The sequence below is a fragment of the Joostella sp. genome (assembly GCF_048266025.1).
Classification (GTDB): domain Bacteria; phylum Bacteroidota; class Bacteroidia; order Flavobacteriales; family Flavobacteriaceae; genus Galbibacter; species Galbibacter atrarenae.
Genome location: NZ_JBLXAF010000004.1, coordinates 115,344 through 173,014 on the forward strand (window position 1 = coordinate 115,344; position 57,671 = coordinate 173,014).

Genomic DNA, 57,671 nt, shown 5'->3' on the forward strand with positions numbered 1-57,671 from the left:
ACTAGTATGTTTCATATAATAAAACAACCTTTTGGGATAGCTCAAAAGGTTGTTTAAGGTTATTTAATGATTACTGTAATTAGTAAATATATTGTTTAGTTAACTCTACATTGCAGCAATGCTATTTTTCACTCGAGTTCTAATATCACTTAATTTTTCATCTATTAATAGTGTTCCATCTCTAAAAACTTCTCTTAACTCTCCTTTTTTCTCTTCTTCCCAGCTCACTTGATCGTTTAATTTATAGATTCCATCTTCAAGAGTTATTTTAAGGAGGCCTTTTGCAGATTTTTTAGTTCCATCATCTGTAATAGGATCTTTGTAGATTTCTCTTCCTTCTCCATCAACTTCTCCATACGTAGCTTTCATAGCGAACCCAAAAGTATCTCTGGTATTATATTGGTATGTAAAAGAGCCAATTCCAAGGACAACATTTGTAGACGCAAATCCTTTAGCTTTTAATTGTTTACAGATCTCATTAGCTCTTTCTAAAGTAATGCTGTCTCCATAAATAGCTCCAATATGGCTGTCTAACTCTTTATACCCTTTGTCATTAGTTTTTCCTCCAAAAATATCCCAAAGCAGTTCTATAACTCCTTTTTTCTCTTCTGAAGTTTTTCCTTCAGGATTCCCACAAATAATCTTAACAGGATCACCGCTATCAGGTCTAATAACTACTTTTCCATCTCTGGATAATACCTGTTCTTTTAAGTTGGGAAGGTATTCTGTAAGTACTTTCCATAAATCCCAAGTATCAGAAACTATAGAAACAATTCCTTTAGGATATGTTTCTGTGATTAGGCGTTCAAAAGTATCTTGTTCTCCAGTATTTGTGCCCATGCACATTACGGAGTGTTCTGTAGCGGCTACAGATCCTCCTACCAATTCTTTATCGGAATCGGCATTGTAATAAGTTTCTAGAAAATCTATAGTTGGAATCGTATCTGTACCAGTAAAACTCAATAAGTGACCAGCAGAACTCATTAATGCAGCTTCTAAACCAGCCATTCCTCTCATAGAAAAATCATGACCTTGCCAATCTACAAGCTCTGGAGTAGAAGATGTTTCCGCTGCATATTTATCAAGTATAATTCTATATTGCTTAGCAATTGTAGCAGAATTACAAGGTAACCAAACAGTTGTAGATAGAAGTGTTTCGAAATAATTAGTAAGCCAAAAGAATTCTGGGAGCGTGTTATACATTGTAAACATGGGAACTCTAATTGGTACAGAAACTCCTTCCGGAAGTGCTTTAAAAACCATTGGGATATACCCAAGATCATGCAATGCCTTAATATGATCAATTCCAACAGAATTTTCTCCTAAATAATTGTTTATTCTTCGGCTATACCTTTTGCAAACTTCATCTTTAGGCTGAGTGAAGAAATTATTTTTAAAATCTTCAATGATATATCTTTTTATGAAATATTGTAATCCAAAAAACACTACATCTTCAACGCCTTCAATTCTACTTTTTCTAGGAGTCCAGTTTGAATAAACCAGCGTTGTTTTTTCTGGATATTGTCTTCTGTGATCAATTTTATAACCGTCTGTATATAATAAAGTATTCATAGTTTTTATTTTAAAAGTTGAGAAATATTAATTTGGATAGCATTGTCTTTGTCACTTATAGTTCTAAAAGAGTCTGTAGTATAAATTGTATCAAAGCTTTCATTTAGAGCTTCAAAACCTTTACTGAATATTCCATGACTAACTGCTAAATGGAGTTTACCAGCGTTTTTTGCTTTCAGTTCTTTAGCTAGACCTAAAAAGGTGCCGCCGCCGTCACAAATATCATCAACAATTAAGCAATCCTTTCCCTTTAAATCTTCATGGTAAACCTTAAATCCAGAAAGGCTACCTGTCTTTACATCTCTAGATTTAGAGCATTCTATAACTTCAAAATCTTGCAAATAAGCAGCGACTTTATAAATCTTTTTTAGGGCTCCTCCATCTGGAGAAATAAGTAGAACGTCTTTTGACAAACTCTTCGTTATTGTTTCAATAAATTTATAATTGTTTAATGCTTCACAATTATTTAAAAGAGCAGGAGTAACCTCAGAATGAGGATCAAAAACAGTAACCTTATTAAGTTTTAAGTTATTTATTAGCTCAGCATAAACTTTTACAGTAAGTGGTTCTCCAGAAACCATTAATCGATCTTGGCGAGCAGCAGGGAAATAAGGTATAAATAAGTTTATATTTTTTACTCCCATGTTTCTTAATGCATTTACAGCAATTAAGATAAGTCCGACGTCATTAAAAGATGTTATTCTTTGAGTTATGTTAACCTCTTTATGTGGTGTTATTTCAGAAGTGATTTTTATATGTGGCTCACCTCCTGCAAAGGTGAAGCTGTTGTATTGTACTTCATTTTCTGTTCCGTAAGGGGTAAACCCTTTGTCTAAATTTAATATCATATTGCGTAATATTTACACAAATATAAGTTTTTATCTGAAGAGTAAAAATTATTTAGTGTATTTTTTACGCAAACTTAATTTCAAAGTGAAATCCTTTGCTTTCCAGTTCCTTATATTTATTTTGATTGAACTTGTATAACTTAGCAGGGCGACCGCTAGCTGGCTTGTGTATTTTATCCGTTTCTTCGAGAAAACCGAAACTCATAATTTTCTTTCTAAAATTTCTCCTATCAATTTTTTTATCGAGTATTGTCTGATAGAGGTTTTCTAGGTCTGAAAATGGAAACTCTTTGCTTAAGAGCTCAAAACCAATAGGCTGATAATTTATTTTATTCTTTAAACGCTCTTTTCCAACTTTTAAAATAGCGCAGTGATCGTAGGCAAGAGGAGGTATTTCATTAATTGAAAACCATTTTACATCTTTTGCATCACTGGCAGCTTTTATTTTATAATTATTAGGGTTTATAAGAGCCATATATGAAATAGAAATTACTCTCCCTCTAGGATCTCTCTCTAAGGCTCCAAAAGTATAGAGCTGCTCTAAGTAATTAGCATTTATACCAGTTTCTTCTTCGAGCTCTCTCACAACGGCCTTATCAAGAGTTTCGTTGTCTTTAACAAAACCACCAGGTAACCCCCATTTATCTTTTTCCGATCCATACTTTTGTTGGATAAGCAAAATCTTAAGGCTGTTATCTGTGTATCCAAAAACCACAGCGTCTACTGCAACTTTTATATTTTGAGTAATATCCATTTTTGTGTTGATTATACACAAATGTAAGAAACTATAATTTTATAGTTTATAGAATTTTTTGCTTGATGAACCTGTATTTTAATTAAAGTTACGCTGTCTTTTTGCTTCAAAAATTACAATTGCAGCAGCAACAGAAACGTTCATAGAGTCGATTTCACCTTGCATTGGGATGATAATATTTTGTGTAGATGCCTCAAGCCATTCATTACTCAATCCTGTTGCTTCTGTACCAACAACAATAGCAGAAGCTTGTTTGTAGTCTACTGTGCTATAATTTACAGATGCCGTTAAAGCCGCACAGTTTATAGCAATATTATTACTTTTTAAATATGTAATAATTTCTGAAGTGCTTCCTGTAGCTACATTATTTGTAAAAACGCAACCCACACTAGAACGGAGAATATTTGGATTGTAAAGATCTCCTTTTGGGTTTGCAATGATTACAGCGTCTAAGTTTGCTGCGTCTGCTGTTCTTAATATCGCTCCTATGTTTCCTGGTTTTTCAGGGGCTTCAGCTACAAGAATAAGCGGATTTTTATTTTTTAATTGGAGCTTGTCTAAAGTATGTGTCTTAATTTTAGCAATGGCAAGAATGCCTTCTGTAGTTTGGCGATATGCTAATTTCTGATAAACGTCTTTCGATATTTTTATTAGGGTAATATCCTCATTTTTAATAATTTCTAAGACTTTATCTTCAGAAATAATATCTTCATTGAAGAGAAGTGTTTCTAACACATACTTTCCCTTTAAAGCTAATTCTACCTCTCGGATACCTTCTACGATGAACAAACCTGATTTCCTACGGTCTTTAGATTTATCCTTTAGATGAAGTATTTGCTTTACAAGTGCATTCTGGGTGCTAGTAATTTCTTTCAATGGTAATTTTTTTTCAAAAATACTTTAAATCTATGGTTATTCAAGTTTTCTAATAAATCTTCATGATATTTTTATAATGTTGAAGTACTCATGGTCGATTTTTAAATCATTCATTATTAATATGATAATTAATTTAAGTCGATTTTTGGAAATTAATAATAGCTGGATTGTAGATTTTGAATATCATTATTTTACAGTTAATTAATGTTAAATATATACAGGTTAATAGTTTTACTATTAATTTTGAGCGCATTAATATTAAGTAAGATGTGTGATTATGAAATTACCTGGTAATTTGAGATTTACAATCAATGAGAAGCTATACTTAAAGGATCCCGAGTCTTCTGAGTTAGGAAGGAATATCCTAAAACATAGTATTATATTGATAGATGAAATTGGATTTGAAGCCTTTACATTTAAAAAATTAGGCGAATGTATTGGTTCCAATGAAAGCTCTATTTACCGGTATTTTGAAAATAAACATAGGTTGTTACTTTATATATCTTCTTGGTATTGGTCTTGGTTAGAATATAGAATGTTATTAGCAATTCAGAACATAGACGATTCATTAGAAAAATTACACAGAGTTGTTTTTGAAGTAACTTCTGAAGTTAAAGATGATGTTCGAACCGAATATATCGACGAAGCTATTTTAAATAGAATTATTATTTCTGAATATTCTAAAGCATTTTTAACCAAAGAAGTAGATAAGGAGAATAAAGATGGATTTTTCTTGGTTTATAAAAAAGTGATTTCGATTATAGCAGATATTATTACAGAGGTGAAACCTGAGTATAAGTATAGTAAGTCGCTGGCTTCTAGTGTAGTTGTAGGCGCTTTAAATCAACATTTTATAAAACAACACTTTAAAACAATTACTGATTTTTGTGAACCAGGTAAGGACGTACCATCTTTTTATATCGAAACACTAGATAAAATATTGTTATGACGCCATTTCAACGATTTAGAGGCTTATTAAAAGTAGATAAAAAGGATATTTATCAAATTATCCTCTATTCTATTTTAGCGGGAGTTATTAGTTTATCGCTTCCATTAGGGATTCAATCTATTGTAAACTTTTTACAGGCAGGAAAAATTAGTACTTCGTGGGTAGTACTTGTAATTATTGTTGTGTTGGGAGTTGCAATGGTTGGGGTTTTTAAAATTATGCAATATCGAATTACGGAGAACCTTCAGCAAAAAATATTTGTACGTTCATCGTTTGAGTTTGTATTCCGATTTCCTAAAATGAAGTTTAGCAAGCTGTATCCATATTTACCAGAAGAATTAGCGAATAGATTTTTTGATACCCTAAATGTGCAAAAAGGAGTTTCGAAACTCTTATTAGATATGAGTGGCGCTGCATTGCAGGTTTTCTTCGGAATTATCTTACTGTCATTATATCATTCCTTTTTTATATTCTTCGGAATGGTACTCATTGCATTACTATATTTTATCTTCAGATTTAACTTTAATCCTGGAGTAGATACAAGTTTGAAGGAATCTAATTTCAAATATAAGGTAGCACATTGGATTCAGGAAGTAGCAAGAAACCATATGAGTTTTAAAAACAAACGCGTTTTTAATTTTTCTTTGGATAAAAATGATGATTTAGTTGAAGGATATTTAAATTACAGAGAAAGTCACTTTTCAGTTTTAAGAAGGCAATTTATACAACTTACAGGTTTTAAAGTGCTAATGACAGCTGGACTTTTAATTATTGGAGGTATTCTAGTTCTTAATCAGCAGATGAATATCGGGCAGTTTGTAGCAGCAGAGATTATTATTTTAAATATTACCAATGCTGTAGAAAAGCTTTTTGCTGGAACTGAATTATTCTATGATGTTTTGGCATCTATTGAAAAGATAGGAAAAGTAATGGATATCGAATTGGAGTCGGAGGAGAAAGGACAGTATAAATTAGAACAAACTCCTATTTCTATTGAAACAAAAGAGTTATCCTATAAATTTCCAGATTCAGACCAATATGTTCTTAAAGATATATCAATGAAAATAGATCCTAACGATCGTATTTTAATTGAAGGTCCTAACGGTTCTGGTAAAAGTACGTTAATAAGAGTGTTGAGTAGAATTGTAGAGCCAACCGAAGGGATGGTGTATATAAATGGAACCAATTACAAAAAATATTCTTTGGAAGATTACAGGTATAATATGAGTTCTATAAGTGTAAGTGATAATGTTTTTGAAGGTACAATCTTGGAAAATATTACATGTAAAAATCCAGAAATTTCACTTTCAAGAATTTTAAAGGTGATAGAAGAATTAAAACTTGCCGATTATATTAGATCACTACCAAATGGATTGGATACGCAAGTGCATTCTGGTGGAAAGCAGTTATCTTCTTCGATTGTTGAAAAAATACTATTGGCACGTTGTGTGCTTTCAGACCCTAGAATTATTTTTTTAGAAGAGCCGCTCGAAAATGTAGATAAGGCATCTTCATTAGATATTATAGAATATATGACTGCGCCAGATAAAGACTGGACTTTAATAGTGATTTCTAAAAATCCGTATTGGAAATCAAAATGTAACAAGAGTTTTTACATGGTAAACGGTACCTTAAAAAGTTAAGCTATGTTGAATATTTCAAATAATAGAATTCACGATTACGTAGATCCTAGTAAGTTTAAATCTATGGGGATTTTTGCGGATAATAAGCACTATAAAGTTATAAGAAAAGTAGTTTGGGGAGTGTGTATTGCCATGGTATTGGTGTTATTTCTGCCGTGGACTCAGAATATTAAAGGAAGCGGATTTGTAACTACATTGAAACCAGGACAACGTCCGCAAGCTGTACATGCGATTATTGGAGGGCGAATAGAATCGTGGCATGTTCAAGAAGGAGATTTTGTAGAAAAGGGCGATACGATTTTACATATTTCTGAAACGAAATCAGAGTATTTTGATCCCGATTTAGTTGAGAATACTGGAATTCAGGTGAAAGCAAAAGAAAATGCTGTCGTTTCTTATACTGCAAAAGTAGAGGCTTTAGCACAACAGATTGAAGCTATAAAACGAGAAAGGCAGCTTAAGCTCAAACAAGCCGAAAATAAATTGAAGCAAAGTAAGCTAAAAGTAAAAAGTGATAGTATCGATCTTGAAGCTGTAAAAACACAGTTGAGTATTGCTGAAACACAGTATGAACGTGCTTTTAAGCTAAATGAAGAAGGGCTAAAACCAATGACCTATGTGGAGGAAAAAAAGGTGAAGCTTCAGCAAATGCAAGCCAAAATAGTTACTCAAGAAAATAAACTGCTTACTGCTGAAAATGAATACATAAATAGTGAAATGGAGCTTACACGTTTAATGGCTTCTTATTCAGAAAAATTGGCAAAAGCGTCTAGTGATCGTCAAACAGCTTTAAGTACACAATTTGATACGGAATCTCAAGTAAGTAAATTACGTTCTCAATATACAAGCTATAAGATCCGAAATGGGATGTATTATATTACAGCACCACAATCGGGATATGTAAACCGTGCCTTACAATCTGGACTTGGAGAAACTATTAAAGAGGGAGCATCTGTGGTGAGTATTATGCCGTCAGATTTTGAAATAGCGGTAGAGTCGTTTGTAGAACCTATGGACTATCCTTTAATTAATAATGGAGAGAAGGTACGCATTTGGTTTGATGGTTGGCCAACAATAGTATTTAGTGGTTGGCCAGGAGTTTCTTACGGTACTTTTGGAGGAGTAATTGTAGCTAAAGAAAACTTTATAAGTTCAAACGGGAAGTATCGTGTGTTAATAGCACCAGATCCAGAAGAAAAAGAATGGCCTAAATTATTAAGTATCGGTGCTGGTTCACAAACATTAGCACTCTTAGATACAGTACCAATTTGGTTTGAAATATGGCGTACATTAAATGGTTTTCCTCCTAATTTTTATAAAACGCAAAACAAAGTTGCTGATGAAGGCAATGAAAAAGAAACCAAAAAATAAGTTTTATATGAAAATTAATAAGTTACATACTTATCTATTTCCATTGCTCATATTGGGGATGTTTTTTGGTACGCAAATTTTAAATGCGCAAGAAGAAACGCTTGATGAGACTTTTACTTATGAAGAGTTTTTGGGAGTTGTAAAGAAGTATCATCCAATGGTGAAGCAAGCCGATTTAATTTTAACGGCTTCAGAAGCAAAACTTTTAAAAGCACGTGGTTATTTTGATCCGAAGTTAACGGCAGACTTCAATAAAAAACGATATAAAGACACGGAGTATTATTCATTATTCAACGGAAGTTTTAAAATTCCAACGTGGTATGGAATAGAACTTAAAGCTGCTTTTGATAAAAACCAAGGGGATTATATAAATCCAGAAAATTATGTGCCAGAAGATGGATTAGCAAGTTTTGGGATATCTGTTCCAGTAGGACAGGGGATATGGATAAACAAGCGAATGGCTGAGGTGAAGAAGGGAAAACTCTATCAAGAATTAGGAGATTATGAGCGTACATTGGCTGTTGTAGATGCACTAACAGAAGCTTCCGCAGCTTATTTTGATTGGAAGCAGCAATTTGATAAAGCAAAACTTTATGAAACGTTTTATGAGAATGCTAAAGAGCGCCAAGAATGGATTGTGAAATCTATTGTTTTAGGAGAACTTTCTCCAATTGATAGTGTAGAATCTGGAATTAATTTAAAGACTCGTAGGCTAGAGTGGGAGCAAGCAAATTTAAAACTAACAAAAAGTAGACTTACTTTATCTAATTATCTGTGGACAGAGGAAGAGCTACCGTTAGAGCTTTCTGAATTGATGCAGCCAGAAGAAGCATTGAAGGATAATATTTTGTCGGTATTAAATATTAACCCTATTTCTGAAGAGGTAGACCTTGAAAATCATCCGAAATTGAAGGCTTTGAACACAAAAATAGCAATGAAAGATGTAGATAGGCGTTTAATGGCAAATAAGCTTTTACCAAAGCTAAGTGTTAACTATAATTATATTGCTGCTCCAGATTATATAAATGAATATAATTGGGATGATTATAAAATTGGAGCTTCACTATCTTTTCCTATTCTTCTGAGAAAAGAAAGGGCTGATGTTAGAATTGCAAAAGCTGAATTGAGTATTGCTGAATATGGATTGAAATTTCAAGCTCAGGAGCTTCAAAATAAGGTGAAAGCTAAGTTTGCAGAGCTCAATTCTTATCAAGAGCAAATAATTATGAATAGTGATTTGGTTTCCGATTATCAGCAAATGCATGATGCTGAGGTACGTTTATTTGAACTAGGAGAAAGCTCTATTTTTTATATTAATACTAGAGAGAATAAGTTGGTTAAAGCCAAGGTGTCGCAAATAGAATTAGAAAATGATTATTTTTTAATCGCTGCTGAATTGTACCGAACATTGGCTAACCTTTAATCCTTTTTATAATACAATTATAACTGCGGAAAGAGCTTTTAGGTTTTTTCCGCAGTTATTGTTTTAAGGATTATTTATGTTGTTTTTTGTAATCTTCCGCTCCCCATTTGTCTAAGCTTTTTAAAATATCTTCCAGAGATTTTCCTCTTTCAGTTAAGCTATACTCTACTTTTGGAGGAACTACAGGATATATCTTTCTAGAAATAAGCCCGTCTTTTTCCAAATCTCTTACGGTTTGTGTAAACATTTTATTTGAGATCCCAGAGATTTTCTTTTGTAAGATTCCTGAGCGTAAATCGCCTTCTAATAAATGAAATAAAATTAGAGGTTTCCATTTTGTGCCAATTAAATTCATAGAATAATTTAACGGACAATTATTATTTTCAATCAAAACTAAAACTTATAATACTGATTATTAATATTTTACTCCTTTGGGTAACTATGCTACTTTTTAGTATGTTATTGCTAGTTTGGCAAATATAGGTTAATTTTGAAATCTAAAACGTAAAGTATGGCAACTAATAAAAATTATCCAAAATCATTTTCACATATAGGAATCACGGTTCCAGATATAAATGAAGCAGTAAAATTCTATTCAGAAGTAATGGGATGGTATATCATTATGGAACCTTCAAAAGTTAAAAAAGAAAAAGATACTGCTATCGGTCAGATGTGTATTGATGTTTTTGGTGATGATTGGACTGAATTTGAAATTGCACATTTAGCAACTTCGGATGGAATTGGAGTTGAATTATTCTCTTTTCCACATGGAGTTAAAGAAGCTCCAGCATTTAATCCTTTTAATACAGGTTTATTTCATTTTTGTGTTCAAGATCCGAACATCGAAGAGCTTATTGATAAGATTGTTTCTTACGGAGGTAAGAAAAGAATGCCGATTAGAGAATATTACCCAGACGACAAGCCATTTAAAATGTGCTATGTAGAAGATCCTTTTGGAATTGTTTTTGAAATATATACTCATAGTTATGAGTTGACATATTCTTCAGGAGCTTATTCAAAATAAAAATGATGATTAAAAGTAAACCCGAGTATAAATTTATACTCGGGTTTACTTTTATAAAATAAGTATTTGTAATTCTAATTTTTAGCAAACAATTTTTATTGTTGCTTGTATTTATCAGAATAACGATGCCATAATTCTGTTTGATGTGTTTCCAAACTAATCGCTCTTCCTTGAATAAAGGCATCACTTAAAACATTAGTACGCATATCTAATGCATCGCCTTCAGAAATAAATAATGTAGCATCTTTTCCAGTAGCAAGTGTTCCAACAATATCATCTACACCGCAGATTTTAGCAGCATTCTCGGTAATCATTTGAACTGCTTTTTCTTTAGGAACGCCATAGGCAGCAAACGAACCTGCATAAAAAGGTAGATTCCTTGTATTCATTCGCTCCATTCTTCCGCTAGGATCTATACTTGTAAGTACCCCCGCTTTATCTAAAAGGGAAGCTAACATAAATGTATGTTTTATGTTCTCGTCGTTGCTAGTTGGTAATCTATGAGGGCGTTGAATTACAACAGGGATATTTTTAGAAGCTAGTAAATTACTAACCTCGTCTGCCTGGTCTCCACCTACAACAACCATTTTCTGAATCTCAATTTTCTCAACGAAGTTTATCGCGTCTGTAATCTCTCTTGCGCCATCAACATGAACGTACAGTTTTTTAGAACCATCAAATAGACCTTCAGTAGCCTCGTAAGGTAAATTTCTAGGTTTTTCGTCTCCAGAGAAATATGCTTTAGCTTCAGATAAGAAAGTAACAACTTCATCAATCTCATCTTTGTATTTGTCATTTGGTTTTAACCCAGGCTCTTCACCTCTCCAAGGACGACCTCTTTTTAAACTATTTGGCCAGTTTAAATGGATAGCGTCATCTACTTTTATAGCGGCATCCTCCCAGTTCCAAGCATCAAATTGTACCACAGAAGAAGTTCCAGAAATACGACCTCCGCGTGGTGTAATTTGACCCATAAGCACCCCATTAGGACGCATAGATTCTACTATTTTTGACTCTGCATTATAGGCAATTAAACTTCTAATATGAGGAAGCAAAGAACCTACTTCGTCTTCATCATCTGTAGCTCTCACAGCATCTATCTCTACTAAACCAAGTGTAGCATTTAATGTGATAAATCCTGGATAGATATGCTTGCCAGAAGCATCAATTACTTTGTTGTATTCGCTATTATTAACTTCAGAAGTTTTCCCTACAAAAGTTATTTTACCATCTTTAAAACCAACAGCTCCATTTTCTATAATAGTACCGTTACCGATGTGTGTTGTTGCACCTGTAATTAAAATAGCTTCTTTTTGAGGAGAGGCAGGTGTCTGTTGCGCTACAGCTATTGTAGCGAACATGATTATTATAAGTTGTATTGTATTTTTCATTTTTTAATGTTTTTATTATGATGTCTTGAGCTTTCTTAGCAAGGCATCAGAATGTGGTATTGAAAAATCGGAATCTGTCTACAATTGATAGATTAGGGTGTCACAATGGAACTCCTCGTCTTCTTTAATTTTTGGAGCTTGTGTTTTTACACCTTTATTTTTCTCACTAATCATCATGTTTATAAGTTCATTTTTTGTTTGCTGAACTTCTTTTTCTGTTTCTTTCATTTTTTCATAGTCGTAGTAAACAGCACCTTCAATAATTGTTTTTTCAGCTATCGCATAAACAGACATCGGATGCTCGCTCCATAATACTAAATCGGCATCTTTACCTTCTTTGATACTTCCTATGCGATCGTCTAAATGTAAAAGTTTAGCTGGATTGATAGTAACAAATTTCCAAGCTTCCTCTTCAGACATACCTCCGTATTTAACTGTTTTTGCTGCTTCTTGGTTTAATCTTCTCGACATCTCTCCGTCATCAGAATTTATAGCAACTGTAATTCCTTGGTTATGCATAATTGCAGCATTGTAAGGAATAGCATCATTTACTTCATATTTATAAGCCCACCAGTCGGAGAAAGTAGATCCGCCAACTCCGTGTTCTTTCATCTTATCGGCTACTTTGTACCCCTCTAAAATATGTGTGAAAGTATTGATGTTAAAATCAAACTTATCGGCAACTTTCATCAACATATTTATTTCGCTCTGCACATAAGAGTGACAAGAAATAAAGCGCTCTTTATTTAAGATCTCTGCTAATGTTTCCATTTCTACATCATAGCGAGGAGCTTTAGCCTTAGATTTTTTTGAAGAAGACAGTCCGTTAAAAGCTTTCCATTGTTCATCGTATTCTTTAGCTCTTTGGAAATAGTCGGTAAAAACCTGCTCAACTCCCATTCGTGTTTGTGGAAAACGGATTGTATTGGAAGCTCCCCAGTTGGATTGCTTTACATTTTCTCCTAGAGCGAATTTTATAAATTTAGGTCTGTTATTCAATAATAAGCCATCAGCGTCTTCACCCCATTTTAATTTAATAATAGCAGAACGTCCGCCAATAGGGTTTGCAGAACCATGTAAAATCTGAATGGTAGTAACACCTCCAGATAAATTTCTGTAGATATCAGAATCGTCTGGGTTTACAACATCTTCGATGGTTACTTCAGCAGAACTATTATGCCCCGCTTCATTTATAGAAGCCGCCGCAATGTGAGAATGCTCATCGATAATTCCTGCGGTAAGGTGTTTCCCAGTAGCATCAATTACCGTAGCTCCACCGCTAGAAAGGTCTTTTCCTATTTTGGTAATTTTCCCGTTTTTAATTAAAACGTCGGTGTTTTCTAATACTCCAGCATCTTCACTTGTCCAAACAGTAGCATTTTTAAATAAAATAGTTTCTTGCTCAGGAAGTGTTTTTACACCGTAAGCTTTATTAGGATATGAAACTGGGAATAGTTTTGGCTGCTCATTATCATCCTTTTTATCATCTTCATCTTTTTCTTCGGAAGTATTTTTTGTAGCAGTCCAACTAGTTGTTTTTCCATTCGTAAGTGTAGCCGTCCCTTTTAAGTTGCCTTCCGCAGTTATTTTAGAAGAAAGTCTGATGTATTCATTTTTATTAGCTTCTCCTTCAGGATTGTAAAATAAATTTAACCATCCGTTGGAGTAATCAATATCAGAACCAATTTTAGAATCTCCTTTTTTTAGGGTTGATTTCACCTTTTTTGGTTCTCCATTTATTGTTAAATCATACGACTCTCCATTCAATGTTAAAGTATATTTCCCTCTAATATCGATAGTATTCATGTCGTTCACAACATGTTTATTTCCTTGTACCCAATTTTCATAAAGGGTTGTTTCCTTCTCAAAAACATCTCCAGAAGTAATTAGAAAGTTGGCATAATGTCCTTTCTCTAAACTTCCAATCTCATCAGATTTATTTAAAAGCGTAGCAGGAGTAGTGGTTAAAGCTTCTAAAGCCTTTGTTTTATCTAAACCATAAGAAACAGCCTTTATAAGGTTAGATTTAAATTCTGTTTTCTTTTTATTGTCTGAAGCAGTAAATGCAAAAGTAATATTGTTTTCGGCAAGCACTTTCGGGTTTGTTGGCGCTTGGTTCCAAAGTAACATTTCTTCTAATGCTATTTTATTTGCAATGTATGGGTCGGTAACATCATATGCGGTAGGGAAATCTAAAGGGATGATGTAAGAAGTATTTGTTTGCGCAATTTCTTCGATACGTTCAAACTCATTTCCACCACCTTTAATAATGTAGTTTAAGTTGAATTCATCCGCCAATTTATCAGCTCTTAAATCATTAAACTTATCACCAGCAACAAATATTTGTGGTAGCGACTTATTTTTATTCAGCGCCTCTAATGATAAATCTTTACCATCGGCATTTCCACCTTCGTACCATTGAGCATCATAGTACATCTGTCTTAATAGCGCAATTGCTCCCATAAGTGACGTTGGATAAGACTGTCTTGAAGATTTACTTTTCTCGAAAGAAAGAAATTGACTCGCTTCTTGTGTAAGGATACGTTCGCTATTGGTAGAGTTTTCATTAAGTGCGATAATGGCACTCGTACCGCGGACTATTCCATCTGAAATATGAGTATTTACAACTCCAAAACCAGCTTCTACAAGTTCTTTAGCTTCTTTGTTATCATAAGAAAACTTATCGATAGCTCTATTTTCTGGCATAATATGGTCGTTCCAATAATAGCCTTCACGAGAGGCATCATATTGAGGAGTATTACTAGATTGCGCCTTTTTAGGTTCCTCGATCCCAAAATCAGAATACATATCTATAAAAGAAGGATAGATGTATTTTCCTTCTAAATCTACAGTTACTGAATTTTCAGGGATAGAAACTGAACTTCCAACACCAACTACTTTTCCATTTTGAATAAGGAGTGTACCATTATCTATAATTTTTGTTGGGGAAACGTAGATTTTTGCATTTTTAAATGCGGTGTAGTTTGAGTTTTTAGTTTTAACACCATCGTTTTTTGGAAAGTATTCTTGTGCAGTTACAGAAATACAAAAACTAAACAGTGCTAGAAAGCATAGTTTTAATTTCATTTGAAAAGTTTAAGTTATGAATTAGTTAAGTCGTAAAAATATAAAATTATGTTGCAAAATCAACATTTAAAACGAGTTACTATAGCTTTTTATCTTTATAATAATTTACGAGCAGCGCTACTACATAACTGTAACTTTTAAGCCCTTTTTTTTGATTATTTGCCTTTAAGAAAGAGTTGAATGTATTTTTAAAAATAGGCTCTATATCTGTTTTATGTTCTCGCCAGAAATCGGCCACTTCGATATAGTTTTTTATAATTCCAGGATGGATTTCTTCATTGTAAGTTTCATACTTTTTAATGTCTCTTCTCTTTACTTCAGCTAAACAATATCTAAGCACATAAAGGTATCCCGAATATTTAAAGTATAGATCGTTATTAGCGGTGGTAGCAAGAAAAGCAACAAAATTAGCTTCGTTTTCTGCTGAATATCCTATTTGATGTGCTTCTTCATGGCAGCTTACAGTTGGATACTTAAAGTCTATTTGGAGTCCGTTTACTTGCGCTTCATTTGTAAACGGATTTAAATAACCGCTGTATCCCATGTATGTTAATGCCGTGCTATAAAGAGAGGTTTTTATGCTCTTTGGATGATAAGAAAAAGCAGGGATTTTTTCTGAAAGTGTATGATATCCTGATATTGTTTTTTGATATATTTCTGATTTTGAATACGGGATTTTTACCATCACAGAATCATTTTTTGTAAGCTGAAAATGAATTTCGTTGCTTTTTGTAATCAGTTGTTCTGTAAAACTGTAAAGTTCTTCAGTGGTATATTCATCAGAAATATTTAACTTTTGATGTATTGGGAGTCGGTAATAATTTAATCCCCAAAGTATGTGGAAAAAAAAGTATATCACAGATAGAGCCATCAAAACTTCACGAATAAAATATCGGGTTTCAGAAAACAGTAACTTTCCACGGAGTATAAAAAAACGAATGATAAGAATGGCAACCGCGGTATAAAAAATATCTCCCACAGAAAAAGGAATCCAGCCTAGTAAAAACCTAAGAACTTTAGAAATACCTTGATAGATAAAATTACTATAATATTTTTCAATAATCTCAGGGTAGTACGCCAACCATTTTATTAAAATAAATTGGGGAATTATAGATAGCGCGATGTGCGTTTTTACTCGGTTGGACATGGAACCAAAAATAGAAATAAATTACTTTATAAGAAGTAGTATTAACATAGTTATAATATTAGTTGGTCCTATAAATAATGCTTTGTTTACTTAGTTTTATAATAGCCTTATAACTTTTTAAAAAAGCAATGCTTATTTTTGTGAAAATCTAAGTATTAAATATGAATTCAGAGATTAGAGCCTTACAGCCAGAAGAAGTTTGGAATAAGTTCGCCGATTTAAATGCGGTACCAAGACCTTCAAAAAAAGAAGAACAAGTTATTGCTTTTATGATCGACTTCGGAAAGAAGCTCAATTTAGAGACTTTTAAAGATGAGGTTGGAAATGTTATAATAAGAAAGCCTGCAACTGCGGGAATGGAGAATAGAAAAGCAGTGGTGTTACAGTCGCATTTAGACATGGTGCATCAAAAAAATAATGATACTACTTTCGATTTCAATACTCAGGGAATTGAGATGTTTGTAGAGAATGGATGGGTAAAAGCCAAAGGAACTACATTGGGTGCAGATAACGGACTAGGAGTAGCGGCTATTATGGCAGTTTTAGAAAGCACGTCTATAGAACATCCGGCGATAGAAGCCTTGTTTACTATAGATGAAGAAACAGGGATGACTGGTGCTCAAGGATTAAAAGGTGGTGTTTTAAATGGAGAGATTCTTTTAAATCTTGATACGGAAGAAGATGATGAAATAGATATAGGATGCGCTGGAGGAGTAGATTTAAGTGCTAAAAGAACTTATAAAGAGGAGGAAACTCCAAAAGATGTAAAAGCATACAGAATTTCTGTAAAAGGATTGCAGGGTGGCCATAGTGGTATGGACATTCATAGAGGTTTTGGGAATGCTAATAAATTAATGAATCGCTTGCTTTTTGATGGTTTTGAGAATTTTGGACTTAGAATCGCAAATATTGATGGTGGTGGATTAAGAAATGCTATTCCAAGAGAAAGTGAAGCTGTTATTACTATAGATGAGATTCATCATGATGCTTTTGCATTAGAGTTTAATCAGTTGGCAACAGTAATTAAGAAGGAGTATAAAACAATGGAACCTTCTTTGACTATTACTGCGGAAGTGACAGAAACTCCAACACATGTTATGGATATCGGTGTTCAGGAAGGAATTACGAGAGCTCTGTATACTGCACACAATGGTGTTTATGCTATGAGTCCAGACATGGGAGATTTGGTGCAAACCTCTAATAATATTGCACGTGTTAAGATAGGAGATGGAAATATTGAAGTTTTATGTTTAACACGTTCTTCGGTAGAGTCTTCGAAAATAGATTTAGCAAACTCGCTAAGAGCAGCTTTTGAACTTTGTGGTTGTGAAGTGAAATTAAGTGGCGAATATCCTGGTTGGAAACCAAACCCAGACAGCGCAATTTTAAAAGTCCTTAATAGTAAATACCAAACTTTATTTAATGAAGTGCCAGATGTAGTTGCTTGTCATGCAGGTTTAGAATGTGGAATTTTAGGACAGAATTACCCAGAAATGGATATGATTAGTTTTGGGCCTACTATAAAAGGAGCACATTCTCCAGATGAGAGAGCTAATATTGCATCGGTAGAAAAGTTTTGGAAGTTTTTACAGGAGATATTAAAGGATGTTCCAGTAAAGGAATCATAGAAATATATACTTTTTAATTTTCTAAATAATTGATATGAAGAATGTATTTGTGGCAATCTTTTTTTTAAACTTTTTTGCAGTTTCAGCACAAGAGAGTGAATTAAAATGGTTGGATTTAATGCTTACGAATTATGAATATCCTTATGAAGTGCATTATAAGGAAATAAAATCTCAAGAGCAGGATTTAAAAATGGCTTATATGGATGTAAAGCCTGCTAATTATAATGGTAAAAATATAGTTTTATTTCATGGTAAGAACTTTAATGGCGCTTATTGGAAGACAACTATAGATGCTTTAACAAAAGAAGGGTTTCGGGTGATTGTTCCAGATCAAATAGGTTTTGGGAAATCTACAAAACCTTTACATTATCAATACAGCTTCCAGCAATTAGCAGAAAATACAAAAGCTATTTTGGATGAAATTAAAGTTAGTAAAACTACCATTTTAGGGCATTCTATGGGAGGTATGTTGGCCACTCGATTTGTGTTAATGTATCCTGAAGTTTCAGAAAAATTAGTTCTTGAGAATCCTATTGGACTTGAAGACTGGAAACTGAAAGTTCCTTACAAACCTATAACATGGTGGTATCAGAATGAGCTTAAAAAGAGCGCTGAAAGAATTAAGAAATACCAATTGGAGAGTTATTATGATAATAAATGGGAACCAGAATATTCAGAATGGGTGAATTTATTGGCAGGTTGGACACTAAATTCAGATTATAATGTAATTGCATGGAATGCAGCTCTTACTTATGATATGATTTTTACGCAGCCTGTTTTGTATGAATTTAAGAACATTACTTGTCCTACTTTGTTAATTATAGGAACAAGAGATAGAACAGCTTTAGGGAAGCCATTGGTAACAGCAGAGGTTAGAGAGACAATGGGACTTTATAAGGAGCTTGGGAAGTTAACGCAAAAGCGTATTCCTAATGCTGAACTTGTTGAAATTGAAAATACAGGGCATTTGCCACACATCGAAAAATTCGATAAGTTTATAAAACCACTAGTTTCTTTTCTTGAAGATTAGTAGTTTTTAGCTAATAAAAAAGAACCCCGGAGATCTACAGATCTTCGGGGTTCTTTTTTGATATATGTGAGAAATACTCCTCGTTAATATATTTATTCTTGGATACCAATCATTTCAAGGTCAAATACTAAGTTTGTATTTGGAGCAATTGGTCCGTAACCAGCTTCACCATATGCTAAATAAGAAGGGATAAACAAACGTACTTTATCTCCAACACTCATCATCATTAATCCTTCTTTAAACCCAGGAATAATAGTAGCATCTGGACTAATTGGCATCGGTTTAGGTGCGTACAAACCTCTATCTCTTTTTCCTGGATTTACATTTCCGAATTTCTCTGCTATTTCTATTGAGCTTGTATCAAATATATTTCCATCTTCAAAATATCCTGTGTAATTTATTAAGGCAGTTTGTCCAACAGCTGGTTTTTCTCCATCTCCTTTTTCAATCATAAGATATTGTAATCCAGAATCCGTAGATTCAGCTTCTTCTTTTTGAGCAACAAATTCAGCAGCAATAGCTTTTTTAGTTTCTTCAAGTGCTTTTAAAGCCTCTTCGGCTTCAGCAAAAGAACCTGCAAATACTTCAGCAGCATCAAAATTCTTAGCCTCTTTTCCATTACGAACTATTTGAATATGGTTTATAATAACATCTTCAATAGGTTTGTCTTTTGTCATAGGGTCTTGAGAAGTTTTTACATTAGCAATCGTATCAACAACAGCTATACCTTCTACAACTTCTCCAAAAACGGTATGTTTTCCATTTAAAAATGGAGTTTCTTTATGTGTGATAAAAAACTGACTTCCGTTAGTCCCAGGACCTGCATTTGCCATAGAAAGAATTCCCTTTTTGTCATGTTTTAGGCTATCTACAATCTCATCTTTAAATTTGTATCCAGGATTTCCACTTCCTGTAGCTGTAGGATCCCCACCTTGAATCATAAAGTCTTTAATTACACGGTGAAAAATAACTCCATCATAATAAGGTTTCCCTTTTAAAGAATCTATAACATAAGTGTTAGTTCCTTCTGCTAAGCTTACAAAATTGGCTACGGTAACTGGCGTTTGCTTGTAAAAAAGTTTAACAACCATGTCTCCTTTATTGGTTTGGATATCTGCATACATACCATCTCCTAAATCTGAATATTTAGAGCTAGAACATGAAGTTAGCACAATGGCTAAAATGAATAGATAACTTAGTTTTTTCATTGAATTGATTTTTAAATTGATTGTTTTTCTCACCGTGTGAGGTTATTTATAATGCGATATCGTTATCGAGTTTTATTTATTATAATTATTCAGCTTGTTTTATATTTTCAGACTCTTCAGAAACACTGTCGCTAGCCTTTTGTACTATGTCAAGCAATGTGATAGTGCTTATAACTGCTTGGTTGGTGCCTACTTTATCTTCATCTCCATGGTAGCCATATGCTAATGATGATGGGAATAGAAAGGTTGCTTTTTCACCTTCTTTTAGGAGTTTTACAGCGGTACGTAATCCTGGGAAATAGTCTTCTTTGTCTATTCTAAAATCTACAATTCCAATTTCTTCACTCGTATAAATAGTTTCATTATTAAGAGTTCGGATATCGTAATTTATTTTTACTACATCACCTTCTTTTGGAGTGTAACTTTGTGTAGAGTCATGAACATTAAAATAATACGAATAGCCGTTAGAAGAGGAGTGATATGTGTTAGCAGTATCCCTAGCAATAATACTATCTATAAGCTTTTCTTCATAGTCTAGCAATCCTTTATTGCGCTCTATAGATGCTCGCATAAAAGATCCCGACTTCACACTTACTGGGCGTCTTGCCTCTGGCTGTTTACAAGCAGTAAATAACACTATTATAGCAAGTATTGGTAAGTAGGTTTTTATCATTGTAATTGGGCTTTGTAATCTTTTAATATATTTTCAAACTGCTTTGTTGTTTCTGGAAGTGAAACTTCACTTCTTCCTCCAGCAGCATTTGTATGTCCGCCACCATTATAGTAACTTCTAGAAAATTCATTTACAGAGAAATCTCCTTTAGAGCGAAGAGAAATCTTTATAATATCTTCTTGGACACTTTCAATAAAAATAACAGCAAACTTAACTCCTTGTAATGATAGTCCGTAGTTAACAAAACCTTCGGTATCTCCCTTTTTATAATTGTATTGCTGTAATTCTTCTCTAGAAAGCGTAATGTAAACGGTGTTGTATTCTGGTAATGCTACCAGGTTTTTTAAAGCACAACCTAATAGGTGTAATTTATCAATTGAGTTTGTATCAAAAATAGCATTATGAATATAGGCGTTTTCGGCTCCTTTATCAATCAGATTTGCTATTATTCTATGGGTGTTACTAGTAGTGGAAGGGAAGCGGAAAGAGCCTGTGTCTGTCATAATACCTGCATATAAGCAGCTAGCAATTTCAGCAGTAACTTTATCAGTATCATCTAAAAAATCAATAAAATTATAGATCATCTCACAGGTACTACTCATAGAAGTATCAGAATACATAAAACGTGCATAATCGTCTGGCGCTTGATGGTGATCAATCATGATATAATCCCCAGTAAAGTCTTCAAGAGCTGTTGCAACTTCATCAATCCTACTTAGCGAATTAAAGTCTAATGTAAATACCAATTCGGCCTCTTTTATCTTACGAGAAGCAAGGTCTTTTTGGAATTCATATTTTACAATAGTCTCCTCTCCAGGCATCCATTTTAAGAATTCAGGATAGTCGTTTGGAGCAACAACAGTGAGTTGATGGTTGTATTGTGCTAAATAATGATAAAGCCCTAAGCAAGATCCAATAGCATCGCCATCAGGGTTTTTATGTGGTATAATAACTATCTTTTTTGGACTAGATAGTATCGATTTTAGTTGTTCTATATCTGTTACTTTCATGGTCGGCTAATATACGATATAATAATATAATACTTAAAAAAAGGAATAGTACATTTGTAGCCTAAACTATAGCTAATGCGTGTATTTGTTATTGTGTTTTTACTTGTAATTCTTTGTAATGGATGTAAAACAGTAAAAACTACAACCTATCCTTTAACAGGAGATGATTTTGTGATTGCCTTTGGTTCTTGTAATAAGCAAGATGAAGACAATTTACTTTGGGATGATGTATTAAAAAATAAGCCTTCTGTATGGATTTGGGGTGGTGACAATATATATTCTGATACCGATAACTTCCGTGAAATGCGTAAAGATTATGAAGAGCAACGTTACCAAGATGGATATCGGGAATTAAAAAAATCGGTTGATGTTATTGGTACTTGGGATGATCATGATTACGGATTGAATGATGGCGGGGCAGAGTGGAAAATGAAAGCCCAAGCTCAAGAGTTATTTCTTAACTTCATGGATGTGCCAAAAAATGATCCTCGTAGAAATCAAGAAGGGGTTTATCACGCTAAAACCTATCATACAAATGCTGGTGACGTCAAGGTCATAGTGTTGGATACTCGTTATTTTAGATCGCCACTTACCAAAAATTTAGGAGATGATGGTAAACGTTTTATGCCGAATCCAAAAGGAGAAGGGACCATATTGGGAGCGGAACAATGGCAATGGCTTACTAAAGAGCTTACAAATTCTACAGCTACTTTTAATATTATTGTTAGTAGTATCCAAGTGTTATCTAATAAGCATGGTTTTGAAGCTTGGGGGAATTTTCCTGCGGAAGTTGATAAACTTTTTAAATTGATAAAGGTAAGTAAAGCAAAACGTGTTTTATTGCTTTCTGGTGATAGACATATTTCTGAATTTTCAGAGATTAATATTAGTGATTTAGGATATCCTTTGATAGATTTTACTTCCAGTGGATTAACACATACTTACGAAGCTTATTCTGGTGAAGAAAATCCATACAGAGTAGGAGAGGTTGTGAATCAGAAAAGTTTTGGTTTACTAAAATTAAACATGAAAAATCACCATGTAAAGATGCAAATGATAGGGGACGGGAATCGTGTTTTAAATGAGTTGGAGCAGGCTTATTAAGTGTTTTTAATGTTTTTAAAGCGCTTGTTTTCAGTATAAAAACCTATTTTTTTATCTCGATCAAGAAAAGTCAAATAAAACCATTACTTTTGCGGCAAAATTAAGAAAGCCCATATTGGGCGTTTGGTAATATGCAGTTTATAAGTAACTGCGAAATTATATTAAAAGAAAATGGCAACAAACAGAACATTTACAATGATTAAGCCTGATGCTGTAAAAAACGGTCATATCGGAGCTATTCTTGAAAAAATTACTGGAGCAGGATTTAAAATCGTTGCGATGAAGTATACGCAATTAAGTAATCGTGATGCTGGAGAATTTTATGCAGTTCATAACGAGCGTCCGTTTTTCGGAGAGTTAGTAGAGTTTATGACTAGCGGTCCTATCGTTGCTGCAATCCTTGAAAAAGACAATGCAGTAGAAGATTTTAGAACTTTAATTGGAGCTACAAATCCAGACGAAGCTGCAGAAGGTACTATCCGTAAATTATTTGCTACTTCTATTGGAGAAAATGCAGTTCATGGTTCTGATAGCGATGAAAATGCAGCTATCGAAGGTGCTTTTCATTTCTCAGGAAGAGAGATCTTTTAAGTAGAAGTCAGCGTCCATATAGATTTTGTAATAAAGTCTAAGACAATTAATGACATAAGTAAAAAGCTCCATTTTCAACTTGAAAATGGAGCTTTTTTATGTTTATCTTAGAACGATACTTTTTACAATATCCTTGCCCAATTCTTCATTGAGCATTTTTATGATTTTTTCTTTTCCGTAGCTAAGTTCTTCCCGTAATACAGAAGAAGATAGTGAAACATGAAGCGTGTCTTGCTTTAATTGTACCTGAGTTGTATAATTATTTACACCATTACCCATTAAATTCTGCCAAGCATTTCGAACGTCCACCTTATCCATACCTTTTTCTAATTTGTTTTCTGTAACAAAATCTTTAAGTACATCGTTAATAGTGCGGTATTCGTTTCTTCTTTTTGCCATTGTAATTAGTGTGTATGCTGTTTTTATTCCTGAATAGAGGAAATTCTGACTCCTCAAAAGGATTGATTATAAAGTTGTAAGATTACGTAGCTTAATAAACGTTTATTTTAATGAAAACTTTTCAAAACGTTTATAGAAATAAGTTTTATCCTGTTCATTAGAAACTCCAAATCTATCTTTGGTAAGGATTTCTATTTTTTCTCGCCTTTCCGACTCTTCATTTTTATAAACTATATAAAAATCATCTCCTTCTTTTTTTATGCTGAAATTTTCATATTCTTTCATGCTAGTAAAACGACCGTCCAATCTAGGCATTACCTTTTCGCGAGTTCCTACAGAGTCTTTTATTTGAATATAATCTATCACTGTATTCACCTTATATTCTTTATCATCTCCAGAAGGAAAAGTCACCTTTTCAATCTCCCAATATCCATTTAAAAGAGATATATCTTCAATTTTCTGCTGATTGCAGCTTACCAGAATAAGACTTAATGCGATGAGAATTTTAGCTTTCAAAAGATGTAGATTTTTATAAAACAAAGGTAGCTAAAAGTTGTGGAGTAAGAGAAATTTGAAAGATAGATTTTTAAAAGTATAGCAGTAAATAGGATTTCAGAAAGTGTGTAAATGTAAATCTTCATTCGGGTTAATTAAATTGTTTTACAGCCTGTCCAGTGAAAACAACAGTTGAGTAGTTTTAATTTTCGTTGCTAGGATTGTATTAAGAATTTTGAATAGTTTATTAAAAAATATAAACCATGGAGCAGACGATTAAGATTTTTATTTACGTGCATGCCTTTTTCGGGGGATTAGGATTAATAACAGGACTAGGAAGTGTAATTGTTAAAAAGGGAGGTAAACTACATCGTAGAATGGGGAAGTTGTTTTCTGTTGGAGTGATTACAAGTTCATTAATTTCTATTCCGATTTCATGGATGCCAAATCATGAAAATCCTTTTCTCTTTCTTATCGGGTTGTTTACTATTTATTTGGTGGTTTCTGGCAATCAGATATTGACTTTTAAGTCGAAGGATAAAAAGCAAGTAAAGCCGATTGATAAATTGATATCAGGAAGTATGCTGTTCCTATCTATACTTATGGTTTTATATGGCGTTTTTGGTTTTGTAATGGGGAGTTCTGCAAATATACTTTATGCCTTTTTTGGAGCTTTTGGGTTATCGCTATCAATAAAAGATTTTCTATTTTATAAAAACCATAATAAGATAAAAAATGGCTGGTTGTCTAATCATGTAGGAAAAATGATTGGCGCTTTTATAGCGTCGGTTACGGCATTTATTGTGGCAGGACTAGGCGTAGGAAGCCTTATTGCTTGGATATTGCCATCTGTACTAGGAACCTTTTATATTATTTACTGTAGGAAAAAGTTAAAAGTAAAGACTACAAAAGTGAGTCCAATTTAATCCAAAGTAATCATCTTATACGATTGATGCGTTTCTTTAACTACATGCTCCGTTCTCTCAGCATGGGTGTCGCTAATAAATATTTGTCCAAATTCATCTTGGTCAACAAGGGATATAATCTGACTAACACGGTTTTCATCAAGCTTATCAAAAATATCATCTAGGAGTAAAATAGGTGTGTGTCCTGCTTGAGCTTTTATAAAATCAAATTGAGCTAATTTTAAAGCGATCAAGAATGATTTTTGTTGCCCTTGACTCCCAAATTTTTTTATGGGGTAATTCCCAATCTCAAAACTTAAATCGTCTTTATGAGTTCCAACAGATGTGTATTGTAGCGCTTTATCTTTGTTTAAATTTTCAGCGAAAAGTGTTTCTAAGTCTTTGTCTAGTAGTTGACTTTGATAGCTGAGGTTAATTTCTTCTTTCCCTCCAGAAATAGAAGCATATCTTTCTTTAAAAATCGGAATAAAAGTTTCTAAGAAGTCTTTTCTTGCATCGTATATTTTGTGGCCATATTCGTGCAATTGCTGATTGTAAATAGCTAATGTGTCAGAATTAAAAGTATTATTTAATGCGAAATACTTTAAAAGTGAGTTTCGTTGCGCCAATACTTTATTATAATTAATAAGATTTTGTAAATATGGTTTGTTGCTTTGTGAGATAACACTGTCGATAAATTTACGTCTCGTCTCACTTCCTTCAATAATTAAGTCTCTATCAGCTGGAGAAATAATGACTAAAGGGATAAATCCGACATGTTCTGAGAGTTTATCATAAATTTTTCCGTTACGTTTTATAATCTTTTTCTGACCTTTTTTTAGGCTACAAATGATTTTTTCCTGCTTTTCGTCCCTTGTAAATTCACCGTCAATTACAAAAAAACTTTCTCCGTGTTTAATATTTTGTGAAGCTACAGGATTAAAATAACTTTTCCCAGTGGAAAGTAGGTATATCGCATCGAGAGCGTTTGTTTTACCAATACCATTTGGGCCAACAAAACAGTTGATTTTGGCATCGAATTCGAACTGCTGCGAAGCGAAGTTTTTAAAGTTTATAAGAGATAATTTTTGTAATTGCATTTGTAGGATACTACTTTGTTTAAATTCTTAGCTTTCTAACAAGTTGCAAATTATTGAAAATAATCAAATAAATTCCCTTTCCTATTTCAATAAAAATTTTATTTTTGCGAGGCTTAATTAAATATAGACATGGCAACGTACAAGAAAAGAGGCTATAAAAAACCATCACATTCTGAAGAAAATTTAGATAATGTAAATTATGATGGTCAGAGTACAACGGAAGAAGTTTTTAATACTTTAGATGAAAGTGCGGGTAGAACAGAAGAATGGGTAGCTAGAAACCAGAAATATATATTGGGAGGAATAGGAGCTGTTGTACTTGTAGTACTTGCTTTTTTAGGATACCAACAATTTATTTTACAACCTAAAGAGGCAGAAGCTTCTAACGAAATGTTTTTTGCTCAACAATATTTTGATGAGGCAGTAAATAGTACTGCTAAAGATTCTTTATATGGATTGGCTTTAAATGGAGCAGATGGTAAATATGGTTTACTAGATATTATAGATAACTACGGAGGTACAAAAGCGGCTAACCTTGCACATTACACTGCTGGAATGGCATACTTGAATACACAGAAGTATGATGAAGCTATAAAATACCTTCAAGATTTTAAATCTGATGATGTTATTTTAAGTTCTTTGGCTAAAGGAGGAATCGGAGATGCATTTGTTCAAATTGGTCAAGAGTCTGACGCATTAGAATATTATGAGAAAGCAATTTCTAATTCTGATAATGCTTTTACAACTCCTAAGTTTTTATTCAAAGCTGGAGTTTTATCTATGGAAGCTGGAGACACTGCTAAAGCATTAAAATACTTCAATAGAATTAAAAACGAATATTCAGACTCAGAAGAAGGAAGAATTATAGATATCTATATTGGAAAAGCAGAAGCGCTTTAGAAGTAGTTAATTGAAAAATGATCATTAATTTTATTATTCAATGGTTACCAATTAACTTTACATAAAAAATATGGCTACAGAAAATAAAAATTTATCAGTTTACGATAAAGCAACAATCCCAAATGCGAAAGACTTTCGATTTGGGATTGTTGTTTCAGAATGGAATTCAGAAATAACAGAGGGTCTTTATAAAGGCGCTATGGAAGCTTTGTTGGATTGCGGAGCTCAAGAGGAGAATATCATGCGTTGGGATGTTCCAGGGAGCTACGAGCTTACTTATGGAACTAAGAAAATGATTAAGAAGCACCAGCCAGATGCAATTATTGCAATAGGAAGTGTGATCCAAGGAGAGACGAAGCATTTTGACTTTGTTTGTAGCGCTACTGCACAAGGAATAAAGGACTTAAATGTTCAATACGATACTCCCGTAATATTTTGTGTACTTACCGATAATACGATGCAACAAGCCATTGATAGAAGCGGAGGGAAACACGGAAACAAAGGAACAGAAGCTGCAATTGCTGCAATCAAAATGGCTGTGCTAGGAAACTAATCTAGCATTTACATACTTAAAAACATTATTATAATAATACGAACTTGAAGTTATTATGTGTTAATAACTTGGGTGTTTTGGGTGCTTTTTGTTGAACTAAGTTACGATAAATTACTGCTTGTTTATTAAGGTGTTTTTCTGCTGATAAATTTTTATCTTTATGGGGAATTTGGGGGCGTGAACAATCTTTATGCTAGGATAATCTTAATAACTTTTAAGAGTAATTACACGTAATTCTATTCCTTTTTAAGTAATTTTGATATTTACCTCAATATACAGATATTGTAGACTTAATGGCATGCTTTTTAGTTTGGCATTATTATTTCATTTATAATTTTAAAAAAACAGAAACCGTGGGACTTCCATCACTTTTTAAGTCGAGAGCCAATAAAGCGTATAACTATACGCCTAGGTATTATGATGAAAGAAAAGAACGTTTAGAAAATCTTATGAAAAGTAAGGAACCACGTTCTAATGAAGATTATTTTAAGGGATATCGTAAGAAGTCTTATCGTGATGATTGGAAAACGGTAAGATCTACTTCTTCAAGTATGAATGGGAGGATTCGTTTTATAGTAATTTTGATTTTTTTACTGATGTTCGCAATGGTAGCAGTAAGATATATTAATTTAGATACAATTATTTAATGGCAGATATTATTCAGCTTTTACCCGACCATGTTGCAAATCAAATTGCGGCTGGAGAAGTGGTACAAAGACCAGCATCTGTTGTAAAAGAACTTATTGAAAATGCTGTAGATGCAGGGAGCACTTCCATAAAACTAATCGTTAAGAACGCAGGTAAAACACTTATTCAAGTTGTAGATGACGGAAAAGGAATGAGTGCTACAGATGCGCGTTTATCTTTTGAACGTCATGCTACTTCCAAAATAAAAGCTGCCGAAGATTTATTTCAATTACATACAAAAGGATTTCGTGGAGAAGCATTAGCTTCTATCGCTGCGATTTCTCATGTTGAAATGAATACAAGGCAAGAAGATGATGAGGTTGGTACACAGCTAAAGATTGAAGGAAGTAAAATAGTAGACCAAGGGGTTACAGTAACTCCCGTGGGAACTTCTTTATTGGTTAAAAACTTGTTTTTTAATATTCCTGCAAGAAGAAATTTCTTAAAATCGGATACGGTAGAGTTAAGGCATATTATTGATGAATTTCAGCGTGTGGCGTTAGCACACCCGAATATTCAGTTTGATTTTTATAATAATGGGAGTGAACTTTTTAATCTTCCAGCGTCTAATTTACGCCAGCGAATAGTTCATATTTTTGGAGGAAAAACGAATGAAAAATTAGTTCCTGTTGAGGAGGATACGGAAGTAGTAAATTTAAGTGGTTTTATCTGTAAACCTGAATTTGCGAAGAAAACACGTGGAGAGCAGTTCTTTTTTGTGAACAACCGTTTTGTGAAAAACTCTTATTTACATCATGCCGTTTGTGCTGCTTTTGAAGGTTTGATAAAAGAACAGACACATCCGAGCTATTTTTTGTTTTTAGAAGTAGATCCATCAGGAATCGATATTAATATACATCCTACTAAAACGGAAGTTAAGTTTGACGATGAGCACGCACTATACGCTATTTTACGAGCTTCTGTAAAGCATAGTTTAGGGCAGTTTAATGTGGCGCCTGTATTAGATTTTGAAAGAGATGCTAACTTAGATACACCTTATAATTATAAAAGTAAGAATGCCGATTTTCCAACGGTAGAAGTAGATGCTAATTTTAATCCGTTCGAAAAGGAATCTAAAGGCAGTATTAATGTTGGTTATCAGAAGAGAGAAAAGCCACAGGCTAGTTGGGAGAATTTATATGTCGGCTTAGAGAAAAAATCAGATTTTAGTTCTATTGAGTTTGAATCTGAAGAAGTTACAGGGTCTTTGTTTAATAATACTAAAGAGCAAGAAGTATCTGCCACTAGTTACCAATTGCATAAAAAGTATATTGTAACGACTATTAAATCGGGAATGGTAATTATAAACCAACACCGAGCGCACCAAAGAGTATTATATGAGCAATATTTAAAGAATATAACAATAGATAAAGGTGTGAGTCAGCAATTATTATTTCCTTTAAAATTAAGTTTTACAAAGACGGAAATAGCACTTTTAAAAGAATTAAAAGACAGTTTAGAGAATACAGGTTTTTTATTTTCTAATTTTAAAGATGAGGAAGTCGAAGTCAGCGGGATTCCTTTAAATATATCAGAAAGCGAAGTAGGGATTATTGTAGATCAGTTATTGTCCGATTTCCAATCGGAAGTACCAGAGTCTTCTTTATCTCAAGCAGATATTTTAGCAAAAGCAATGTGTAAAACACTTGCAGTAAAAAGTGGAGAAGTGTTGAATGTGGCATCTCAAGAAGTGTTAGTTAATAATCTTTTTGCGACCAAAGAGCCAACAGTTTCCCCTTTTAATAAGCCAACATATATTACTATGACGGTGGAAGAAATAGATAAACGATTTTTATAAAACTAAATTCCAAGCAATGGGAAGAGTTACCGATGCTGTTAAGCATTTATTAATCATTAATGTGTTGTTTTTTATAGCAACGCAACTTTTAGGTCAACAAATGTATGATTTGTTTTCACTATGGTTTCCTAAGAATGAACACTTCCAACTTTGGCAAGTTGTAACGCATATGTTTATGCACGGAGGCTTTATGCATATTCTTTTTAATATGTATGCATTATGGGCTTTTGGTACTCCTTTGGAGCAAATTTGGGGGAAGAATAAGTTTTTCTTTTTCTATTTTTCTGCAGGTTTAGGAGCGGCATTAATCCATACGCTTGTAAATTATTATTATTTTAATTCTGGTATGGATACTTTGATGGCAAGCGGGTTTAGTGAAGCTGATATTATGAGTGTTATTAGGGAAGGAAAATATGATACAGCGTGGTCCAGTGTACTTTCTGAGGGGACATTGCAGAATTTCTTAGGTGCATATATGACACCAGCTGTGGGAGCTTCTGGGGCTATTTATGGAGTTTTGGTTGCCTTCGGAATGATGTTTCCTAATGCTGAATTAATGCTTATATTTTTACCAATTCCTATCAAAGCTAAATACTTTATTCCGATAATTATTGGATTGGATTTATTCTCTGGAGTGACTGGATATTCTATTTTCGGACAAGGAATAGCTCATTTTGCGCATATTGGAGGAGCTTTATTTGGCTTTATAATGATGTGGTATTGGAAGAAAAACCAGTTTAACGGCAATCGTTGGAATTAAAAAAACACACAAAAGAAGTATTAAGACTGAAGAGGGTAGAGAGGATGTAAATTAGAGCTTTAAAAGGGGTTAACGTTTAAAAAAAAATATTTTAAAGCATACAAAATATAATACTTGACTTATTTAAGTGTTATAAAACAGAAATAAAATAACTAATGAGTATAACAAACGATATAAAATACAAGTTTTCTACACTTAATATTGCCGAGAAAATCATTGCCGTAAATGTGGTTATATTTATATTGAATGCTTTATTGGTTTTCTTTCTGCAATTAAGTTCCGATTCAATATCTCGTTGGTTTGAGTTACCTAAGAGTTTTTTTGGATTCTTAATGCAACCTTGGTCTATTGTTACCTATGCTTTTTTGCATGCAGGACTGATGCATTTGCTGCTCAATATGTTGATGCTGTATTTTTCTGCTAGAATATTTTTAAACCTTTTTAGTAAAACATATTTTCTTAATGTTTACTTTCTAGGAGCAATTTCTGGTGGTGCACTTTTCTTATTAAGTTATAATGTTTTTCCAGTTTTTTCGAGGGTAGATTCTCCTCTTATTGGAGCTTCGGCTGCTGTAATGGCTATATTAATTTTTATATGTACATATCTTCCAAATCAAGAGGTGAGAGTCATATTTTTTAATTTAAAATTATGGTATATTGGTGCTGCTTTTGTATTATTGGACTTGGTGCAGATACCAATTAGTAATTCGGGTGGTCATATTGCGCACTTAGGAGGTTCATTGTTAGGTTTTGTTTATGCTAAAAAGCTTCAAGAAGGGACCGATATTGGTGCTTGGTTTGCTAAACTACTTTCTTCGATTAAGAATATGTTCAATAAAGAGAAGAAATCACCTTTAAAGACGGTGCATAAACAAAAACAGACATCAGCATCTAAAAGTAAAGCTTCTAAGAATGAACATCAGAAACAAATAGATGCTATCTTAGATAAAATAAGTAAAAGTGGGTATGATAGCTTGTCAAAAGAAGAAAAAGACTTTCTATTTAAAGCAGGCAAAGAATAAGATACTTAAAAAGATAATATAATACGAACTATGAAGAAGCTTAACTGGGTTGATAAAGGGATTTTCTTTGTGAATACAGTATTTGCTTTTCTTTTACAGTTAAGTCTTTTAGTTCCATATATCCCCATTAAATCCTTCCCAAAGACAGCAATTTTTAGTCTTGCAACGCCTATTTTAATTATCTTAAATATTCTATTTTTAATTTATTGGGTTTTAAAATTAAAACGACAATGGTTACTTTCTTTTATCATTCTGTTATTAGGTTATCAACAGGTTTCTTCATTTTATAAATTTGGTGGCACATCTAATGTGGTGAGTGATTCTTACTTGAAAATAATGACTTATAATGTCCGTATTTTTGATCTTTATAAATGGATGGGGCGTGATGGTGTTTCAGATGAAATACTGGCTATGATAACAAAGGAGGAGCCTGATATTTTATGCCTGCAAGAGTTTCATGACTCCAAAGAACTTAAATTTAAAATGTATCCTCATAGTTTTATTAACTATAAAACAAAAGGGACGGGGCAAGCCATTTTTTCTAAATACCCAATAACAAGTAAAGGCTCATTAAACTTTCCGAATTCTCAGAATAACGCTATTTATGCTGATATAGTTAAGGGGAGTGATACAATTCGTGTTTATAATTTACACATGCAGTCTTTTCATATCAATCCTCAAGACGAAGAGATATCTCAAGAGAATTCTAGCAAAATAGCGAAGCGCATGGGAGCTGTATTTTCAAAGCAGCAAGTGCAAACAGAGATTTTTGTTTCACATAAAATAGAATGCCCTTACAAAACGATAACGTGTGGGGATTTAAATAATAATCAATATTCTGCAATATATAAACAGATAAAAGGGGATGATATAGATACTTTTGATGAGAAAGGAAGTGGTACAGGGAAAACCTATTACTTTAAGTATTTCCCATTTAGAATCGATTTTATTTTTGTTGATGAAGAGATTCCCGTAATATCTCATAAAAATAGATATGAGAAGCTTTCTGATCATTACCCAATAATATCTCAATTACAGATTTAATTGCGCTAAAAAGCAATCTGTAACGTCTGCTAGGATATGTATAATAAGTGCTAATCCTATAATCCTCGTCTTTTTGAAGAATAGAAATAGAATGTACAAGGCAATCATGTAATAACTATGGAAAAAATGAAATCCTACACTGCATCTATTGATATCGAAAATAGGGTTTGCCCATAAATGATCAATGTCAATTATAATTCCTAGCAATAGAATGATGCTTGCTTTTTTAAAATCCTTTCTGAAAAATAAATAGGCAACAACTATTGGAACAATAAAGTGAATCCCATAATGAATTATAAAACGAAGCATAGTAATAAATGAGATTTTAAGCGTTAGAGCGTTTGCCTATTAAAATTCTAAGCCGTCTAAATAATTCAATGCATTTGTACCTTCATTAAAAAGTAAATCCATCCCATTTAAGTTTTCTATAAACCCATGTCTATCATCAAATACTTGAGTATAAGGAGTGAAATTGCACTTCTTTTTTCCTTTGGCTCTAGCTAAACCGCGGTGGTCTATAAAATGGTTCGCTTCTTTTTCAAATTCAGTAGTAAAAGAAAAATCCAATTCCAATTGAAAACATTCAGCAAGAAGTTCTATACTTTCCATGTTCATATCGAACAAAAACTTATGCTTCTTTTCGAAAAATGGAACGAATTCATCTTCATAATACTCAAAAAAGGGAGATGTTCTGTAAGCAGTTTCTATAGATCTCCAATGTTGCTTTTTCCAATCAAAATTATCTTCTAAAGTTACATCTTTATATTTTTGATGCTGGTTCCCTTTGGTGTGCTTTATAGGGATAGAAAGCATTTGTAGTCCATTTGGACTGTAGATGTAACTTCTGTTTCTATACGTTTGTTTTTGGTAATTATCCTCTTTTTCAAAAACAATATCACCTCCTGTTTTATTTATAACTGCCCAATGAGCAACAGAAGGAAAGTATGTTGGATGAATTACAGTTTGCATTGATTAGTTTGTAAAGTATGAATCGTTTCTAAAGTTAAAAGTGATAAAGTATGTTGTTTTTTGATAACAATAATACTACTAACTATTTTCCTTTTTTCGTTTTCTGAATTTACTAATTCCATACCAAAGTGCTACAACAACTAAGAAGTATACTAGGTAAGAACGTGGTTGTCCGCTTCCGCCAACAGTTGTAAATACTCGATCCCAACGAACTTTATTCCAAAATGCTCCTGAGGCATTAGAGTCGTAGCTAAACCATATAAATACAGGTTTCCCAACAATATGGTTTGCTGGAACATAACCCCAGTAACGGCTATCTTCAGAGGCATGACGGTTGTCTCCCATCATCCAGTAGTAATCTTGTTTAAAAGTATAAGAATCTGCAACTTCTCCGTTAATTAGAATTTGATTACCGTTAACGGCGATAGTATTGCCTTCATATTCTTTAATAATGCGCTTGTAAAGAGGTAAAACTTTAAGGTTTAAAGGAACAGTTTTTCCTTCTTGCGGAATATATATTGGTCCGAATTGATCTTGATTCCATTTGTAATCATCAGCATTAGGAAATACAGAAGACATTTTTGTTGATCCTGCTGATTCGATATTTCTCTTAACGCTAATAACATTAGGGTTGTCTCTTAGTTTATCCGCAGCAGCAGCAGTCATTGCAGAGAAGAAATAAACCCCTTGCTCCACTTGTCCAAACCTACCCGTAACTCCATAACGCTCATACATATATCTAGGCGTAAGTTGCCCTTTTGCTTTTACGTAATATGAAAATTGTGGTCTTGCTCTGTCTGGTAAAACAGTTTGCTTTCCGTTGATGTAAACAAATCCGTCTTTTATGGAAAGTGAATCTCCAGGAAGTCCTACACAACGTTTTACATAGTTTGATTTCTTATCTATTGGTTTTCTGATCTTACGATGCGTAATTTTGAAAAACTGCTCCACTGTATCTGTAGGCCAGCTAAAAACAACAATATCATTACGTTTTATGTCTTGTAACCCAGGAAGTCTAAAGTAAGGTAACTGTGGTTTATCTAGATATGATTTTTTGTTTATTACAGGAATAGTATCATGTACCATCGGGAATGCAACCGTAGTCATTGGAGTTCTTGCTCCGTAATGAAATTTACTAACAAATAGGAAATCTCCAACCAATAATGTCTTCTCTAAAGACGAAGTTGGGATTACATAAGGTTGCATAAAATAAGTATGTACAATCGTGGCAGCAACTACTGCAAAGAGTATAGAACTAACCCATTCTCCAGTAGCAGTTCTTGGCTTTAAACTACGATCTTTAATGTATTCTACATCTACAGCGTAGTTAATATAATAGATATAAAAACCTAAAGTTAACACTGCTAACCATGTATCTGTAGTACTTTTTCTTCCAAAACTTCTTAATGTTTCTACCCAAATAACAGGGAACATAATAAGGTTTATAATGGGAATGAAAAGTAAAATAACCCACCACCAAGGACGGTTAATTATTTTCATTAAAATAACTGCATTATATACAGGAACTAGTGCTTCCCACGATTTTCTTCCAGCTTTAACATAGAGCTTCCAAGTACCTAAAAAGTGAACCACTTGAAGGATTAGAAAGAAAATAAACCATTGTGTAATTGTCATAGTAATAAGCTTTGTTTCCTATTAGAATTATCTTTAAAACGAATCAACAGGATTTTAGTTACGGTAAAAATATATTTTTTTTGGTATGAATAGTAATCAAGAGTTCTATAATACCTTTGAAATGCGGTTTTTAACCCAAGTTTAACACATCTTTCATACTGAAAACTCCTGTTTTACCGATAATCCATTCAGCAGCGATTACAGCACCTAAAGCAAAACCTTCTCTATTATGAGCGGTATGGGTTATGTCTATAGTGTCTACATCACTTTTGTATATAATAGTATGCGTTCCAGGAACTTCTGGTTGTCTTAATGCTTTAATTGGAATTTCGTCTGAAGTGGCATTATCTAATTTCCAAGCTTTATTGTGAGAATTGTTTATAATTCCCTCTGCTAGAGTAATAGCAGTACCACTTGGAGCATCTAATTTTTGTGTATGGTGAGTCTCTTCAATACTAACATCATATTGCGAGAGGTTTTTCATCATTTTAGCAAGGTATTCATTTAGTTGAAAGAAAACATTAACCCCTAAACTGAAATTGGAGGCATAGATAAAAGCACCTTTGTTTTCCTCACAAAGATTAACAGCTTTATCATAATTTTCTAACCAACCTGTTGTACCAGAAATAACAGGAACGTTATTTTCTAAACACATAGAAATATTTTTAAAAGCAACAGATGGAATACTGAAATCGATAGCAACATCTGCTTCTTTAATATTAAAATCAGTTGTTTTTTCGTCTACTCTAGCTATGATTTCATGATCTCTGGAAATTGCTATTTCTTCAATCATCTTTCCCATTTTTCCGTATCCAAGCAATGCTATTTTCATTCGTATGTATTTATAGGTGGTATATTAAAAACTCAAACTAAGCCGCATTCCGTAGTTTGGAGTGTAGTCTATTTGATTCTGTTCGTAGTAAGGGTTTAAAGAAAGCTTATCGCTCACATTAAACTGTTTTAAATGTGCAGTAACATTAGCATCTATTATGTTTAACGCATACAAACCTATGGTTATAAGTAGCGAAAGATCTCTGTTCTGCTGATAATATTCTTGAGCATCTCTTAGTGCATCATCACTAACATCTGGATTTCCCGGGTCAATACCGCTATTATTAATGTCATAAAATTCATCATCATAATAACCAGCAATACGTCTTTTATAGGCGTCTCGATATTGATTGTAGTAATTGGTGTTCTGAATATAGAAATATGCTCCTGTACCTATGGCTCCGTAAACAATAGGAACTTTCCAATAGGTTTTATTATAAATCTGACCTAATCCAGGTAATATTGCAGAGAAAAAGGCTGCTTTTGCTGGAGATAATGGATCTATGTCAATATTTAAGCTAGCCAAACTATCTATAGTTTGTTGCTTTCTTAGTCTACGTTTTTGTTTTCTTGAAAGTGTATCCGAAGCAATGGCAGTAGTATCTACAACTTGATATTGCTTAAGAGAATCTTGGGCTTCTTTTTCTAGTTTCTTTAATTCTCTTTTCGTCATTTCATGCGTAGCATCGTTCTCAGTTTTTTTACTCACGGAGTCGGCTACTTTTTCTTGTGCTGATGAAATGAAATGAAAAAGCAATACAAATAAAACGGCAATACTTCTTTTAAACACTATTTAAAAAGTTTTGTGAGGCGTAAAAAGTCTTCTTTTGAATGAAAAGGGATAATAAACTTTCCTTTACCATTCTTAGCTACTTTAACGTCTACTTTAGAAGAAAAGTATTCAGTAAGCTCTTCTATATTTTTCGAAACATATTCTGGAACTTCTGAAGTAGTAGTTTTCTCTGTTTTTTGTTCTTTACCAGTTTGATACTCTCTAACCAATTTTTCTGTATCTCTAACAGATAAATTATTAGTAATAACTTTCTCGTAAATTTCTAATTGATCTTTTTTATTTTCAATATTTATTAAAGCTCTACCGTGCCCCATACTTACAAACCCATCTCTCATTCCAGTTTGAATGATAGGATCTAGTTTTAAAAGGCGTAAATAGTTAGTAATTGTAGATCTTTTTTTACCTACACGGTCACTAAGCTGCTCTTGTGTAATATTTATTTCGTCTATTAAACGTTGGTAAGATAAAGAGATCTCGATAGGATCTAAATCTTGTCTTTGGATATTCTCTACCAAAGCCATTTCTAATGACTCTTGGTCGTTTGCAATACGAATATATGCAGGAATAGTTTTTAGACCTGCTAATTTGGAAGCTCTTAAACGTCTTTCTCCAGAAACCAATTGGTACTGGTTAAACTCCATTTTTCTAACAGTAATAGGTTGTATAACACCTAATTCTTTTATAGAAATACAAAGCTCTTTTAATGTTTCTTCATTAAAATTAGTACGCGGTTGAAATGGATTTACTTCAATGGCATCGATGTCCAACTCCACAATACTACCAACTACCTTATCAGCATTTTTATCTGATGCAGATTTAATATCATTGTCAGGATCATTCAACAAAGCAGATAATCCTCTCCCTAAAGCTTGTTTTTTTGTTGCCTTTGCCATTTAAACTGTTTGCTTATTCTTTTTAATTACTTCATGTGCTAAGCTCAGGTAGTTTGTTGCCCCTTTACTTGTAGCATCATAATTAATAATAGTTTCACCATAACTTGGTGCTTCACTTAAACGCACATTACGTTGGATAATGGTTTCAAAAACCATTTCACTAAAGTGTTTTTGCACTTCTTCTACCACTTGGTTAGAAAGTCTTAATCTAGAATCGTACATGGTTAATAATAACCCTTCGATATCTAAGTTAGGATTGTGTATTTTCTGAACACTCTTTATAGTATTCAATAATTTCCCTAGTCCTTCTAATGCAAAATATTCACATTGAATAGGAATGATAACCGAGTCTGATGCTGTTAAAGCATTTAGCGTTAATAGGCCAAGAGAGGGAGCACAATCAATTAAAATATAATCATAAGAATCCCTAAGTCTATCCATGGCTTTTGCCATCATATATTCTCTTGCATCTTTATCTACCAATTCTATTTCGATAGCAACAAGATCAATATGAGCTGGTATTAAATCAACGTTTGGGGAATTCGTTTTTATAATAGTGTCTTCTGGTTTAACAGAATGCTCTAATAATTGATATGTACCTCCTTCAACCGTTTCAACATCTATTCCAAGACCGGAAGTAGCATTCGCCTGTGGGTCTGCGTCAATTAAAAGTACTTTTTTCTCTAGTACTCCCAATGAGGCAGCTAGGTTTACAGATGTTGTAGTTTTTCCAACACCACCTTTTTGATTAGCTACAGCAATTACTTTGCCCATGTTTAAAATTCGATTTTAGTAAGGTAAATTTAGTTAGGTAAAAATACAATTATTTGTGAGTTTAGAAAATGAATTTTGTTAACAGTTATCCAATACTGTATCTGATGATAGTATCTATAGAGGCTATCCATTTACAATTCAGTTGATAATTATTTAAAAGCCATTTTTAAAACAGCTAATTTACAGCATTCTTTATTTCTTTTTACTGCGAATCATAGCCTCAAGCATATCCCACATTTCTTCAGGAACGGCTTCTAATAAATTAAATTGTCCAGCACCTTTTAGCCACTCTCCACCATCTAGTGTTATTACTTCTCCGTTTAGATAAGCTCCAAAATCGGAAACCATATAGGCAGCTAGGTTTGCTAATTCTTGATGGTCACCAACTCTCTTTAAAGGAACTTTCTTAGCAAGATCGAATTTTTCTTTTAAATCTCCAGGCAGTAATCTATCCCATGCTCCTTTTGTAGGGAAAGGACCAGGAGCAATTGCATTAAATCGCATTCCATATTTTGCCCATTCAACAGCTAAACTTCTCGTTAAAGCTAGTACACCAGCTTTTGCAGTAGCAGAAGGAACTACATATGCAGATCCTGTCCACGCATAAGTAGTTACTATATTAAGTACATTGGTGTTTTCTTGTTTGGTATCTATCCAATGTTTACCAAAAGCAAGAGTACAGTTTTTTGTTCCTTTTAAAACAATATCAATAATAGTATCAAAAGCATTCGCAGAAAGTCTTTCTGTAGGAGAAATAAAGTTTCCAGCAGCATTGTTTAAAAGGACATCTACTTTTCCAAACGCTTCAATTACTTTTTCACGCATCGCTTCTACTTGGTCGTAATGACGTATATCACAAGCTACAGGTAAACAGGTCCCTCCAGTTTCTTCTGAAAGTTCTTTAGCAGTATTTTCTAATTTGTCTAAGCTTCTAGAAGTGATAGCTACTTTAGCACCTAATTCTAAAAAATATTTAGTCATTGCTTTTCCAAGACCACTTCCTCCACCTGTAACTACTATGGTTTTCCCTTCAAGAGCTCCATCACGAAGCATTTTATCTGTATATTTCATCTTTCTGTCTTTATTAATGTTAAAAAAAGAACGTTTATCTGTATATTTAGTACTTCCTTCAAAAATACAGCTTTCAATTTTATTTCGCTTGAATATTTAATGTTAGTTTTTTCATTCTAAATGTAAAAATCTGACAAATGTCATTTTCTCCCTCTTATCTACAGCTTAAATTTGTAATAAATAAGACAAAAACATCCTAATTTAAATTACTGATTATGAAATATCTATTCAAACCTATTGTGTTTTTATCAGCAGTAGCCTTACTTTTTAGTTGCCAGTCTAAAAAAGAGAAGGTTACAGATGCAGAAAGCATTGTTGTAGAACAAGAAATGATTGCAGATTTAACTTCACCACCTAATGTACCAAAGCCCACAGCAAAGAGAAAGGCAAAGAAACTCATTGTAGACATGGAAATTTTGGAACAAGAAGGAGAGTTAAGTAATGGAGTGAGTTATGTGTATTGGACATTTGGGGGAACCGTTCCAGGAAGTTTTATAAGAACGAAAGTGGGAGATGAAGTACATTTTACATTAAAAAATCATCCAGATAATAAATTACCTCATAATATAGATTTACATGCTGTTAATGGGCCTGGTGGGGGAGCGGAATCTTCTTTTGTAGCTCCAGGGCATGAAAAAACATTTTCATTTAAGACTTTAAACCCTGGGTTGTATGTGTACCATTGTGCTACTGCTCCTGTGGGAATGCATATTGCAAATGGAATGTACGGGTTAATATTGGTAGAGCCAGAAGAAGGATTACCGCCTGTTGATAAAGAGTACTATATCATGCAAGGAGACTTTTATACAAAGGGTAGAAATGGCGATAGAGGTATGCAGCCCTTCGATATGCAAAAAGCATTAGATGAAGCAGCAGAATATGTTGTATTTAATGGGAAAGTGGGAGCCTTAACTGGAGACAACGCAATTACTGCTAATGTAGGAGAAACGGTAAGACTTTTTGTTGGAAATGGAGGGCCAAATTTAGTTTCTTCTTTTCATGTTATCGGAGAGATTTTTGACCGAGTTCATGTTGAAGGTGGTAGTGTGATAAATGAAAATGTTCAAACCACGATGATCCCTGCTGGAGGAGCAGCTATTGTTGAGTTTAAAGTGGAAGTTCCTGGTACATTTATACTTGTAGATCACTCCATCTTTAGAGCCTTTAATAAAGGAGCTTTAGGAATGCTTACAGTTAATGGAGATGAAAATATGAAAGTGTATTCCGGAGAAATGAGAGAAGGGATTTACCGTCCAGAGGGATCTGGAATCCAAGAAGTTCCTAGAGAAGATCAAACGGCTTTAAATGTTCCTGCCATGAGTTTTGAAGATCAAATGGAGTTTGGTAAGCAAACATATATGCATACTTGTTTTGCTTGTCACCAACCTGAAGGTCAGGGTATAGACGGTGTTTTTCCTCCTTTGGCAATGTCAGATTATTTAAATGCTGATGTAAATAGAGCTATCGATATTGTTTTACATGGTAAACAAGGGGAAATTACCGTAAATGGAGAAAAATATAATAGTGTGATGACAAGTCAAACACTTACCGATGAAGAAGTGGCAAATGTATTAACGTTTGTATACAATAGTTGGGGGAACTCTAAGGAAGTTGTTACCCCTGAAATGGTAGGAAAGGTTAGAAAGAAATAATTATATAACAGAATTTTTAAATGACTAGCGTAACTCGTTTATTATTAATTTTTATAGTAGCCTTTTGCGCTATACAAATTCTACCTGCTCAAGAAATGGTTACCGTTAAAAGGGGAACATATATTCCCCTTTATGGTAACGATTCTGTTCCTAAAGTAGTAGAAGAGTTTCAGATTGATGTGAGTCCTGTTACTTATAGTGATTATCAGAAATTTTTATTAGAAAATCCAGCATGGCAAAAAAAGAATATAAAAGGGTTGTTTGCAGATGATGCTTATTTAACGAGATGGGGAGAAGAGGCAACTTACGCTAAGGATATGAATTCTGATAGTCCAGTTACATACGTTTCTTGGTTCGCTGCTAAGAAATATTGCGAATGTCAGAACAAACGTTTGCCAACTACGGACGAATGGGAATATGTTGCGATGGCAAATGAAGATGAAATAGATGCGAGAAAACTTGAAAGTTATAATGCTGAGATTTTATCGTGGTATGAAACTTCCAATACAGAACTTAATGTAGTAAAAAGAAATCCTCAAAATTATTGGGGAGTTTATGATTTACATGGCTTGGTATGGGAATGGACGCAAGACTTTAATTCTGTTTTAATTTCTGGAGAGTCTAGGAGAGATGTAAATAGCGATGCTAATTTATTTTGTGGAGGAGCCGCTGTTGGAGCTACAGATTTAATGAATTATGCGGCATTTATGAGATATGCTTTTAGAGGAAGTATAAAGGCACGATATAGTATGAAAAACTTAGGCTTTAGATGTGCTAAAGACGCAACTACTTTGCCGTAAATTATAGACTTTAAGTTTATTGCTACGGAGTTGCTTCACTAATAGACGAAATTAAATATAAAGTGATGAATAAATATAAATTGTTTGCTGTAATTGGATTGCTTCTCTTGGGAGCTTGTAATTCAGAAGAAAAAAGTAAGACTGAAACTAAAGATGTAGCAGTAACTACTCAAAATAGTGAAGAAGGCTATTCGGATATGTCTATTTATAACCTCCCGTCTCAATGGACAAATCAAGATGGAGAAGAGGTGGAATTAAAAGACTTTCAGGGAAAGGTGTTGGTAACCGTTATGATTTATACTTCTTGTAAAATTGCATGCCCTAGATTGGTGGCAGATATGAGAAATATTAAGAAGCAGTTGCCTGAGGAGATTTTAGATGATGTGGAGATGGTTTTAGTAAGTATCGACCCTGAAACGGATACTCCTGAAAGACTGAAGCAATTTGCCAAAGAGAATGTTATGGACGGGCCTCCATGGACGTTTCTTCGTTCTACGGAAGCAAATACAAGAGAGTTTGCAGCTGTTTTAGCGGTGAATTACACAGAAATATCTCCGATGGATTTTTCGCACTCTAATATAATTAGTGTTTTTAATGATAAAGGGGAGCTGATTTTTCAGCAAGAAGGGTTAAATGTAAATTCTGATGCTACAGTGAAGAAAATAAAAGATGCTGTGGCAGAGATGAGTTAGTCTTATAAAAAATACACACTTTAATTGGCCTATGTTACTGCTTAGTAATGTAGGCCGATTTTTTTATACTGCTTTTTTGAATTGATATGATTAAAAATATAATACCAATTACAAGAAAAAGGCTAGCTAAAAATAGTGTCAAATAGTAATTTGGGATACTAATTCCTGTTTTAAGCATATAAAGCGATCCTTGCATGAAAAGTAAAGCTTCAGTAATAAAAATTCCTGTTAGAAATAAATAAACACCTAATTTAAAGTAGTGTTCTTTTTTTATGTTAAGTAGGTGATGAAAGTTAGCATATAGTAGGCTACTAATTACACCTAACATTATTAAATGTATAAAGCCAATCACTAAGTTTTTATATGCATGCGCTTGCGTAGCTATTACTGGAACTAAAGTAAGTATTTGTATCAGTGTTTTAATCAGAAAGGTAATAATGGCAAAACGATACAAGTTTATTACTACGGGAAGTTGTTTTTTTAGGCTTTCTGATAGTGGTTTTTTTAAGATGATAAACATATAATAAACCATTATTAGCTGTAGAATTACTCCGATTGAATTTACCCAGTACAACCATGAATAATCCAAGTACCAACTTGCGGGAAATGCATATGTTAGTAGTGTAGCAATTACGGTAAATCCATATAACCTCTTTGTTGAAACACTATTTTTGATGTCTAATTCTCTGAATATTAATGATAAGACTGCAATTAAAAACCAGCCGTTAAATTGAAAGTGTAAAAAGAATTGAATTGCTAATTGATAGAGTTCCGATGATTTTCCATATTGAACAACTGTAGGGCCTAAACACCATACTCCAATGGTAGAAAACAGCATAAAATAAATTGCTAAGCGCATAAATTTGTTGGCAGGAGAGGTTGCTTTAATCTCTTTAAAAGCATAATAAGCTAAAGTGTAGCTGCAAAATATATGAAGGGTTGAAAAGCTTATAGAAACCATAGCATACCCCTGAAAAGGGAAGCTAACCAACATTCCGATAATAGAAAGTTGAGTAATCCAGAATAGACGTTTATATTTTTTATGTGTATTATCTTTTATGTACCACTTTACTATAAATAATTGAATGGACAAATATACCCAACCTAGCATTGCAGTATGTGAATGTGCATGCGTTAGGAATCTAAAATTCATCGAATCTATAGGGAGTACGTATAGGAGTCGTAATAAAAGTCCCATTGTTGCTGCAATTAGAAAATTGCTAAAACAAATAGTGATAAATCTCTTTTCCATGTACTGATATAACGCTTGTCCTACAAAGTAATAAAATTAACTCCATAGGCGATTAGAATATCTTAGATTTTAAGTATTTTATTGCTGAATAAAAGGTATTAAAAAACCTCAAGGTTAGACTTTATTTAAAAAATACTAACCCCGAGGAATCTAACTAAAATAATAAGTGATGATTAGTATTAACTTAATACAGCCTCTAATTCCACAGCTTTAGGAAATAAAATATTATTCTCTAAGTGAATATGAGTATGTAAATCTTTTTCAAATTCATCTAGCATAGCATAAGTAATTCTATAAGTATTACACGCATCTGCTGGAGGAGTGTATTGATTAGATAAAGCTGCTATTTTTACAAATCGATCGCCTTCATTTTCGTGTTCTTGCATCATCATTGCAATTGGGTTTTTTACCGTTCCAAAACCTGGAGTAGCAACCTCCTCATTCGCAAGTTGCGCTTTTTCTAATCTTTTAATGTGAGGAAAAAGCACAAGCTCCTCTTTTTTTAGATGCTGAGAAAGCTCTCCTGCTGTATGTTTAAAATGTTCGTTTATTTCGAATAACTCTGGATGGCTACCTCCATGAACTTTACATAATTTATCTAGAAACTGAAGTAAAACTGGGATCTTCTCTTCCACATAGCGATGGTGCGTTGTTTCGATATGATCTATTAATCTACTTAGCGCCCATGTTTTATAGTCGGCATCAGTAGTACCTCCTGTATTTAAGGCACGTCTTAATTTTTCATCCAACTCGTTAACATCAATGTCTTGTTTCTCACAAACATCTTTTATAATTCTATTTCCTCGGCAACAGAAATCTATTCCGTAGTTAGAAAATACTGCTGCAGTTCTAAAGTTTTCAGCAACTACATCTCCAATTTTTTTCTCAATTATATTTTCCATTTTTTCTAATTATTTTGATTTATAAATTTTATTTTTCAGTGTAAGGTCAAATACAAAATAGCATGAAGTTACAATTCCAACAGCAAAGATTACATCTCCAATTGTTCTTAGCCATTTTAGTTTTATCATTGCAGGGTCTTGCATTAATTCTGCAGATCTAGCATACCACATACCATGTTGTATACTTTCTAGCGCTTGCCAAATTCCCATAGGAAGAAGACTTAATAGTGCCATAGCCAACAGACCAATGTTTAAACTCCAAAATGTAATTCGAAGCAATTTTTCATTCCATTTAACATCTCGATATAGGCTTCTTAAAACAAAAAGCATCAATCCTATTCCTAGCATTCCATAAACTCCAAATAGAGCGGTGTGAGCGTGTAGGGCAGTAGTATTTAATCCTTGGATATAGTATAATGCTATCGGTGGATTTATTATAAATCCGAATACACCTGCTCCTAAAAAGTTCCAAAAAGCAACAGCAATCATATAATAAATAGGCCATTTGTAATCTACAATCCATTTTGTTGATTTCGATACTTTGTAATTATGGTAAGCCTCGTAACCTATTAAAGTAAGTGGTACCACCTCTAATGCGCTAAACGTTGCTCCTAGAGCCATAACTGCTTTTGGAGTTCCTGTAAAATATAAGTGGTGAAAAGTACCAATAATACCTCCAGACATGAATATAATGGTAGCTAGAAGTACATTTAATGTAGCAGTTCTAGTTTTTAATAAACCTAATCTAACAAATAAGAAAGCGATTACAACGGTAGCAAAAACTTCAAAAAATCCTTCTACCCAAAGGTGAACAACCCACCATCTCCAATATTCTGAAATAGCTAAGTTTGTTTGTCTTCCCCACATTAATCCTGCTCCATAAAATAAAGCGATTGCAGTACAGGAAACTAGAAATAATAAGATGAGGTTTTTCTCAGCTGTTTTTTGTCTGATTACAGGAATAAGTGGTCTTACCATAAGTGCAAGCCATACAAATAACCCTACAAAGAGAAATATCTGCCAAAATCTTCCTAAGTCGACATACTCATAACCTTGGTGTCCGAACCAGAAATTATCTACTAGATTTAATTTTTGCATAACACCCATCCATTGTCCAATCATAGAACCTACAACAATTATAAGGAGAGCAATAAATAAGAAGTTAACTCCAAATTTTTGAAATTTTGGATCTTTTCCTGATACAGCAGGTGCAATATATAGACCTGTTGCTAACCAAGCGGTTGCAATCCATAAAATAGCTAACTGTGTGTGCCATGTTCTAGTAACAGAATACGGTAGTATTTGGTCTAGAGGGATGCCATAAAGTCCATTTCCTTCAACTCCATAATGCGCAGTAACAATACCAAGTAACATTTGTAATACCATAAGTAGCGATACAACCCAAAAGTATTTTTTTGTGAGACGCATAGAAGGTGTGATTCCTTGTTTTAAAAGGGGATCGCTAGCTGGTGTTAAAAGTTCATCTTCACCACCAGACCTTACATGGTAAAATACCATAAGTCCGATACATAGAATAAGTAATATAATGCTCACTCCAGACCATGCCATTAAATCTGTTGTCGCTTTGTTGCCTACTAATTCTTCAGCAGGCCAATTATGAGTATAAGAGATATCCGAGTTAGGACGCTCTGTAACCGTTGCCCATGTAGCCCAAAAGAAAAAAGCATTTAATTTCTTTATTTTTTCTGGGTCTTTTATGGAGTTCTTAGGAATCGCATAATTTTCTCTCAATTCATCAAAATCAGGATTGTCAGTAAATAGCGCTCCATAAAATTGTGAAAGACTATTTACAGCTAAAGCTCTTTCTTTTGAAATAGTTATTTCTTGAGTATCTTCATTAAAAGTGTTTTTTCTGATGCTTTTTTGAAGCTTTATCTTTAATCCAGCTTGTTGTTCTTCTGATAAGGATTCATAATCCGATTGATATCTTTCTTGAGCATAAGAGTTTAAAATATGTAGCGCTTCTTTATGTAACCAATCTGCAGTCCAGTCTGGCGCAACATATGCACCATGTCCCCAAATAGAACCTACTTCTTGACCTCCGATACTCTGCCAAATATTCTGACCGTCTTTGATCTCTTGCTCCGTAAAAACTACAGTATTATCTGTTGTTTTTATAGCCTTAGGAATAGGAGGTGACTGTTGGTAGATTTCAAAGCCATAATACCCTAAAACGCCAAATGATAATACCATCACCAAGGCAAATAAGACCCATAATTTTTGTTCTTTGTTTTTCATTGCATTCTTTTAATTAAGTTAATCGGATAAATTTGTCCTATTTAGTGTTAAATTTTTTTGATTATGTTTTTAAAACAGAAATTCCGTCGTCAAGTTTTAGTGCTAGTTCTTTTAAATTAGTGTTCTCTAACATTGATTTTAAGTTGTCTCTTACTATTTTAAATTTATCATGAAAAGGGCAAGGGTTATTGCTGTCACATTGCTTTAAGCCTAAACCACAACCACTGTAAATTGTGTCACCATCAATAGCAGAAACGATAGCAGATAGGGTAATGTCTTGTGGGTTGTATATTTCGAAACCTCCATGGGCTCCTTTTATAGAAGTGACCACTTTATTTCTAGCTAGAGCCTGTAATATTTTAGCAGTAAAAGCTACAGGAGAATCTATCTCTTCTGCAATCTCTTTAAGGCTAACTCGCTTATTATTCATAGAGCTTTGAGCTATAAATATAGATGCCTTAATACCGTATTCACATGCTTTTGAAAACATAACTTCAATTAATTTATAGTGCAAATGTAGGTAAATATTTTTAAATAAGACAAATTTATCCTCTTTATGACAAAAGTCATATAAAAGGAGGGATGTATATGATAATTTTGTGATTAAATATTAAAAATTACATCATGAATAAAATAATAAAAACTGGCTTTTTAATCGCGTGCGGATTTTTAATAAGCTGCGGAGGAGGAGAAAAAAAAGAGAAAAAATCTGTTTATGATAATCAGGTTGCAGAAAAACCTAAAGTAGAGAAAACAACAGAGAAAAAAGAGGAAATGGTACCGCCATCTAAGCGAGTTGATTTATCTACAAAGGGAGTTGGACCAATAAAGAGTATAGAAATAGCGGAAGCTATAGATCAAAAACTTGTAACAGAGGGAGAAGCTATATTCAAACAAAATTGTACTGCTTGCCATAAAACAGATAAAAAGTTTATCGGGCCAGCGCTTGCGGGAGTAACCAAAAGAAGAACTCCAGAATGGGTAATGAATATGATTTTGAATCCGCAAGAAATGCTAATGAAAGATCCTTTAGCAAAAGAATTACTTGTAGAGCATAATGGATCTCCAATGGCAAATCAAAGTTTGACAGAAGATCAGGCTAGAGCTCTTTACGAATACTTTAGAACCTTAATGTAGGATATAAAGATGGTTGTATAAGCACTTTATTATTAGGGAAAGTAAAACGGTGCTAGGATACTTTTAAAATAATCAAACTAAAAAAAATGAGATATATTAATCTATTATTTGCGTTAATTGGAGTTGCTAGTTTTGTTAGCTGTAACTCAAATAGTTCGGAAAGAAAAGGGAATGCCTCTGGAGCAATTGCTTCAAACGTAGCCGAACGTGTATATGTGGCGCCAGGGGAACACGATGAATTTTATGCCTTTGTGTCTGGTGGATTTAGCGGACAACTTTCTGTATATGGCTTGCCTTCAGGAAGGTTATTAAAGGTGATACCTGTTTTTTCTCAAGATCCAGAAAAAGCTTGGGGATATAATGAAGAAACAAAACCGATGTTAAATACATCATATGGTTTTATTCCTTGGGATGATGCTCACCACCCCGATATTTCTCAAACAAATGGAGAATTAGATGGAAGATGGGTATTTATAAATGGTAATAATACGCCGAGAATAGCTAGAGTGGATTTAACCACTTTTGAAACTGCTGAAATCCTAGAACTTCCTAACAGTGCAGGAAACCATAGTTCGTCATTTGTAACGGAGAATACAGAATATGTAGTTGCAGGAACACGTTTTTCTGTACCAGTTCCTCAACAAGATATTTCAATTAAAGAATACAAAGGAAAGTTTAAAGGAGCTATTTCTTTTATAGATGTTGATGATGAGTCTGGGGAGATGGATCTTTCATTTCAAATTTTACTTCCAGGATTTAATTATGATTTAGCGCATCCAGGAAGAGGGAAATCTCATGGTTGGTTTTTCTTTTCTACCTATAATAGTGAAGAAGCAAATTCGCTGTTAGAAGTAAATGCTTCACAAAACGATAAAGACTTTATAGCAGCTATTAATTGGAAAAAAGCAGAAGAATATATCAAAGCTGGTAAGTTTAAAACAATGCCTGCAAATTATGCCCATAATTTATATGATGATGAGACTCATACAGGAACTTCAACAATGAAAAAAGAAGTTAGAGTTCTTGATCCAGCAGAGTGCCCAGGATTGGTATACTTTTTACCAACGCCAAAATCTCCACACGGATGTGATGTAGATCCTACGGGAGAATATATTGTTGGAAACGGAAAATTATCAGCAGATTTAACGGTTCATTCATTCAGTAAAATGTTAACTGCAATTGAAAATGAAAGTTTTGATGGGGAAGCATATGGAATACCTATTATCAAATTTGAAGATGTTCTTGGAGGTGTAGTTAAACAAGCAGGTTTAGGGCCTTTACATACAGAATTTGATGGAAAAGGAAATGCATATACATCATTCTTTATTTCTTCAGAAGTAGTAAAATGGGAAATAGGTTCTTGGGAAGTAAAAGATCGTCAGCCTACGTATTACTCAATTGGTCATATTATGATTCCAGGAGGAAACTCTAGAAAACCATTTGGAAAATATGCTTTAGCAATGAATAAAATTACTAAAGATAGATATTTACCAACAGGACCTGAGGTAACTCAATCAGCGCAATTATTTGATATAACAGGTGATAAAATGGAGCTTTTACTTGATTTTCCAACCATTGGAGAGCCACATTATGCTGCAGCTATTCCAGCTGATATCGTAGCTAAAAATTCTAGAAAAATATTTAAGCTTGAAGAGAACAAACATAAATACGCTGTTACAAGTAATTCGGACGCACGAGTAGAACGTGATGGCAACGAAGTGCATATTTATATGACAATGATTAGAAGTCACTTTACACCAGATAATATAGAGGGTGTAAAAGTTGGAGATAAAGTGTATTTCCATGTTACAAACTTAGAGCAAGATTATGATGTGCCTCATGGTATAAGTATGATAGGAGCTAATACTTCAGAATTATTAATCATGCCAGGGCAAACAGAAACTTTTGTTTGGGAACCTGAAAACATAGGAGTTTACCCATTCTATTGTACAGATTTTTGCTCTGCATTACACCAAGAAATGCAAGGATATATTAGAGTTTCTCCAAAAAACTCTGAAAGAGAATTGTCGTGGTCTTTAGGGGATTAAATCCTAAAGAGATGGATAATTAGTGGTTGTTTATTTTTTTTAATAAGCGAGGGTTGTGCCTCGCTTATTTTCTCATAATTAGTTAGGGAAAACAGCCATAGTTCAAAATATTCAGAACAAACCCTTAAAGAATAACAAATGAAAAGTACTGCAAAATACCTGATGTTATTAGGAGTTTTATTACCACTTTTATTGTTTTTATTTCCTTTATGGAACATTACATTAGAGGCGCCTCAATATCCAATTCCATTGGGGATGGATATATTTATACATAAGTTTCATGATATGCATCCTAATGATATTCAGAATATTAATTTGATGAATCATTATGTTGGAATGAAATTTATCCCAGCCACTATTCCAGAGTTTAAAATATTCCCAATCGTAATACTTTTTATGAGTTTAATGGGGATTGCTGTTAGTGTTTTTGGTAATTATAAGTGGTATTTTATATGGTTTTTCACAATGCTTATTTTGATTACAGCTGGTTTGTATGATTTTTATTTATGGGAGTATGATTATGGACATAATTTAGATCCAAAAGCAATTATGAAGTTTACAAATGAAGATGGGAGTATTATGGGATTCCAACCGCCATTATTCGGTTCTAAAGATATTCTAAATTTTAGAGCACATTCATACCCTAGGTTGGGTTCTTTATTCTTAGCTCTAGGAATGGTCGTAGCATTTGTAGCTTCTTTTTTAAAGCGAAAAGAGAAATTAAATAAATCTGAATAATATGAAAACTAAGATTTTATTTATCGGATTCCTGTTTTTTATAATAGTCAGTTGTAATGTGAGTCCGCAACCAATTAGTTACGGTAATGATGGATGTAACTATTGTTCCATGACAATAATAGAAAGAAACTATGGTGCTGAGTTGGTAACCTCCAAAGGGAAAGTGTTTAAATACGATTCTATGGAATGCCTTATAAATAGTTCGCTAGAAGAGAATGCGGACTTAGATGAATATGCTTATGTTTTAACAAATACAAATGGAGAACAGGAGACATTGAAGAATGCTAAGGAGTGTGTTTTTATGATAAACAAAAAATTACCAAGTCCGATGGGGGCTAATTTAACAGCTTTTAAAAATAAAGCCTTGGCGGAAAATACTCAGCAAAGTTTAGGAGGTGAATTATACACTTGGGATGAGTTATTGGCAATGTTTAAAAAAACAAGAAATTGATAGTATGAAATTCACCTGTCTTATTTTAATGACTTTCTTTTCTTTAACAGCAGTAGGACAAATTACAGTTTGTAAAAGTTGTCCTGTTACTACGTTGAAGCAAGCGTTATTAGAGGCATCTGCAGGCGAAATTATTTATATACAAAAAGGGACTTATAACGAACATGAAATTATTATAGATAAACCGATTACAATCATTGGGGAAGATTATCCAGTAATTGATGGAGCTTTTAAAGGAGGGATTATTAAGGTAATGTCTAATAATGTTACAGTAGACGGACTCTTTTTAAAGAATGTTGGAGTTAGCTATACTGAAGATCATGCAGCAATAAAAGTAATAAAGAGCAATAATTTTATAATTAGAAATTTAGTATTAGAAAACCTTTTTTTTGGAATATATATTGAAAAAAGTGACCACGGAGAAATATACCATAATAAGGTAGTAGGAGATGCGGAAGAAGAATATAATTCGGGGAACGGGATTCATCTATGGAGTTCTAATAATATTAAGATTGAAAAAAATATAGTTACAGGAGTTAGAGATGGGATATATCTTGAATTTGTAAATAACTCAACCATTAATGACAATGTAAGCTATAATAATTTGCGTTATGGTCTTCATTTTATGTTTTCTAATCACGATGCATATTCAAATAATATGTTTGAGAATAATGGCTCTGGAGTCGCGGTAATGTTTTCTAAGCACATAAAAATGTTTAAAAACACCTTTAAAAATAATTGGGGAACGGCTTCCTACGGACTCTTACTCAAAGAGATTAATGATGCTGAGATTACGAATAATATATTCACAAAAAATTCTACAGGTATAAATATAGAAGGGAGTAATAGAATTAATTATATCAATAATAGCTTCGAGAAAAATGGTTGGGCTATAAAGGTAAGGGGAGCTTGTTACACAAACACCTTTGCTAAAAACAACTTTTTATATAACAGTTTTGATGTTTCTTACAACAGTAAGATGAATGATAATGTTTTTGATGGAAATTATTGGAGTGAATATACGGGATATGATTTAGATAAAAATGGAGTAGGGGATATTCCTTATCGACCTGTAAAGTTGTTTTCATATATAGTCAACAGAACTCCTGAAACATTGATATTAATGAGAAGTCTTTTTATTGATATTATTAATTTCTCTGAAAAGGTAAGTCCCATTTTTACCCCAGATTTATTAATTGACGCCAACCCTTCAATGAGAAAGTTATGATAGCAATAAATGGTTTAGAGAAAAAATATGGTCAGAACGAGGTCTTAAAGGGAGTTGATTTACAAGTTGATTCTGGTAAGATATATGCTCTTTTAGGGCCAAATGGATCGGGAAAAACAACACTTATTAAGTCAATTTTGGGAATGGTAGTTCCAGATAAAGGCGATATTCTCATTGAAGGTAAAAGTGTATTGAAAAAATGGAGTTACAGAGAAAATATAGATTACCTCCCACAAATAGCTAATTTCCCTTCAAATTTAACTGCGGAAGAGCTTATTGCTATGATTACTGATGTGCGAAAAGAGAATGCAGCTTCACAACAGCTTATAGATATGTTCGCACTAGAAAAGCACATGAAAAAAAAGCTTGGAAATCTTTCAGGGGGAACAAAGCAAAAAGTAAACATAGTACTAGCCTTTATGTTTAATAGTCCTTATATCATATTAGATGAGCCTACAACGGGACTTGATCCAGTGTCGTTAATAAACTTAAAGCAGTTAATTATTTCAGAAAAGGAAAAAGGGAAAACCATTTTAATATCGTCGCATATTATCAGTTTTGTTGAAGAAATTGCCGATGAAATAATATTCATTCTTGAGGGAAAGGTCTATTTCAAAGGAAGCTGTGGTGAGTTAAAAGAAAAAACTTCTGAAGAGAAATTGGAAAATGCCATTGCAAATTTATTGAAGGATAATCATGATTAAAATATTAAAATATAGCTTTTACGATTTAATAAGAAGTAAGTGGTTTTACGTATACCTAATATTCTATTTACTCTTAGGATTTGTGTTGCTTTTTCTTAATCAAGACTTGTCTAAAGCAATAATAACACTACTTAATGTTATAGTTATTTTGGTCCCATTAATAAGTACCATTTTTGGAGTTATGTATTATTACGATTCTAAAGAGTTTACAGTGCTTTTAATGGCACAACCAATAAGGAGAAGCACCATATTTTTAGGACAGTATTTTGGAGTAACGCTCTCTTTGAGCCTTAGTTTACTTTTGGGGTTAGGAATTCCGTTTCTATTTTATGGAATCACACAATCTAGCGTAAACTTTTCCTTCTTTTTGCTGATATTCTTAGGAATATTACTTTCCATGTCATTTTCTGCAATGTCTTTTTATATAGGATTATGTAACGAAAATAAAATTAAGGGATTCAGTTATGCTATTCTCTTGTGGTTGTTTTTTGCTGTTATTTATGATGGATTATTTTTAATTTCCCTGCTTGTATTTCAATCGTATCCCTTAGATAATTTTGCGTTAATAGCTACGATGTGTAACCCTATAGATTTATCGCGTACTTTGTTATTATTACAATTAGATATTTCTGCGTTGATGGGGTACACGGGAGCCGTTTTCCAACAATTTTTTGGAACATCATTAGGTTTTGTAGTTTCCTTCTTTGGATTATCACTTTGGGTAGTTACCCCTATTTTATTAATCGTAAGAAAGGCTAAAAAGAAAGACTTTTAACTATCTATCAATATTTCTAAAAGTGAAATAGCAGCCTCGCTTATTTTAGTTCCAGGACCAAAAACGGCAACAGCGCCAGCATCAAATAGATATTGATAATCTTGTTTCGGAATCACGCCACCAACAATAACCATAATATCATCTCTTCCGTATGCTTTAAGTGCTTCTATAACTTGAGGAACCAGTGTTTTGTGCCCTGCAGCCAAAGATGATACTCCAAGAATATGTACGTCGTTTTCTACTGCCTGTTTGGCGGCTTCTTGTGGGGTTTGAAAAAGTGGACCTATATCTACGTCGAAACCTACATCGGCATATCCAGTAGCAACAACCTTTGCTCCACGGTCATGCCCATCTTGTCCCATTTTTGCAATAAGAATTCTAGGTCTACGTCCGTCTTTTTCCGCAAACTGATCCGCTAGTTCTTTTGCTTTTTCAAAGCTTTTATCGTTTTTCACTTCTTTTGAATATACTCCGCTAAAGGATTGAATTTTTGCTTTATACCTGCCATAAACCTCTTCTAGAGCAGAAGATATTTCTCCTAATGTAGCTCGGTTTCTAGCAGCTTCTATTGCTAAAGCTAATAAATTTCCTTCGCCTGACTTTGCAGATTGTGATAATTTTAAAAGTGAAGCTTCTACCTTTTCAGAATTGCGATCAGCCTTTGTACTTGTTAAACGTTGTATTTGCTGCTCTCTAACCGATTGATTGTCGACTTCTAAAATTTGTAATGGATCTTCTTTGTCTAATTTATATTTATTAACTCCAACAATTATATCTTGATTACTATCAATCTTAGCTTGTTTTCTAGCTGCTGCTTGTTCGATACGCATTTTTGGAATTCCAGCTTCTATGGCCTTAGTCATTCCTCCTAACTCTTCAACTTCTTCAATAAGTTTCCATGCGCTTTCTGCTATTTCATGAGTTAAATTTTCCACATAATAACTTCCTGCCCAAGGATCGACAGTCTTTGTAATTTGCGTTTCTTCTTGTAGGTATAATTGAGTGTTTCTTGCAATCCTAGCAGAAAAATCTGTTGGAAGTGCAATAGCTTCATCTAAGGCGTTTGTGTGTAAAGATTGTGTGCCACCAAAAGCTGCAGCAGTAGCTTCAATGCATGTACGCGCAACATTATTAAAGGGGTCTTGTTCTGTTAAACTCCATCCGCTTGTTTGGCAATGTGTTCTTAGTGAAAGAGATTTTTCATTTTTTGGATTGAATTGTTTTACAAGTTTTGCCCATAACATTCGTCCAGCTCGCATTTTGGCAATCTCCATAAAATGATTCATTCCAATAGCCCAAAAGAAAGATAATCTAGGGGCAAAAGTATCAATATCCATCCCCGCAGCGATTCCTGTTTTTATATATTCCAATCCATCAGCTAGGGTGTATGCTAATTCGATATCTGCAGTAGCTCCAGCTTCTTGCATATGATATCCAGAAATACTTATGCTATTAAACTTAGGCATGTTTTTACTGGTGAATTCAAAAATATCAGCAATAATTTTCATCGATGGAGTAGGCGGATAGATATACGTATTCCTAACCATAAATTCTTTTAGGATATCGTTTTGGATGGTTCCCGATAATTTATCTAATGAAACTCCTTGTTCTTCAGCAGCAACAATATAAAAAGCCATTATAGGAAGCACAGCTCCATTCATAGTCATGGAAACCGACATTTTATCTAGCGGAATCTGATCAAAGAGAATTTTCATATCCTCTACAGAATCAATAGCAACACCTGCTTTACCAACATCTCCAACTACACGTTCATGATCAGAATCATACCCGCGATGCGTAGCTAAATCAAACGCTACCGATAATCCCTTTTGCCCTGCTTCTAAATTTCTCCTATAAAAAGCATTACTCTCTTCCGCAGTAGAAAAACCAGCATATTGTCTTATAGTCCACGGTTTGCGCACATACATTGTTGTATATGGGCCGCGTAGAAAAGGAGGGAATCCAGCAGCAAAATCTAAATGCTTTAAATGTTTGGTGTCTTCCTTGCTATAAATCGATTTTATATCAATCTTTTCCGCAGTAGTAAAAACCGAATTTTCAGTTTTTTTATCTCCCGTAGAAATAGTTTTTTTTAAGGTGATATGTTGTAGGTCTTTACGCTTCATGAAGGTTCATTTTTTAATCGTTCTTGCTCTGAAGTTTCTGCCAATCGACGTTCAATAATAGGTTCGATAAGAGTTTTTCTAATTTCAGTTTTTATAAAAGGATAGAGCTCCAAATCATTTTTCATTCGGTCTTCCTTATTCTGATATTTATTAGAGCCTACTAATATTTTGTTCTTCTCATTGAATTTTTCCTGTTCAAGAGTAGCATTTTCTTTTATTTTCTTCTGAATAATATGCGCTTTCAACTGCTCTAGGAATCCTCCACCGGCTTCTATTTTTTTAAATAAATCAAGTGCTTTTTTAGCTAAATCTTCAGTGATGGATTCGATATAATAACTTCCATCAGAAGGATTTTTAACCTTATCAAAATAACTCTCGTGTTTTAAAATTAGCAATTGATTTCTGGCTATTCTAGATGCAAACTCATTGTCTTTATGATAAAAGTAATCATAAGGGAGTGTGCAAATTGTATTGGCACCACCAATAATGGCACTCATATATTCTGTGGTAGTTCGTAGCATGTTCACATTGTAATCGTACAAGGTTTTGTTACGTTTTGTAGGAATACAAAAAAGGTGGCATTCTGCTGTAGAACTATATTCTGATACTAATGTTTTCCATAGCGTTCGTAAGGCCTTTAACTTAGCGATCTCGAAAAAATAGTTACTACTTATAGCTACTTTAAAACTAATATTAAAGGATTTATTTTCTAAAATGGTAAAATATTCGTTTGTATGTGCAAGTGCATATGCTAATTGCTGAACCATATTTGCACCGGCATTTTGGTACAAAGTAAGATCTACAGTAATAGAAGTTTTAAACTGCGGTAAATTGCTAAGAAGACTTTGAATTTCAGAAAAAATAGCAATATCTTTTTTTAAGTTGAAATACCAATTTCCGCTTCTTGCTAGGTTTCCAATAATATCTATATGTAAATAAATCTCCGCCT

Annotated in this window: 55 protein-coding genes (1 of these 55 only partly in view); 27 read left to right on the forward strand and 28 right to left on the reverse strand. The window is 33.4% G+C overall.

The features are described from left to right. Positions 1 to 105 precede the first annotated feature (105 nt). The 4 genes from ACN0TY_RS09330 to ACN0TY_RS09345 form a co-directional block, all read right to left on the reverse strand. Positions 106 to 1,572, reverse strand: a complete 1,467-nt coding sequence (locus tag ACN0TY_RS09330) for a nicotinate phosphoribosyltransferase (RefSeq protein ID WP_417444276.1) — start codon at positions 1,570 to 1,572, stop codon at positions 106 to 108. Positions 1,573 to 1,577: 5 nt separating this feature from the next. After that, on the reverse strand, positions 1,578 to 2,420 hold the full coding sequence (gene prs / locus ACN0TY_RS09335) for a ribose-phosphate diphosphokinase (RefSeq protein ID WP_417444277.1): 843 nt from the start codon (positions 2,418 to 2,420) through the stop codon (positions 1,578 to 1,580). 64 nt (positions 2,421 to 2,484) lie between these two features. Further along, a complete protein-coding gene (locus tag ACN0TY_RS09340) occupies positions 2,485 to 3,174 on the reverse strand; it encodes an NUDIX hydrolase (RefSeq protein ID WP_236958833.1) in 690 nt (229 codons plus the stop codon). A 78-nt stretch (positions 3,175 to 3,252) separates the two neighbouring features. Continuing rightward, positions 3,253 to 4,050, reverse strand: a complete 798-nt coding sequence (locus ACN0TY_RS09345; RefSeq protein WP_417444278.1) for a TrmH family RNA methyltransferase — start codon at positions 4,048 to 4,050, stop codon at positions 3,253 to 3,255. A gap of 277 nt (positions 4,051 to 4,327) precedes the next feature. Here ACN0TY_RS09345 and ACN0TY_RS09350 point away from each other — a divergent pair, with 277 nt between their 5' ends. Genes ACN0TY_RS09350 through ACN0TY_RS09365 form a run of 4 tightly spaced genes read left to right on the forward strand, consistent with a single transcriptional unit; the run spans position 4,328 to position 9,436 of the window. Then, on the forward strand, positions 4,328 to 4,999 hold the full coding sequence (locus ACN0TY_RS09350; protein ID WP_417444279.1) for a TetR/AcrR family transcriptional regulator: 672 nt from the start codon (positions 4,328 to 4,330) through the stop codon (positions 4,997 to 4,999). Further along, positions 4,996 to 6,642, forward strand: coding sequence for a peptidase domain-containing ABC transporter (locus ACN0TY_RS09355; RefSeq protein WP_417444280.1), 1,647 nt, complete (start codon positions 4,996 to 4,998; stop codon positions 6,640 to 6,642). Before ACN0TY_RS09350 ends, ACN0TY_RS09355 begins: the two co-directional genes overlap by 4 nt. 3 nt (positions 6,643 to 6,645) lie before the next feature. Continuing rightward, on the forward strand, positions 6,646 to 8,013 hold the full coding sequence (locus ACN0TY_RS09360) for an HlyD family secretion protein (protein WP_236958829.1): 1,368 nt from the start codon (positions 6,646 to 6,648) through the stop codon (positions 8,011 to 8,013). Between the two features lie 7 nt (positions 8,014 to 8,020). Next, entirely contained in the window at positions 8,021 to 9,436 is a 1,416-nt protein-coding gene (locus tag ACN0TY_RS09365; RefSeq protein WP_417444281.1) for a TolC family protein, read from the forward strand. A gap of 70 nt (positions 9,437 to 9,506) precedes the next feature. Here ACN0TY_RS09365 and ACN0TY_RS09370 read toward each other — a convergent pair whose 3' ends face one another. Beyond that, positions 9,507 to 9,791, reverse strand: a complete 285-nt coding sequence (locus tag ACN0TY_RS09370) for a winged helix-turn-helix transcriptional regulator (RefSeq protein WP_236958827.1) — start codon at positions 9,789 to 9,791, stop codon at positions 9,507 to 9,509. Positions 9,792 to 9,947: 156 nt separating this feature from the next. Here ACN0TY_RS09370 and ACN0TY_RS09375 point away from each other — a divergent pair, with 156 nt between their 5' ends. Next, positions 9,948 to 10,460: a VOC family protein gene (locus ACN0TY_RS09375; protein ID WP_417444282.1), complete on the forward strand. Its 513-nt coding sequence runs from the start codon at positions 9,948 to 9,950 to the stop codon at positions 10,458 to 10,460. 95 nt (positions 10,461 to 10,555) lie between these two features. Here the strand turns inward: ACN0TY_RS09375 and ACN0TY_RS09380 are convergent, their stop codons facing one another. From ACN0TY_RS09380 to ACN0TY_RS09390, 3 genes are all read right to left on the reverse strand, one after another. After that, positions 10,556 to 11,851 (reverse strand): amidohydrolase family protein, encoded by a 1,296-nt coding sequence (locus ACN0TY_RS09380; protein ID WP_417444283.1) that lies wholly within the window; start codon positions 11,849 to 11,851, stop codon positions 10,556 to 10,558. Positions 11,852 to 11,929: 78 nt separating this feature from the next. Next, positions 11,930 to 14,938 (reverse strand): amidohydrolase family protein, encoded by a 3,009-nt coding sequence (locus tag ACN0TY_RS09385; protein ID WP_417444284.1) that lies wholly within the window; start codon positions 14,936 to 14,938, stop codon positions 11,930 to 11,932. A gap of 79 nt (positions 14,939 to 15,017) precedes the next feature. Continuing rightward, the gene (locus ACN0TY_RS09390; protein WP_417444285.1) at positions 15,018 to 16,085 is read right to left on the reverse strand and encodes a DUF3810 domain-containing protein; all 1,068 of its coding nucleotides are present in this window, start codon (positions 16,083 to 16,085) and stop codon (positions 15,018 to 15,020) included. A gap of 161 nt (positions 16,086 to 16,246) precedes the next feature. Between ACN0TY_RS09390 and ACN0TY_RS09395 the strand changes: the two genes are divergently transcribed. Together ACN0TY_RS09395 and ACN0TY_RS09400 are read left to right on the forward strand one after the other, a co-directional pair. Then, entirely contained in the window at positions 16,247 to 17,713 is a 1,467-nt protein-coding gene (locus ACN0TY_RS09395) for an aminoacyl-histidine dipeptidase (RefSeq protein WP_417444286.1), read from the forward strand. 34 nt (positions 17,714 to 17,747) lie between these two features. Next, positions 17,748 to 18,743, forward strand: coding sequence for an alpha/beta fold hydrolase (locus ACN0TY_RS09400; protein WP_417444287.1), 996 nt, complete (start codon positions 17,748 to 17,750; stop codon positions 18,741 to 18,743). 92 nt (positions 18,744 to 18,835) lie between these two features. Here the strand turns inward: ACN0TY_RS09400 and ACN0TY_RS09405 are convergent, their stop codons facing one another. The 3 genes from ACN0TY_RS09405 to ACN0TY_RS09415 all read right to left on the reverse strand — a co-directional run bounded on the left by ACN0TY_RS09405 (position 18,836) and on the right by ACN0TY_RS09415 (position 21,634). After that, positions 18,836 to 19,951 carry a peptidylprolyl isomerase gene (locus ACN0TY_RS09405; RefSeq protein WP_417444288.1) on the reverse strand — a complete coding sequence of 372 codons (1,116 nt, stop codon included), beginning with the start codon at positions 19,949 to 19,951 and terminating at the stop codon, positions 18,836 to 18,838. An 85-nt stretch (positions 19,952 to 20,036) separates the two neighbouring features. Further along, on the reverse strand, positions 20,037 to 20,624 hold the full coding sequence (gene gldI / locus ACN0TY_RS09410; protein ID WP_417444289.1) for a gliding motility-associated peptidyl-prolyl isomerase GldI: 588 nt from the start codon (positions 20,622 to 20,624) through the stop codon (positions 20,037 to 20,039). After that, positions 20,621 to 21,634: a DHH family phosphoesterase gene (locus ACN0TY_RS09415; protein WP_417444290.1), complete on the reverse strand. Its 1,014-nt coding sequence runs from the start codon at positions 21,632 to 21,634 to the stop codon at positions 20,621 to 20,623. Before ACN0TY_RS09415 ends, gldI begins: the two co-directional genes overlap by 4 nt. 75 nt (positions 21,635 to 21,709) lie before the next feature. On the opposite strand from ACN0TY_RS09415, the gene ACN0TY_RS09420 reads away from it, so the two are divergent. Both ACN0TY_RS09420 and ACN0TY_RS09425 read left to right on the forward strand, forming a co-directional pair. Then, entirely contained in the window at positions 21,710 to 22,738 is a 1,029-nt protein-coding gene (locus ACN0TY_RS09420) for an alkaline phosphatase D family protein (protein WP_417444291.1), read from the forward strand. Between the two features lie 171 nt (positions 22,739 to 22,909). Beyond that, positions 22,910 to 23,329 carry a nucleoside-diphosphate kinase gene (locus ACN0TY_RS09425; RefSeq protein WP_236958816.1) on the forward strand — a complete coding sequence of 140 codons (420 nt, stop codon included), beginning with the start codon at positions 22,910 to 22,912 and terminating at the stop codon, positions 23,327 to 23,329. 102 nt (positions 23,330 to 23,431) lie between these two features. Here the strand turns inward: ACN0TY_RS09425 and ACN0TY_RS09430 are convergent, their stop codons facing one another. Further along, positions 23,432 to 23,728: a DUF721 domain-containing protein gene (locus ACN0TY_RS09430; RefSeq protein ID WP_236958815.1), complete on the reverse strand. Its 297-nt coding sequence runs from the start codon at positions 23,726 to 23,728 to the stop codon at positions 23,432 to 23,434. A 102-nt stretch (positions 23,729 to 23,830) separates the two neighbouring features. Further along, a complete protein-coding gene (locus ACN0TY_RS09435) occupies positions 23,831 to 24,244 on the reverse strand; it encodes a lipocalin family protein (protein WP_417444292.1) in 414 nt (137 codons plus the stop codon). A gap of 242 nt (positions 24,245 to 24,486) precedes the next feature. Between ACN0TY_RS09435 and ACN0TY_RS09440 the strand changes: the two genes are divergently transcribed. Next, entirely contained in the window at positions 24,487 to 25,149 is a 663-nt protein-coding gene (locus ACN0TY_RS09440; RefSeq protein ID WP_417444293.1) for a hypothetical protein, read from the forward strand. On the opposite strand, the gene recF is transcribed toward ACN0TY_RS09440, so the two are convergent. Continuing rightward, positions 25,146 to 26,228, reverse strand: coding sequence for a DNA replication/repair protein RecF (recF, locus tag ACN0TY_RS09445; protein ID WP_417444294.1), 1,083 nt, complete (start codon positions 26,226 to 26,228; stop codon positions 25,146 to 25,148). The two genes, ACN0TY_RS09440 and recF, sit on opposite strands and share 4 nt — an antisense overlap. 129 nt (positions 26,229 to 26,357) lie before the next feature. Between recF and ACN0TY_RS09450 the strand changes: the two genes are divergently transcribed. The 7 genes from ACN0TY_RS09450 to ACN0TY_RS09480 all read left to right on the forward strand — a co-directional run bounded on the left by ACN0TY_RS09450 (position 26,358) and on the right by ACN0TY_RS09480 (position 32,992). Next, positions 26,358 to 27,128: a tetratricopeptide repeat protein gene (locus tag ACN0TY_RS09450; RefSeq protein WP_236958811.1), complete on the forward strand. Its 771-nt coding sequence runs from the start codon at positions 26,358 to 26,360 to the stop codon at positions 27,126 to 27,128. A 70-nt stretch (positions 27,129 to 27,198) separates the two neighbouring features. Further along, on the forward strand, positions 27,199 to 27,681 hold the full coding sequence (ribH, locus tag ACN0TY_RS09455) for a 6,7-dimethyl-8-ribityllumazine synthase (RefSeq protein WP_236958810.1): 483 nt from the start codon (positions 27,199 to 27,201) through the stop codon (positions 27,679 to 27,681). 293 nt (positions 27,682 to 27,974) lie between these two features. Continuing rightward, the gene (locus ACN0TY_RS09460; protein ID WP_236958809.1) at positions 27,975 to 28,328 is read left to right on the forward strand and encodes a hypothetical protein; all 354 of its coding nucleotides are present in this window, start codon (positions 27,975 to 27,977) and stop codon (positions 28,326 to 28,328) included. Then, complete coding sequence (mutL, locus tag ACN0TY_RS09465; RefSeq protein WP_417444295.1) at positions 28,328 to 30,166, forward strand: DNA mismatch repair endonuclease MutL; 1,839 nt, start codon at positions 28,328 to 28,330, stop codon at positions 30,164 to 30,166. The genes ACN0TY_RS09460 and mutL overlap by 1 nt, the downstream gene beginning before the upstream one ends. 16 nt (positions 30,167 to 30,182) lie before the next feature. Further along, entirely contained in the window at positions 30,183 to 30,926 is a 744-nt protein-coding gene (locus ACN0TY_RS09470) for a rhomboid family intramembrane serine protease (protein ID WP_236958807.1), read from the forward strand. Between the two features lie 155 nt (positions 30,927 to 31,081). Continuing rightward, positions 31,082 to 31,948, forward strand: coding sequence for a rhomboid family intramembrane serine protease (locus ACN0TY_RS09475; protein WP_417444296.1), 867 nt, complete (start codon positions 31,082 to 31,084; stop codon positions 31,946 to 31,948). A 30-nt stretch (positions 31,949 to 31,978) separates the two neighbouring features. Further along, positions 31,979 to 32,992 (forward strand): endonuclease/exonuclease/phosphatase family protein, encoded by a 1,014-nt coding sequence (locus ACN0TY_RS09480; RefSeq protein WP_417444297.1) that lies wholly within the window; start codon positions 31,979 to 31,981, stop codon positions 32,990 to 32,992. Here ACN0TY_RS09480 and ACN0TY_RS09485 read toward each other — a convergent pair. The 8 genes from ACN0TY_RS09485 to ACN0TY_RS09520 form a co-directional block, all read right to left on the reverse strand. Further along, complete coding sequence (locus tag ACN0TY_RS09485; RefSeq protein WP_417444298.1) at positions 32,981 to 33,301, reverse strand: DUF6122 family protein; 321 nt, start codon at positions 33,299 to 33,301, stop codon at positions 32,981 to 32,983. The genes ACN0TY_RS09480 and ACN0TY_RS09485 overlap by 12 nt on opposite strands. Positions 33,302 to 33,340: 39 nt before the next feature. Next, positions 33,341 to 33,961, reverse strand: a complete 621-nt coding sequence (locus ACN0TY_RS09490) for a WbqC family protein (RefSeq protein ID WP_417444299.1) — start codon at positions 33,959 to 33,961, stop codon at positions 33,341 to 33,343. Positions 33,962 to 34,039: 78 nt separating this feature from the next. Continuing rightward, positions 34,040 to 35,596 (reverse strand): signal peptidase I, encoded by a 1,557-nt coding sequence (gene lepB / locus ACN0TY_RS09495; protein WP_417444300.1) that lies wholly within the window; start codon positions 35,594 to 35,596, stop codon positions 34,040 to 34,042. Positions 35,597 to 35,726: 130 nt separating this feature from the next. Beyond that, on the reverse strand, positions 35,727 to 36,428 hold the full coding sequence (gene dapB, locus ACN0TY_RS09500; RefSeq protein ID WP_417444301.1) for a 4-hydroxy-tetrahydrodipicolinate reductase: 702 nt from the start codon (positions 36,426 to 36,428) through the stop codon (positions 35,727 to 35,729). 24 nt (positions 36,429 to 36,452) lie between these two features. Next, positions 36,453 to 37,217 carry a DUF5683 domain-containing protein gene (locus tag ACN0TY_RS09505; RefSeq protein ID WP_417444302.1) on the reverse strand — a complete coding sequence of 255 codons (765 nt, stop codon included), beginning with the start codon at positions 37,215 to 37,217 and terminating at the stop codon, positions 36,453 to 36,455. After that, on the reverse strand, positions 37,217 to 38,113 hold the full coding sequence (locus tag ACN0TY_RS09510) for a ParB/RepB/Spo0J family partition protein (RefSeq protein ID WP_236958799.1): 897 nt from the start codon (positions 38,111 to 38,113) through the stop codon (positions 37,217 to 37,219). The genes ACN0TY_RS09505 and ACN0TY_RS09510 overlap by 1 nt, the downstream gene beginning before the upstream one ends. Beyond that, positions 38,114 to 38,887 carry a ParA family protein gene (locus ACN0TY_RS09515; protein WP_236958798.1) on the reverse strand — a complete coding sequence of 258 codons (774 nt, stop codon included), beginning with the start codon at positions 38,885 to 38,887 and terminating at the stop codon, positions 38,114 to 38,116. A gap of 192 nt (positions 38,888 to 39,079) precedes the next feature. Then, a complete protein-coding gene (locus ACN0TY_RS09520; protein WP_417444304.1) occupies positions 39,080 to 39,958 on the reverse strand; it encodes an SDR family oxidoreductase in 879 nt (292 codons plus the stop codon). Positions 39,959 to 40,173: 215 nt separating this feature from the next. Here ACN0TY_RS09520 and nirK point away from each other — a divergent pair, with 215 nt between their 5' ends. From nirK to ACN0TY_RS09535, 3 genes are all read left to right on the forward strand, one after another. Continuing rightward, positions 40,174 to 41,610 (forward strand): copper-containing nitrite reductase, encoded by a 1,437-nt coding sequence (gene nirK / locus ACN0TY_RS09525; RefSeq protein WP_417444305.1) that lies wholly within the window; start codon positions 40,174 to 40,176, stop codon positions 41,608 to 41,610. A gap of 20 nt (positions 41,611 to 41,630) precedes the next feature. Further along, on the forward strand, positions 41,631 to 42,410 hold the full coding sequence (locus ACN0TY_RS09530; RefSeq protein WP_417444306.1) for a formylglycine-generating enzyme family protein: 780 nt from the start codon (positions 41,631 to 41,633) through the stop codon (positions 42,408 to 42,410). A gap of 65 nt (positions 42,411 to 42,475) precedes the next feature. Next, positions 42,476 to 43,102: an SCO family protein gene (locus ACN0TY_RS09535; RefSeq protein WP_417444307.1), complete on the forward strand. Its 627-nt coding sequence runs from the start codon at positions 42,476 to 42,478 to the stop codon at positions 43,100 to 43,102. A 34-nt stretch (positions 43,103 to 43,136) separates the two neighbouring features. Here the strand turns inward: ACN0TY_RS09535 and ACN0TY_RS09540 are convergent, their stop codons facing one another. The 4 genes from ACN0TY_RS09540 to ACN0TY_RS09555 all read right to left on the reverse strand — a co-directional run bounded on the left by ACN0TY_RS09540 (position 43,137) and on the right by ACN0TY_RS09555 (position 48,005). After that, positions 43,137 to 44,354, reverse strand: coding sequence for a hypothetical protein (locus ACN0TY_RS09540; RefSeq protein WP_417444308.1), 1,218 nt, complete (start codon positions 44,352 to 44,354; stop codon positions 43,137 to 43,139). 179 nt (positions 44,355 to 44,533) lie between these two features. Beyond that, positions 44,534 to 45,256, reverse strand: coding sequence for an iron-sulfur cluster repair di-iron protein (gene ric, locus ACN0TY_RS09545; protein WP_236958792.1), 723 nt, complete (start codon positions 45,254 to 45,256; stop codon positions 44,534 to 44,536). A gap of 9 nt (positions 45,257 to 45,265) precedes the next feature. Beyond that, positions 45,266 to 47,515 (reverse strand): nitric-oxide reductase large subunit, encoded by a 2,250-nt coding sequence (locus tag ACN0TY_RS09550; protein WP_417444309.1) that lies wholly within the window; start codon positions 47,513 to 47,515, stop codon positions 45,266 to 45,268. Between the two features lie 61 nt (positions 47,516 to 47,576). Then, positions 47,577 to 48,005: an RrF2 family transcriptional regulator gene (locus ACN0TY_RS09555; protein WP_236958790.1), complete on the reverse strand. Its 429-nt coding sequence runs from the start codon at positions 48,003 to 48,005 to the stop codon at positions 47,577 to 47,579. A gap of 134 nt (positions 48,006 to 48,139) precedes the next feature. Between ACN0TY_RS09555 and ACN0TY_RS09560 the strand changes: the two genes are divergently transcribed. The 7 genes from ACN0TY_RS09560 to ACN0TY_RS09590 all read left to right on the forward strand — a co-directional run bounded on the left by ACN0TY_RS09560 (position 48,140) and on the right by ACN0TY_RS09590 (position 54,596). Continuing rightward, complete coding sequence (locus ACN0TY_RS09560) at positions 48,140 to 48,652, forward strand: c-type cytochrome (protein WP_417444310.1); 513 nt, start codon at positions 48,140 to 48,142, stop codon at positions 48,650 to 48,652. 86 nt (positions 48,653 to 48,738) lie between these two features. Continuing rightward, the gene (gene nosZ, locus ACN0TY_RS09565) at positions 48,739 to 50,700 is read left to right on the forward strand and encodes a Sec-dependent nitrous-oxide reductase (protein ID WP_236958788.1); all 1,962 of its coding nucleotides are present in this window, start codon (positions 48,739 to 48,741) and stop codon (positions 50,698 to 50,700) included. 138 nt (positions 50,701 to 50,838) lie between these two features. Beyond that, a complete protein-coding gene (locus ACN0TY_RS09570) occupies positions 50,839 to 51,438 on the forward strand; it encodes a hypothetical protein (protein WP_236958787.1) in 600 nt (199 codons plus the stop codon). A 1-nt stretch (position 51,439) separates the two neighbouring features. Further along, on the forward strand, positions 51,440 to 51,889 hold the full coding sequence (locus ACN0TY_RS09575; RefSeq protein ID WP_236958786.1) for a nitrous oxide reductase accessory protein NosL: 450 nt from the start codon (positions 51,440 to 51,442) through the stop codon (positions 51,887 to 51,889). Between the two features lie 4 nt (positions 51,890 to 51,893). Next, a complete protein-coding gene (gene nosD, locus ACN0TY_RS09580) occupies positions 51,894 to 53,117 on the forward strand; it encodes a nitrous oxide reductase family maturation protein NosD (protein WP_417444311.1) in 1,224 nt (407 codons plus the stop codon). After that, positions 53,114 to 53,821: an ABC transporter ATP-binding protein gene (locus tag ACN0TY_RS09585; protein WP_417444312.1), complete on the forward strand. Its 708-nt coding sequence runs from the start codon at positions 53,114 to 53,116 to the stop codon at positions 53,819 to 53,821. The genes nosD and ACN0TY_RS09585 overlap by 4 nt, the downstream gene beginning before the upstream one ends. Further along, positions 53,814 to 54,596 carry an ABC transporter permease gene (locus tag ACN0TY_RS09590; RefSeq protein WP_417444313.1) on the forward strand — a complete coding sequence of 261 codons (783 nt, stop codon included), beginning with the start codon at positions 53,814 to 53,816 and terminating at the stop codon, positions 54,594 to 54,596. Before ACN0TY_RS09585 ends, ACN0TY_RS09590 begins: the two co-directional genes overlap by 8 nt. Here ACN0TY_RS09590 and scpA read toward each other — a convergent pair. Together scpA and ACN0TY_RS09600 are read right to left on the reverse strand one after the other, a co-directional pair. Continuing rightward, on the reverse strand, positions 54,593 to 56,722 hold the full coding sequence (gene scpA / locus ACN0TY_RS09595; RefSeq protein WP_417444314.1) for a methylmalonyl-CoA mutase: 2,130 nt from the start codon (positions 56,720 to 56,722) through the stop codon (positions 54,593 to 54,595). The two genes, ACN0TY_RS09590 and scpA, sit on opposite strands and share 4 nt — an antisense overlap. Continuing rightward, positions 56,719 to 57,671, reverse strand: partial view of a methylmalonyl-CoA mutase subunit beta gene (locus tag ACN0TY_RS09600; protein ID WP_417444315.1) — the 3' portion only. The gene runs 424 nt beyond the window's last position; only the last 953 of its 1,377 coding nucleotides appear in the window; its start codon lies off the right edge, out of view — the gene reads right to left on this strand; it ends in the stop codon at positions 56,719 to 56,721. The genes scpA and ACN0TY_RS09600 overlap by 4 nt, the downstream gene beginning before the upstream one ends.

Bases quoted from the DNA above. Each gene is read 5' to 3' on its own strand.
- ACN0TY_RS09330 (WP_417444276.1), bottom strand. From the start codon at position 1,572: ATGAATACTTTATTATATACAGACGGTTATAAAATTGATCACAGAAGA.
- prs (WP_417444277.1), bottom strand. From the start codon at position 2,420: ATGATATTAAATTTAGACAAAGGGTTTACCCCTTACGGAACAGAAAAT.
- ACN0TY_RS09340 (WP_236958833.1), bottom strand. From the start codon at position 3,174: ATGGATATTACTCAAAATATAAAAGTTGCAGTAGACGCTGTGGTTTTT.
- ACN0TY_RS09350 (WP_417444279.1), top strand. From the start codon at position 4,328: ATGAAATTACCTGGTAATTTGAGATTTACAATCAATGAGAAGCTATAC.
- ACN0TY_RS09355 (WP_417444280.1), top strand. From the start codon at position 4,996: ATGACGCCATTTCAACGATTTAGAGGCTTATTAAAAGTAGATAAAAAG.
- ACN0TY_RS09360 (WP_236958829.1), top strand. From the start codon at position 6,646: ATGTTGAATATTTCAAATAATAGAATTCACGATTACGTAGATCCTAGT.
- ACN0TY_RS09365 (WP_417444281.1), top strand. From the start codon at position 8,021: ATGAAAATTAATAAGTTACATACTTATCTATTTCCATTGCTCATATTG.
- ACN0TY_RS09370 (WP_236958827.1), bottom strand. From the start codon at position 9,791: ATGAATTTAATTGGCACAAAATGGAAACCTCTAATTTTATTTCATTTA.
- ACN0TY_RS09375 (WP_417444282.1), top strand. From the start codon at position 9,948: ATGGCAACTAATAAAAATTATCCAAAATCATTTTCACATATAGGAATC.
- ACN0TY_RS09380 (WP_417444283.1), bottom strand. From the start codon at position 11,851: ATGAAAAATACAATACAACTTATAATAATCATGTTCGCTACAATAGCT.
- ACN0TY_RS09385 (WP_417444284.1), bottom strand. From the start codon at position 14,938: ATGAAATTAAAACTATGCTTTCTAGCACTGTTTAGTTTTTGTATTTCT.
- ACN0TY_RS09390 (WP_417444285.1), bottom strand. From the start codon at position 16,085: ATGTCCAACCGAGTAAAAACGCACATCGCGCTATCTATAATTCCCCAA.
- ACN0TY_RS09395 (WP_417444286.1), top strand. From the start codon at position 16,247: ATGAATTCAGAGATTAGAGCCTTACAGCCAGAAGAAGTTTGGAATAAG.
- ACN0TY_RS09400 (WP_417444287.1), top strand. From the start codon at position 17,748: ATGAAGAATGTATTTGTGGCAATCTTTTTTTTAAACTTTTTTGCAGTT.
- ACN0TY_RS09405 (WP_417444288.1), bottom strand. From the start codon at position 19,951: ATGAAAAAACTAAGTTATCTATTCATTTTAGCCATTGTGCTAACTTCA.
- gldI (WP_417444289.1), bottom strand. From the start codon at position 20,624: ATGATAAAAACCTACTTACCAATACTTGCTATAATAGTGTTATTTACT.
- ACN0TY_RS09415 (WP_417444290.1), bottom strand. From the start codon at position 21,634: ATGAAAGTAACAGATATAGAACAACTAAAATCGATACTATCTAGTCCA.
- ACN0TY_RS09420 (WP_417444291.1), top strand. From the start codon at position 21,710: ATGCGTGTATTTGTTATTGTGTTTTTACTTGTAATTCTTTGTAATGGA.
- ACN0TY_RS09425 (WP_236958816.1), top strand. From the start codon at position 22,910: ATGGCAACAAACAGAACATTTACAATGATTAAGCCTGATGCTGTAAAA.
- ACN0TY_RS09430 (WP_236958815.1), bottom strand. From the start codon at position 23,728: ATGGCAAAAAGAAGAAACGAATACCGCACTATTAACGATGTACTTAAA.
- ACN0TY_RS09440 (WP_417444293.1), top strand. From the start codon at position 24,487: ATGGAGCAGACGATTAAGATTTTTATTTACGTGCATGCCTTTTTCGGG.
- recF (WP_417444294.1), bottom strand. From the start codon at position 26,228: ATGCAATTACAAAAATTATCTCTTATAAACTTTAAAAACTTCGCTTCG.
- ACN0TY_RS09450 (WP_236958811.1), top strand. From the start codon at position 26,358: ATGGCAACGTACAAGAAAAGAGGCTATAAAAAACCATCACATTCTGAA.
- ribH (WP_236958810.1), top strand. From the start codon at position 27,199: ATGGCTACAGAAAATAAAAATTTATCAGTTTACGATAAAGCAACAATC.
- ACN0TY_RS09460 (WP_236958809.1), top strand. From the start codon at position 27,975: ATGGCATGCTTTTTAGTTTGGCATTATTATTTCATTTATAATTTTAAA.
- mutL (WP_417444295.1), top strand. From the start codon at position 28,328: ATGGCAGATATTATTCAGCTTTTACCCGACCATGTTGCAAATCAAATT.
- ACN0TY_RS09470 (WP_236958807.1), top strand. From the start codon at position 30,183: ATGGGAAGAGTTACCGATGCTGTTAAGCATTTATTAATCATTAATGTG.
- ACN0TY_RS09475 (WP_417444296.1), top strand. From the start codon at position 31,082: ATGAGTATAACAAACGATATAAAATACAAGTTTTCTACACTTAATATT.
- ACN0TY_RS09480 (WP_417444297.1), top strand. From the start codon at position 31,979: ATGAAGAAGCTTAACTGGGTTGATAAAGGGATTTTCTTTGTGAATACA.
- ACN0TY_RS09485 (WP_417444298.1), bottom strand. From the start codon at position 33,301: ATGCTTCGTTTTATAATTCATTATGGGATTCACTTTATTGTTCCAATA.
- ACN0TY_RS09490 (WP_417444299.1), bottom strand. From the start codon at position 33,961: ATGCAAACTGTAATTCATCCAACATACTTTCCTTCTGTTGCTCATTGG.
- lepB (WP_417444300.1), bottom strand. From the start codon at position 35,596: ATGACAATTACACAATGGTTTATTTTCTTTCTAATCCTTCAAGTGGTT.
- dapB (WP_417444301.1), bottom strand. From the start codon at position 36,428: ATGAAAATAGCATTGCTTGGATACGGAAAAATGGGAAAGATGATTGAA.
- ACN0TY_RS09510 (WP_236958799.1), bottom strand. From the start codon at position 38,113: ATGGCAAAGGCAACAAAAAAACAAGCTTTAGGGAGAGGATTATCTGCT.
- ACN0TY_RS09515 (WP_236958798.1), bottom strand. From the start codon at position 38,887: ATGGGCAAAGTAATTGCTGTAGCTAATCAAAAAGGTGGTGTTGGAAAA.
- ACN0TY_RS09520 (WP_417444304.1), bottom strand. From the start codon at position 39,958: ATGAAATATACAGATAAAATGCTTCGTGATGGAGCTCTTGAAGGGAAA.
- nirK (WP_417444305.1), top strand. From the start codon at position 40,174: ATGAAATATCTATTCAAACCTATTGTGTTTTTATCAGCAGTAGCCTTA.
- ACN0TY_RS09530 (WP_417444306.1), top strand. From the start codon at position 41,631: ATGACTAGCGTAACTCGTTTATTATTAATTTTTATAGTAGCCTTTTGC.
- ACN0TY_RS09535 (WP_417444307.1), top strand. From the start codon at position 42,476: ATGAATAAATATAAATTGTTTGCTGTAATTGGATTGCTTCTCTTGGGA.
- ACN0TY_RS09540 (WP_417444308.1), bottom strand. From the start codon at position 44,354: ATGGAAAAGAGATTTATCACTATTTGTTTTAGCAATTTTCTAATTGCA.
- ric (WP_236958792.1), bottom strand. From the start codon at position 45,256: ATGGAAAATATAATTGAGAAAAAAATTGGAGATGTAGTTGCTGAAAAC.
- ACN0TY_RS09550 (WP_417444309.1), bottom strand. From the start codon at position 47,515: ATGAAAAACAAAGAACAAAAATTATGGGTCTTATTTGCCTTGGTGATG.
- ACN0TY_RS09555 (WP_236958790.1), bottom strand. From the start codon at position 48,005: ATGTTTTCAAAAGCATGTGAATACGGTATTAAGGCATCTATATTTATA.
- ACN0TY_RS09560 (WP_417444310.1), top strand. From the start codon at position 48,140: ATGAATAAAATAATAAAAACTGGCTTTTTAATCGCGTGCGGATTTTTA.
- nosZ (WP_236958788.1), top strand. From the start codon at position 48,739: ATGAGATATATTAATCTATTATTTGCGTTAATTGGAGTTGCTAGTTTT.
- ACN0TY_RS09570 (WP_236958787.1), top strand. From the start codon at position 50,839: ATGAAAAGTACTGCAAAATACCTGATGTTATTAGGAGTTTTATTACCA.
- ACN0TY_RS09575 (WP_236958786.1), top strand. From the start codon at position 51,440: ATGAAAACTAAGATTTTATTTATCGGATTCCTGTTTTTTATAATAGTC.
- nosD (WP_417444311.1), top strand. From the start codon at position 51,894: ATGAAATTCACCTGTCTTATTTTAATGACTTTCTTTTCTTTAACAGCA.
- ACN0TY_RS09585 (WP_417444312.1), top strand. From the start codon at position 53,114: ATGATAGCAATAAATGGTTTAGAGAAAAAATATGGTCAGAACGAGGTC.
- ACN0TY_RS09590 (WP_417444313.1), top strand. From the start codon at position 53,814: ATGATTAAAATATTAAAATATAGCTTTTACGATTTAATAAGAAGTAAG.
- scpA (WP_417444314.1), bottom strand. From the start codon at position 56,722: ATGAAGCGTAAAGACCTACAACATATCACCTTAAAAAAAACTATTTCT.